The sequence below is a fragment of the Sphingomonas yabuuchiae genome (assembly GCF_014199595.1).
In the GTDB taxonomy this organism is placed as follows: domain Bacteria; phylum Pseudomonadota; class Alphaproteobacteria; order Sphingomonadales; family Sphingomonadaceae; genus Sphingomonas; species Sphingomonas yabuuchiae.
Genome location: NZ_JACHNX010000002.1, coordinates 455,307 through 505,017, shown reverse-complemented (window position 1 = coordinate 505,017; position 49,711 = coordinate 455,307). Strand labels below are relative to the sequence as shown.

Sequence of the window (49,711 nt, the reverse complement as noted above, 5' to 3'; positions counted from 1 at the left end):
GATCCAGGCCAACCTCGTGTGACACTATCCCCAACGTCACCGCTGACACATCACCATCAATGTCGCTGACCAGTCACCGACGATGTCGCGCTACATGCTACTGCTGATCCTCACCGCCGCACCGTTGGGGACGATCCTGGTTCTGTGTTACGAGGAGTCCGGATCAACCTCTACCGTCCGACATGGCGTGACCGTTCACCGCGTTCCTTAGCTTGCCGCCAAAGCCGTCTACACGTAATCGGGCACTGGGCGCAAACGTCGACAGCCTGGCTCTTGAAAAGTGGCCGAAGTTGAGCAGCGGAAAAAGGATCACGAATGTTTGATCCTGAGTCCTCATGGCATTGAACAATGTCATTCAACCGAGACGGCTGCCTCGGCCCCGTTCCACTTGCCTGCGAGGCCCGGCACCTCCTCGAGTTGGCGCACCTTGCTGAAGCTGCCACGCTCATTCCGATATCTCACGATCTCAAAACCATGCCCTCTCAACTGGGGCACCGCATCCAGTTCCGCTGCGGTCGCGCTGTTCAGGTCGATCATCAACGTCTCCTATTGATCCCTATGAACGAACGGTGCTGGATGGCGTGCCATCGATTGCCAGATGGGTGTTTGTTTGTCGGATCGGGGGTCCGCGGCTATGCCGACGTGGTGTTATCCCTATCCGGGTATTACAATCTCGGGCCGCGTATCCCTTCGGAATGCCGCCCTGCCGGACAATCGGTGCAACCGACAGTGGCTATGCCAGATTCAGCATCCAAAGGTGTACGCCGCCAGTCACAAATAGGCGCTCTTCGCGGATGTCGAACGCGCAATTGCTGCATGTTTCAGGGGTCGGTACGGTAGCGAGATGCGTGCCTGCGGCGTCGAACAGTTCGACCCCCTTTGCCGAACTGCTCCATAGCCAGCCGCGTCGGTCGACGGTGAAGCCATCGGGTATTCCTTCGGCCACCGTCGCGAACTGGCGTCGGTTCGACAGCGTGACACCGTCCCAGTCGAAGGCATAGATCGCGACCTCGCCCTTGCCATGCTCGGGTGTCTGCGAGGCGTAAAATGTCCGCTGATCGGGCGAGAAGGCGAGGCCGTTGGGCTGCGCCATGTCGGCCATCCGCTGGACTGAGCCGTCATTGCCGATCCGACAGATCGCGGTGCGCCCGCTTTCCGAACTGCCGGGCACGCCTTGTTTGGGATTTTCCAGCCCGAAGGTCGGGTCGCTGAACCAGATCGCCCCATCCGGGGCGACGATCAGGTCGTTGGGCGCGTTCAGACGGCTGCCCTCCGCTGCCCATGCGATCGGCGTTGCAACGCCTTTACCGTCGGACCGGCTGATCGCGCGACGACCATGTTCGCAGTGCACCAGTGCGCCATCCGGCAGCACGGCATTGCCGTTGATGAATGGCGTCGCGTCGAGCAACACGTCGACTGCACCGTTCTTGCGCCAGCCCAACACACGGCGGCCGACAATGTCGCTCCATACCAGCGTCCGTTCGCGCGGCCACCAGATCGGCCCCTCGCTCCAGCTCGCCCGATCGTACAGCGTGACGAGCCGAGCGTCACCGAGCACCGCGTTCGCGTCGGCATGGTGGATCACAGGGGGTGCCACCTCGGTCGGCTCGGGCGGTCCGGGCTGACGCAACCGGGCAGGAAACAGCAACGGAGCGAGCGGCATCGCCTGTGCGTCCGTCATGCCCCGAACGGATCGCGTGTCTGCGCGGCGGGCGACGTGGCGAACTGGATCATAATCTGGAAACAGGGCTCGTCGCCGATCTGGCCCGATCGATGCCCCTTGCCATCAGTCGTGTCCTGGTCCTGGCCGAAATGGATGTCGCCCGGCCCCATTTCCACGCGATTTCCGTCCATCGTCTCGATGAACCAGCGACCGCGCAATGGAATCACCCATTGCGCCTTGGGACTTTCGTGCCAGTCCCCGACCCAGCCCACCGGCAAAATCGCGAAGTTGATCGCGCTCACTTCGCCGGGGAACGGCCGCATCCATTGCGGGTCCGCTCCGCCGCCCACACTTTTCTGACCAAAGCCGGTCATGTGCGACAGGTCGATCCGGCTGCCGCCATCCGCGCCGGTCCACATATGGAGGAAGGGTAGCACCGGCGGCTGCTCGGCATCGGTGCCGTCATTGTCCAGCGTCACCCCGGTCGGCAGATCGGTCATCCTCGTTTCCTCCACCCTGACGACCCGGCAGGATCGCGCAGCGATGGCCTAACGGCGTGGGCGCGCGGAGGTTTCGTGCGATCCGGAACGTCGCGGGCTTCGTAACCGGCGGCGCGGTTTCACGATTTGGCGCGATCGCCCAGGCGGGATTCGTCGTCGCCGCTGCCGAATATCGCGTCGTGCCCGATGTCTTTCCGCCGCCGCTCGAGGATGGCACCCTCCGCAGCCTTTCCAACGGTCCTTCGGCCCGTCGGAACCTTGGGCCGTTCCGCCCACCACGCGGCGGCAATACAGGTCGATTACGACCGCCAGATAGGCGAAGCCTTCCAGCGTGCCAATTTAGGTGATGTCCGTCACCCAGGCCCGGTCCGGCGCAGCGACGTCGAACTGGCGGTCCAGCGTGTTGTCGACCGCCAGGGACGGCTTGCCCCCATGGCTCCATATAGCCAATCTGCGCCTTGATGCCCGCTAATCTGGTCAATCTGGCAACCCGGTTCGGGCAGCAGGTTTCGCCGTGATCCAGCAGGTCGTCGCGCAGCTTGCGGTATGTGGCGATGCCGACCAATTGCGCGGCTCGCTGCGCGATGCAGGTGCCGTTCCGGTCATCTCCGGCCGGCGCAACCGTAAGCGCATCATCCGCTATGATAAAGATCGATACCGCGGTCGGCACCTCGTCAAGAATGCTTTGTCTGGCCTCAAGGATTTCCGTCGCGTCGCCACTCGCTATGACAAGCTCGCCGCCGACTTTCGCTCAGGCGTAGCCCTCGCCACCGCGTTGGCCTTCTGACTCTGATTGGGGCTCGACCCTGAAAATATAGTGGATACATCATCTTCCGGAGAAATCAGAGGCATATAAACAGTTGTACCTGCGAACCAATTGGCGGCGCAGAATCAAGTAATTTTCATTTGTCTAAGATATAAATATCGAGCACAATCGCGTATTTGAATGCTGTGTCGAACGGGAAGGTCCTATGAACCTTCCCGCTCCCTTAAATGCTATAATTACGAGTGCAGCGACGCCGCATCGAGGTCCACATTCAACTCTCGCGACCAGAGGCGCAGCGCGCGGCACTGGCCGACAAAGGTCTTGGCGTCCTTGGCCTTGGCAAGGCCGACAAAGCCTTCGTCCCGTTCCGTCACCCCGGCGGCGTCGAACAGGGCATTGGCGGCGTCGTTGTGACCGATGAATTTGCAATGGGCGAAGGCATCGGCGACGAAGTCCTTGGCTGTCGCATCCTTGGCGAGCATGGCCACGCCCGTCTCGGATGGCAGGACCGCCACCGCGTCGTAGAGCACCGAAGGGCCGCCATCGATCTTCTGCTTGGCGGCGACTTTCGTGCCGTCGTCGAGCGTCACGCCGCCGATTTTGGGCGCGACGACCTCCCACAAACCGCCTTCCGCCTCCAGCGCCTTGGTCAATGCGGCGAACAGATCGGCGCTGCTGCCGTCCGTCAGCAGGATGCCCATCTTGCGCCCCTTGAAGTCCTTGGGACCGTTAGACAGGATGCTCAGCTTGGCCGAGGGCGGGAGGTCGAGCGTCGGTTTGGCGGCCTTTGCCGGTTCGGGCAGATCGAGACCCAACCCATCCGCGACCGTTGCGGCCAGTCCTTCGTCGATCAGGCGCAGATGCGAGACGGCGCGCGCGCGGATATCGACCCGCTCGACCTTCGACAGTTCGAACACCAGCGCGTCGCCAATATGCTTCTGCTCGATGGGCTGCTGGCTGACAAAGAACTGCCGCGCTTGGCTGTAATGGTCGGCAAAGGTCTCGGCGCGGATACGCTGCTTGGTGCCCTGTACCTCGGCGGGGAAGCTGCGATAGCCGATGGTCGGATTTTCACGCGGCCCGCCATCGGGGCCCCAGCTATTGGGTTCGTAATTGGCGCGCCCCTTGGGGTTGCGCATCGCCATATGACCGTCCTGCTGGAAGTTCATCACGGGACAACGTGGCGCGTTGACCGGCATATGGGTGAAGTTCGGCCCGCCCAGCCGCTTCAGCTGCGTATCCAGATAGGAGAAGTTGCGCCCGTGCAGCAGCGGATCGTCGGAGAAGTCGATGCCCGGCACGACATTCTGGGTGCAGAAGGCGACTTGCTCGGTGTTGGCGAAGAAATTGTCGACATTGCGGTTCAGGGTCAGCGTGCCGACGATGCGGACAGGCACCTCTTCCTCAGGGATCAGCTTGGTCGAATCGAGATGGTCGAAGGGCAGGCGGTCGGCCGTTTCCTGATCGAACAACTGAACACCCAGATCCCATTGCGGAAAGTCGCCGCCTTCGATGGCGGTCCACAGGTCGCGGCGGTGGAAATCGGGATCGGCGCCGTTGATCTTGACCGCCTCGTTCCACAGCACCGATTGCAGGCCCTGGCGTGGTTTCCAATGGAATTTGACGAAGGTCGACCTGCCCTCGGCATTGACCAGCCGGAAGCTGTGGACGCCGAAACCCTCCATGGTGCGGAAGGAGCGTGGGATCGTCCGGTCGGACATCTGCCACATGACCATGTGCCACGCTTCGGGGCTTAAAGACGCAAAGTCCCAGTAATTGTCATGCGCCGACTGGGCCTGGGGAAAAGCACGGTCGGGCTCCTGCTTCACGGCGTGGACCAGATCGGGGAATTTGATCGGGTCCTGGATGAAGAAGACGGGGATGTTGTTGCCGACAATGTCCCAATTGCCTTGTTTGGTATAGAATTTGACCGCGAAGCCGCGCACGTCGCGCGCGAGGTCCATCGACCCCTTGTTGCCCGCGACCGTCGAGAAGCGGACGAAGACCTCGGTCTGCTGGCCGACCGTACTCAGCACATCGGCTTGGGTGAAATCGGCCAGACTGTCGGTCAGTTCGAACACGCCGTGCGCGCCATAGCCGCGTGCATGGACGACGCGCTCGGGGATGCGCTCATGGTCGAAGTGGAAGATCTTCTCGCGCAGAATGAAGTCTTCGAGCAGTGTCGGTCCGCGCTCGCCCGCGCGCAGGCTGTTCTGATTGTCCGAGACGGGAACGCCCTGTTGGGTGGTCAGCGTCCGAGCCGTGTCGTCGGTGCTCTGGTGCGTCTCCCCCCCATGGCCCTGTGGCTCGGCATAATGCGTGGGCGTATCCGACCCGGCAGGGAGGGCAGGGGGCGTGGTGGACGTCTCGCCCTTTGTCGCGCCTGCGCGGGACTTCGTCTTGTTCGCCATGATGCTGCCTTTGCGTCGTTGAGGAATGCCTGCCCTCCCAACGCGCGGATCGAACAATCGCCCTCTCACTAAATGATTGATATTGATCAAGGCTTATCGGAGGCGCCTGTCGTACACATGCGTCATTGATCTGGATGGGTCGCCGCAGTCTGCCGTGCATGGGAGAATGATTCTGAACGAGGACATCCCCGTGGTCATCTGTGTTCCGGCGCGCAACGAGGCGGTCCTGCTGCCCCAATTGCTGTCGGCGATCGCCGGACAGTCGATCGGCGGGAATGGCGTGCACCTCTGCCTGTATCTCGACGATTGCCGGGACGGCAGCCGAGATATGCTGGATCGTATGCAGCCGGTCTTGCCGTTCGGGGCGACCATTAAGCTGGGGCCTCGGGATACGGAGCCCAATGCAGGCATGGCCCGCCACGCGGCGCTGGCGATGGGCCTCGAACGGCTGGCGGGCGCAGAGGGGCTGTTGTTCACGACCGATGCCGACAGCATGCCGCATCGCGACTGGATCGCGGCGGGGCGTCGCGCCCTTCAGGAGGCGGACGTGGTGGCGGGGCGTATCCTTCGCTTCGACGCGACGCGCGATCCCCGGCAATGCCGCATCGAACGCTATTATGATCGGCTCCACCAATATCGACGCCTGGTCGACCCGGTGCCATGGGAGGCGCGGGATAGCCATCATTTCGGCGGGGGCGCCAATATAGCGGTCCGTGCTTCCGCCTATCGCGCGATCGGCGGGTTTCGGCCCCTGCCATCCGGCGAAGATGCCCGGTTTCTCGATGATGCGGCAAGGGCCGGTTTCCGTGTCCGCCGCGACGGGGCCATGGCGGTCGACACATCTTCCCGCCGCGATGGACGGGTCGCCGGGGGCCTTGCGGACGTGTTGCGAGCGCTGGACCACGGCGAAGTGCCATCCATGGCCGACCCACGCGGATCGGCATGGCAATGGCACGCGCAGGCGGCGGCGCGGCGGAGTTTCGCGACGATCAACCAGATGGATGTCCGCGTGGCGCTGGGGCAGATTCTGGGCCTGACGGCGGATCATGTTTTGGGTGTGGCGCGCGACTGTCCCAATGGCGAGGCATTCGCGATGCGTATCGTTCCCGCGCCCGCGGTCCATGACGCCATGGTGTCGCTGACCGCGGCCGAAGACATTCTGGGTGAACTGGAAAGCCGGTGGTGCGAGGTCGCGGCATGACGATGATGGCCGATCAACTGAAAGCCGCGATCGCTGGCCTGGGCTGGGCCGATGATCCGCCCGGCGATCCGCAAACGGCGGACGAGCTGATCGCGCTGCTGGCGAGGCTATACGAAATCGGCCGCCGCGACCTTCCGCTTGCCCGCCTGGTCGAGGGGCATGTCGATGCCGTGCAGATCGTCCGGCGCTACGGCACGGCCGCTCAGGTCGACATGCTGCGCCGTGCCTTGGCACGCGGCGCGACGCTGGGCGTGTGGAATGCCGCGCTGCCGGGCGAGGCGCTGCGGCTGGACGACGGGCGGCTGAGCGGCGGCAAGAGCTATGCCTCGGGGGCGGGTGTGCTGAGCCATGCGCTGGTCACGGCGGACACGTCCGCGGGCGTGCAACTGCTCCTCCTCGACCTTTCGCGCGTACCTCCGGCCACCGACACCGATTGGTGGCGGGTGATCGGCATGCAGCGATCCGAGACCCATCAGGTGCGCTGGGATCATGCACCGATCACCGACGCGGATCGGATCGGCCAGCCTGACAGCTATGCGCGCGAACCCTTTTTCAGCGGCGGCGCGCTGCGTTTCGTGGCGGTTCATGCGGGCGGGGTGGCGGGCATCTGCGACCTTAGCCGCGATCATCTGGTGAAGACGGGGCGCTCCGACGACCCCTTCCAGGCCGCCCGGATGGCCGAGCTGTTCGCACTGGCCGATGGTGCGGCCGCCACCGTGCGGCGGACGGCGCGGCTGTGGTTTCAGGATGTGGACCGGGGCGGTGAACCGCGCCTGGCGCGTGTGGCGGCGGCCCGACTGGCGGTGACCGCTGCGGCCGAGCGGGCGATGGTCGTCGCGCGCGAGGCGGTGGGGCTGGCTGGCCAATTTCATGGCCATCCTCTGTCGGCCATGCTCAGCGATCTGGCGGTCTATCTCCGCCAACCCGCCCCCGACGCCCAAAGGCTCCGCATCGGTCGCGCGGTTCGACAGGGTCTGTTGGTGCCAACCTTGTGAAGCTGAATCTCAAAGCCGTTCGCCGCGCGGTGGTCGTCGCGCCCCATCCCGATGACGAGGTCATCGGGGCCGCTGGCGTGATACAGGCCTTGCGGCGGCAGGGCAGCATGGTTCGGGTTATCGTGGTCAGCAATGGCGCCGCCTCGCATCCCGACAGTGCCGCATGGCCTCCCGACCGGCTGATTGCCGCGCGGAGCCGGGAAAGCCTGTTGGCGCTTCGCCGTCTGGGGGTGACACGTGATCATGTGACCTTTTTGGGGCTGCCCGATGGCGGGCTTTCCGCGCGACCGGAGCTGTGTCGCCAACTGCTGAACCGGGCAATATGTCAGAGCCGGGATTTGGACATGCTCGTCGGCCCCGCCATGACCGATGCGCATCCCGATCACCGGGCCGTGGCGGCGGCGCTTTGGGATACTCGGTTCGCCGGACGACGCATGACCTATCAGGTCTGGCCGCCCCAACGCGCGAGGGTCGCCCGAGGCCGGACCGTTACGCTGGCGGGCGGGGCGGCGGCGAAGCGTTCGCTGATCCAGATGCATCGCACCCAATTGGGGGCGATCACCGACGATCCTCACGGCTTTGCGATCGCGCGTCATGAACTCGCGGTCTTCGCGCACCCGGTCGAACAGTTCGTCGAGGACAGGCGATGAGGCCTATCGATCTTACGGGTTTTGCCGAGAAATTCGCGGCCCATGACGACCCCTGGCGGACCTATTCCGACCGCGATGAAGCCGTGAAGCGTGCGGCGATCCTGCATGCCCTGGGGCCAGGCCCTCTTGGCCGCGTGCTGGAGCTGGGAAGCGGCAACGGATCTAACAGTCGGGCCATGGCCGCTCGCGCCTTGCGTCTTCATGCGACGGAGGGGACCGTCGAGGGTACGGCTCTGACGGCCCGCGCCATCGCGGACCGCGCGCGCGCGCGCGCCATCCGCTTGGCCTTGCCTGCACGCTTCCCACGGAGAGACTATGACGCGATCGTGATCGCGGAACTCCTCTATTATCTTCCCCCGCAAGCGATGAGGCATGTCGCCAAGTGCGTCGCCCAGGCGCTACGCCCGGGCGGACGACTGGTGCTCGCGCATCACCGCATCGACTATTACGACTTCGCGCAGCACGCCGCCGGGATACAGCAACGCTTTCTCGACCTGACCGGCACGTCCTGGAAAGCCGAGACGGTGCGTCGTCAAAGACGATGGCATGTCGTCGTCGCACGACCGATTTGTGGATGACCGCCCCGGCGGCCAGGCCAGTTTCGACCTTCATACTTCCGCATTCCAGCGATAGTAGTTCAAGGGAAGTGTTCGATAGCTCCTAAGAAAAGGCGCTATGATCCGGGAATCTCTACTGTCAGCATCAAGGCCCATATTTAGGGCTTGCCGCTAGCGTTTTAGCTGAGTTTTCAACTCCGGCAGGACCTTGATTTCAAATGACGGGGCGGATGGGGCGGCAAAGCGACGGACTGCGGCTCGGACCTGCTCGGGCGTCACGGCCTGTCGGCTGGTCACGCCGTCCCGGATTGCGGCGACTTCCGCCGGATTGTCCAAGTTCGCCATGATGAGGCCAGCCCAAAAGTCGTTGCCCTTTGTCGCGCGCTCGATGGCGCCCACCGTTGTCGCCTTCGCGCGGGCAAAGGCATCGGCATCCGGGCCGTGCGCGGCGATATCCGTGATGACGGCCGTCAGCGCCGCCTCAAAGTCGGCCATCCGGTCGGTTCGAAGCTGGGCGCCGGCGACGAGGGCACCGTAATGCGGAATGTCGCCGCCGCCGTAATTATAGCTGACGAACGGCGCATAGCTGCCGCCCTGGGTTTCGCGGAAATCTTCGGTCAGGCGGGTCTGGATCAGGCTTGCCGCAAGTTCGAGCGCCCGTCCGGTCGTGACGTCATCGAACAGTCCCTGCGTCGGCCATATGCGTGCCACCATCGCCTGTGTGGGGTCGCCGCGATGCCGAAGGACGACAGGATCGGCGGCAGGCAAGGACGCGGACACCGCGCGCTGCGCCGCATCCAATGGCACATTCTCGCGGGAGGGCAGGGTGCCGAAGCTTTTGGCGACCGCCGCGATGATCGCGTCCCGATCAAAGTCGCCGACAACTCCTACCTTTACCGGCCCCTGGTTCAGCCGCTGCTGCCAATAGGACTGGAATGCGGGCAGCGTCACCGCGTCGACCTCGGCGATCGGCGGTGTCGCCCGGAAACGCGTATCGCCGCCAAACAGATAGGGAGTGGCGAATGCGGAGAACACCGCCCCAGGTTGATTGTAGATAGCCTGATAGGCGGCGTTCGTCGCGTCCTTCAGCCGCGCCAGCGGGGCAGGTCGATAGTTCATCTGTGTCATGGCGACCGTCATCAGCCGGAACATGTCGGCGACATCGTTTCGGTCGCTATCGCCACGCAGCAACACCCCGTTCAGGGCGGTCCCGATCCCGAACCCGACCGCTCGCCCCGACAGAAGGCGGGTCAGTTCGTCGGGGGAAAGGCCACCATAGCCGCTCGCCAGCAAGGCGCCGTTCGTCCATATGAGGCCCGGATCGTTGGGACGTTCGCCCAGCACGCCATGCCCGATCAGCACACTGACGCGGATCTTGTCCTTTTCGAAAGCCGTCCGCTTGAGATCCAGTTCGACGCCGTTGGAGAACAGGACGCGCTCCACGTCCAGACCCGGCACGATCGATGTCGAGGCGACGGTGGCCGGATGACCGGATAGCTTCAGGTCATCGAACGACACGGTGCGAACGGCCGCCTCGCGACTGGCGGCCACCTGTCTGGCACCGGCAAGAGCCGTCTGTACCGCCGCGTCCCCGCCCACAACCGGCGTCGAGCTGTACACGATGAGCCGGGGATCGGGGGACAGAAGGCGTCGGATGGCGGCTTGCACGGTCGTCGGCGTGAATGCCTTTTGCTGCGCGAAGAAGAGGTCGCGGTAGAACGTGCTTGGCCCGGACACGTCTCCCTGGTCGACGTCGCCGATGAAGCTGTTCGCCAAATCGGCTGACGTGCGGGTATCCTGCTCCGCGATCCGGCGGTCGAGCATCTTGGTGACGAAGGTCACCTGTTGGTCGATCTCCGCCTGGGTCGGGGGAGACGCGATCGCACCGTTCAGCACGCCATAGGCCGTGTCCAGCGCCGCCTTCCATGCGCCGGGTTTGGGAACGACACCTACGGTCAGTTGATCTTGAACATGACGGCTGGCATTGAGGGCCACCCCGGCATTGACGACCGCCTCGCCCTTTTGCGCCTCCGTCCCCAGACGGGCGTTCAGAATGCCGACCGCGATCCAGTCGAGATATTGCCGCTGCTGACGCGACACCGTCCAGGGACGATCGTCATGCGGCGTGACATAGGCCAGCTGGAAGCTGTTGGGGATCAAGGGGTCGGTGACGACCGCTGCAGGCTTTGCCGGGCGGACGGGGGCGCCGTAATCGGGCTCGCTCGGTTCGCTCCCCGAGGCAGACCAGTCCCCAAAAGCGCGGCGCACGCCCGCTTCCAGCATGGCGGGATCGGCATCGCCGGCCACGACGACCACGGTGCGCGACGGCCGGTACCAGCGTTTGTAATAGGCCTTTAGCCGCTCGGCACTGGCCGCATCCAGCGTCGCCTCCGACCCGATGACGTCGCGGTCTGCCGCCTTGGTCCCCGCCAAAAGCAGCGGATTGGCGATCTGCTTCACCTTCTCGGCCATTGGCGGCATCCGCAACGCGCGTTCCGCCAGCACGACCTTGCGCTCGGTCGCCAGCGCGACCGGATCGATCGTCGCACGGCTCATCATCTCGGCCAGCACGGCCATCGCCTGATCATAGGACGTGCCATCATTCTTCGGCAGGTCGAGGACGAAGGTCGTGGCGGTCAGCGTGGTGAAGGCATTGGTGTCGCTACCGAAGCTGGCGCCGAGACGCTGCCATATCTTGATGCCTTCGCCATCCGCGAAATGGTCGGTGCCACGGAACACCATGTGCTCGAGCATATGGGTCCAGCCCTGCTGCTCGTCGGTTTCCATCAGCGCGCCGTCAGCGACCCTGATCCGTACCGAGATAGTGCCGGGGGGCTGCGTTCCGCGGCGTACGGCGAAGCGGAGGCCATTGGGAAGGATGCCGGTACGCCACGCCGGATCCAGCGGAATTTCGCTCCCGGCGTTCTGCCACGACGTCGGCAGGCTCTGGCTGATGATCGGCTTCGTGGCAGGCGCCTGTGCCAGAGCCGATGTCGAGGCCATAAGCGATAGGGTGAGGTACATGCCGCGCGTAATAATCATCATGACTTAGTGGCCTGACTTGGAATTTGTTACGCCCGAAATCCTTTTTGAAATGGTTGATGCTGTTTTGGGTGAAACTCAAGGGCTATTTGTAAATATGATTATTAAATATGGTGTCATGAGTAGTGAAATTGCACGATGGAATTTTGATATGTGTGTCGAAATACGAAATTTCGTATTTATAGCAAGTGATTGGAAGGAGTGAGGCACGGCGTCATTCCAGGTTGTAATTAGGCGTGGGCGGCGGTTAAAGAATTCGCTCGTAGTGCCGTAGCTTTTGGCTCAAATTGCTCGACGTGCCGGTCAAGGCTGGCGTGGTCACTGAAAATACCGCGATTAAGCTTATAAAAGCGCAACGCCCGGCGCTTGATCGGAAAATGGGCCGCCTGATCCACGGGGCGCTCGCATGATGGGCGTACGAGCAAGCCTGTCCTGAGTCTGTCGAGGGGGCTGGTCGAATGTGTTGCCTCCCGACATAGGCGGCGGTTCCAACCGGCCGTGCGGTTTGCCACCCGCTACGTCCGCCTCGCCGCCAACTTCCCCCCAGGCGCGCCCATCGTAATCGCGATCGCTATCCGGCTCGAATTTCTGCCAACGCGTATTCACAAACAAGTTGCAGTTTCATGAAGATTAGTTTTCATTTCGAATCACTCACCGATCGAGTGAGTGACCGAAAGTTGCGTGTCTACCCTTTGGGTGGCTGCCCGCGACCTGTGATCCTGACGCTGAAGAGGATGCTGATGGCGTGGTGGCGGTTTCGTACCGCCGCCCTGTTCAGCGTTCGAGCCAAGGGGAATGGGGTAGCTATGGCGACACGGCGCACGGTACTCGGTAAGCTGGGAATGTTGGCGGGGCTTGGCCCCATGATGGGGGCCATGCAGGCTTTGGGCATGGCAGGTTTCGCCCATGCCGAGTATTGGGTGCCCTTGCCGACGGAGGTTGGTCACGGCCGGCATGTGGTGGTGCTGGGGGCCGGTATCGCGGGTCTGGTGGCCGCCTATGAACTGGAACAGGCCGGTTTCCTCGTCACCTTGCTGGAAGCGCGCGATCGAGTCGGGGGGCGCGCCTGGACGGTTCGCGACGGCGACCGGATCGAAATGGTCGGTGAGGCTACGCAGACTGCTCGGTTCTCCGACGGTATCTACTTCAATGCCGGCCCGGCGCGGATTCCGAGCTTTCATCAGGGCTTGCTCGGCTATGCCAAGCAGTTCGGCGTGCCGATGGAGGTGGAGGTCAATTCCAGCCGTTCCGCTTACATCATGGGCGACGACGGGTCGAAAATCCGGATGCGCACCGCGATCAACGACATGCGTGGCCGGATCGCGGAACTGTTGGCCAAGGCGATCAACCAGGGGTCGCTTGATCGTGAACTGACGGCGGCCGATCGCGAGCGGCTGACGCCTTTCCTCAAGGCCTATGGCGATTTGGACGCGACCGGCGGCTTCAAGGGGACGGAGCGCTCCGGTTTCGGAAATGCACCGGGGGCGGGGGTCACGTTCGCATCACCCTCTACGGCGCTGCCGCTGGAGCAGTTGCTGGCCAATCAGCGCCTGCCGATGACGCTGTTCGAAGACAATCTCTACATGCAGGCAACGATGTTCGAGCCGGTGGGCGGCATGGATCGTATCCATGCCGGCTTCGCACGCCATCTTCGTCGCCCCCCGTTGCTGGGAGCCGAAGTGACGCAAATCCGTCAGCAGCATGCGGGCGTCGAGGTCGTCTATCGCGATCGCAGCAGCGCTGTGGTGAGCCGGGTCAGCGCCGATTACCTGATCTGCACGATCCCGTTCCCGGTACTGGCCAAGATCGACACCAACTTTTCACCGCGACTGAAGCAGACGGTAGAAAGCGTAAAATATGATTATTCCAACAAGGTAGCGTTCGAAAGTCCGCGCTTTTGGGAGCAGGAGCAAATCTATGGCGGCCTGTCCTTCGTCGGTGGGCCGACCACCCTGGTCTGGTATCCGTCCGCAGGCCTGCATAGCGAGCGCGGGATGATTCTCGGCTGCTACAGCTCCGGGCCGGTCGCCGCAGAATTCGAAAAGCGGCCGATCGCGGAGCAAATCGCCTTTTCGCGTGGCGTGATCGACCGGTTGCATCCCGGACATGGCGCAGACTGTGTCAATGGCCTTGCGGTCAATTGGCACAAAATCCCCTTCAGCCTGGGGCCATGGCCCGACTGGAATGCGGGCAGCGCAAATGGTCGCCAAGAGGGGCATATCGATACGCCCGCCTTCCGCTTTTTGCAGGAGCCGGAAGGGCGGATCTATTTCGCGGGAGCCGCCCTTAGCCAGACGCCGGGATGGCAGGAAGGCGGCATTCAGTCGGCGCGTCGCCAAGTCACTATGCTCGGGCGCCGTGTCGCGAGCGAGGGGGCTGCGCGGGCATTGCGCAGGACATGATCGGCGTCGGTAACTTCGGCTCCGACAGTACGGCCCGGCGGCGTGATGCGCGATCATTCCACGGACGTGGTCAAGACGCGACCCGTAGGGACTGCCATCAATGTCTATGGGGCGGAAAGGCTACCACTGTGTCAATCAGGGCAAAGTATAAGTAATCGTTCGACCGTGTCATGGATGATGGCAGACAGCTTCGGTGCCGATATTGCGTCATTTTTGCAATAAATGTATAAATTTCAGATAATTGAACAAATTCATGATAATTGAGAAATAACGTTTGCAAATGATAAGCTTATAGAAAATGATGATGTCAATCCGGAGGACTGCATAGAAAATAACGATAAATAATCGGGTGAGGATCCTGTCTGTTCGTTGGAAGCAAGGGGGATTGCTATGACTCGACGTGATCGTGTGTCCTATATAGCGTTGACTGCTTGTTATGTGGTGGGTCTGGCCCATCCCGCCTTTGCTCAGCAGGCGGCACCTTCCTTAACGCCGGTCTCTACAACGGTGGAGCCGGAGCCTGCCTTGACCGGATCCATGTCGCCCCCGCAAGACGGTGGCGAGATTATCGTAACCGGGACGCGCGCCACGGGAATGACCGCCGTGGAAAGCGCTGCCCCGATCAAGGTGCTGGGAGAGGAAACGCTCAGCCATGTCGGGCAGCCGAACCTGAACCAGGTGCTGACGCAGCTCGTTCCATCCTTCACGGCACAAGCCTTTGGCGGCGATACCGCCAATCTCACCCTCTCTGCGCGCCTGCGCGGTCTCAGCCCGAACCATGCGCTGGTGTTGATCAATGGAAAGCGGCGTCACGGCACCTCCAACCTGGCCGTTCTGGGCGGACCATTTCAAGGCGCGGCGACCGCTGACCTCGATCTGATCAGCCCGTCATCGATCAAGCGTATCGAGGTTCTCGAGGACGGCGCAGCCGCGCAATATGGCTCGGACGCGATCGCGGGCGTCATCAATATCATCCTCAAGGACGATGCGGAGGGCGGTGACGGATATATCACGGCCGGGCGCAACTACAGCGTCGGCGGCGACACGCTCGCGGGCACGCTGCACCTCGCGACGAAGCTGGGGGACAGCGGCTTTCTGAACGTGACAGGCTTTCACCGTTTCCATGACTTCACACGGGTAGGCGGACTGGATCGCCGCGTTACCGACATCAACGGCACCCTGCTGACCGCGACGTCCAGTCCGTCACTGAACGCGACGCAGCGACAGCTCTATCCGCTGATGGCCGGTTTTCCCTATGTGAACTGGATCAACGGCGATGCCCAGTCCTCGCTGACCAACCTGCAGTACAACACCGCCTATAATTTCGGTGAAGTCGAAGTTTATAGTTTCGGCACCTATTCCAAGCGTATCGCCAGTGCGTATCAAAATGTTCGCGTCCCGACGCGGGTCGCGCGCACGGTTGCCGGGGTTACGACCTATTTCGATCCGGATGGCGACAATCCGCCCAACGGATTCAATCCGCGCCAGAAAATTCGCGAAGATGATATGGCCTTTACCGGCGGCGTGCGCGGCGACGCCGGTGGATTCCATTACGATCTGTCGACGACATTCGGGCAGGACAAGGCCCTGATCTACACCATAGATTCGGCCAATGCCTCACTATACGCCGATACCGGCTTCACGCCGACGAGCTTTTATAACGGCCTTTTCAAATCGACGGAATTCACGGTCAATGCGGACCTTCGGCGAGAGATCGAGGCGGGCCTGGCGGCTCCGATCACCTTGGCCTTCGGTGCGGAATATCGTCGCAACGTCTATGAGATCGGATCGGGCGACGCCGGCTCGATCTACAAGGAGGGCGGACAGTCCTATCCGGGTTTCCGCCCATCCGATGCGGGCGTCAATGCAAGGACGGGTAAGTCGCTCTATGTCGATGTCGCCACCAACCCGATCGACGAATTGAAGTTGGACGTTGCCGGACGTTACGAGCATTATTCGGATTTCGGCAGCCGTTTCATCTACAAGGGCACGGGGCGTTACGACTTTTCGGATGCCTTCGCGCTTCGCGGCACCTTCTCGACCGGGTTCCGCGCCCCGACGCTTGCGGAATCCTATTATTCGGCCACCAACGTCTCGCCGACCGCCGCGTTCGTCCAGTTGCCCGCCAATTCGGCGGCTGCAAAGCTGATCGGCTTTCAAAATCTGAAGCCGGAAAAATCGACGAACTATTCTCTTGGCACGGTGATCCGGCCCGCGTCCGGTTTCACCATCACGCTCGACGCCTATCAAGTGCGAATCCGCGACCGCATTCTGGGCACGGGGTCGATCTTCGGCAGTGGCGGTGCCGTCAATTTCCCGGTCGTGACGCGCGCCATCATCGCCAACGGCAATGTGCTCGATCCGACGGTCAACCAGACCGGCATCAACATTTTTACAAATGGCGCGGACACACGGACACGCGGCGTCGATCTGGTAATGACGTATATGTCGGACTTTGGAGATTATGGCCGCGCGAACTGGACCATCTCAGGCAACTACAATGAAACCAAGCTTACGCGCCTGATTGCGGCACCCTCAACCCTGACCAACCCCGCCACGGGGCAGATCATTCCGCTCTTCAATCTCGGCGCCCAGTCGAATATCGAGACGGCATCGCCGCGCGTGAAGGTCATCAGCTCGGTCCTCTACACCAGCGACAAATTCTCGATGATGCTGCGCGGGACCGTCTATGGCAAAAGCTCGGCGCAGCTTAGCCCCGACGGCGGCACATTTTACAACCAGGAGATCGGTACGACCTTCATCGGCGATATCGAGTTGAACTACGATATCACGCCCAACCTCGGCATCGCATTGGGCGCCAACAACGTCTTCAACAAGCGGCCGCCGACCGTCCCGCTGGTGCCCGGTACGTCGAACCAGACCCTGGTGAACGGCGGCAACGTGCTCGACGCGCCGCTGACCTTCAGTCCCTATGGTATCAATGGCGGCTATTACTATGCGCGCCTGAACGTCAATTTCTGATACTTCCCGGCGGGCGTCTCCATGATGCCCGCCGTCCAGTCATGAACCGGAAGGATATGCCATGCCGTATCGCTTGATCGCTGCTACCCTATTCGCCTTTGCCGCTGCGACAGGCGTGCAGGGGCAGAATGGACCCGTCATCCGCCATCCCAACACGCCGCCAGGCCTGATATTGCAGGGCGTGACGGTAAAGCCTGGTGCGACGACGCTCTATCTGTCGGGGCAGTTGGCCGCTCCACTCAATGCCGCCCGCAACAAGCCGCCTGCGCAATTGGCCGTGGAAGACTTCGGCGACACGAAGACGCAGACAGTGAGCGTCTTGAACAAGATCAAAACGATCCTGGCCGCGCGAGGCTTTGCGATGGCGGACGTCATCAAGATGACCGTCTTCGTCGCCGGCGACCCCAAATTGGGGGGCAAGATGGACTTTGCCGGGATGAATGATGGGTTCAAGCAATTCTTCGGCACGGCCGACAACCCAAACACCGTCGCCCGATCGACGGTTCAGGTGGCCGCTCTGGCCGCACCGATTTACCTTGTGGAGATAGAGGTGGTCGCAGCAAAATAGGACTATATCGGATCCTATATTCAGCTGGAGTTTGTACCAAGGCCTTGGAATCTTATCACGCGATGGCCAGACATATTGGGATTGGACCTCGTTGATCACGACCTTTGGATAACGGTGGCTGCGTGGGTTAGGGTAAGGCAGATGCGTGCGGGGGACGACGGGCAGACGAATTTCGTCTGCCTCGTAGTTCGCAAGGCGTGAGGTTGCCCTGGCTCGCGCCTGGATCAGCGCCGGGCGGAACAATGGCGTGCGAGGAAGTCCGCATGGGCGGGCATGTGCCCCGCCGCCGCTTGTGTCACCGCGGCGATCCGGTTCAGACGCGCGCGGAGTTCGTCCATCGGCATACCTTGCGCCAGCGGATCGTGGCCGTTGGCGACCAGTCCCTGTCCGTCCATCACCGCCAGCCAGCTGGTTTTGGTGAACAGCTCGTCCGCCTCGCGATAGACTCGGCCGGTGCGGGCATGGATGGCCAGCCGCTCGGCCAGCGTTTCCGGAATGTCCATGCTGGCCGATTCCCGCCAATAGGCGGTGTCGCGGCGCTCGGTCGCATGGAAATGCAGGATCAGGAAGTCGCGGACGCTATCGAACTCCGCCGCCATCAGCCGGTTGTAGCGGCGTGTGTCCGCCGGTTCGAACGCCCGGGTGGGCAGCATCTCCAGGAGGCGCGCGATCCCCGCCTGGATCAGATGGATGCTGGTCGACTCCAAGGGCTCAAGGAAACCCCCGGCCAGCCCGAGTGCGACGCAGTTGCCGATCCAGAACCGGTCGCGCCGTCCGGTCCGAAAACGCAAAGGACGCGGATCGGACAGGGGCTCGCCGTCGAGATGGGCGAGCAAAGTTGCGGCCGCCTCGTCGTCGGACAGGTGGCGGCTGGCATAGACCAGGCCGTTCCCCGTGCGATGCTGAAGCGGGATACGCCATTGCCAGCCCGCGCCATGTGCGGTCGAGCGCGTGAACGGGGTCGGCGGCCCGACATTGGCGGTGGGCACCGCGACCGCGCGGTCATTGGGCAGCCAATGCCCCCAATCCTCGAAACCCGCGCCCATCGCATCCTCGATCAGCAGGCCGCGAAAGCCCGAACAATCGATGAAGAGATCGGCGGCGATCCGGCGCCCATCGGCCAGCAGGACGGCTTCGATGAAATCTCGCGGGCGGCCGCGTTCGACGGATATGACGCGACCTTCCTCGCGGTGAACACCGGCGGCTTCGGCATGGCCGCGCAGGAAGCGGGCATAGAGCGCCGCGTCGAAATGAAAGGCATAACCGATATGCGCGAGGGGGGTGTTGCCGGGCTGGGGCCGCATGAACCGCCCGCTACGGGCCGCAGCCGCGCAGATCGAATAGGCCTCGAGCGGCAGGGCTTCGCCTGCCAGCCGCAGCCGCTGCCACATCGCCTCGAATGGAATGGCACCCTTGTCGATGCCGTAGACGCCAAAGGGGTGGAAATAGCGATGGCCGGGGCGCAGCCAGTCGACGAACTCGATCCCCAGCTTGAAGGTGCCTTGGGTCGCACGGACGAAATCGTCTTCGTCGATGCCGAGCAGCGCGTTAAAGGCCTGGATCGGCGGGATGGTGGCCTCGCCGACGCCGACCGTGCCGATCTCCTCGGACTCGACCAGGGTAATTGCGGGGCCTTCCGGTCCCAGCACGCGGGCAAGCGCGGCGGCGGCCATCCAGCCCGCCGTCCCCCCGCCGATGATCGCGATCCGGCCGATGGGCGCATCGTCGCTCATGCCGCCACCTTGCATTGGAGGAACAGGTTGCCGGTCAGCCGCCCCATTCTGGGGTCCGCAGCCCGGGCGGGCAGATGGGTGATCCGTCCCGAGTGCAGCAGGTTCGCGCGGTAGAGGACCAGCCGGTCGGGCCTGGCGGCAATGACGTCGATCATCTCGAAGGCGGTGTCGCCATCGGTGCAATAGCCAGCGGGCGGTGGTGGATCGTCCGCGCGTGCGGCGTGATATCGGGGCAGGCGCTCCGCATCCAATGTCTCGAAGTCGGTGGCGCGGTGCCGGAAAAAGGCGGTGCCATCGTCATTGTCGGACGACAGGAAATGGACGGTGGCGAATTGCAGCCGATCGGCGGAGTCGACATGCGGCACGCGTTGATCCTCGCTCAAGGCGGCGGGATCGGTGGTGACCAGCGAGAAATTGCCACGCGCGCGGGCGGGTCGGACCGGCACGCCGGTGAAATGCGTCGCGATCAGCGGCAGGACACGGCGCACCATCGCATCGACATAGGCGACGGGGGCGGGACCGAGCAGCCCGGGATACGCGCTGCCGACGGCGACGGCGGGAGCGAAGGCGGATCTGGTCGCGGCGAAGTCCCGCAAATGATCGACCCATCCGGTCGCGCCGTCCAGGATCACCACCGGCTCGCGCTCATGGCCGATATGGCGAACGGTCGCGACGGCATCGGTCGCAAATTCCAGCGCGGGCGCCGTGGCCATGACTATTCCTACCCCTGACGAAAAGAGCCGGCATGGTCCGATTGTCAGACCATGCCGGCAGGCGGGGATCAATAGGTCGCGCGGAGCGACAGACCGAAGCGGCGATCGTTCAGCTGATACTGAAGCGGCTGCCCCATGGTGCCGATATAGGTGACGTTCATACGATTGGTCAGGTTCACCGCATCGGCGGAGACCGCGATATGGCTGTTCACATTGACGCTGACCGACGCATCCAGCGACGCATAGGGCTTGGCATATTGCGGCTGGTTGGTGCCGGCGCCGAACGTCTGGTCGAGATAGCTCGACCGCCAGTTATAGGCGAGGCGTGCGGTCAGCGGCCCCTTTTCGTACAGCCCGATCAGATTGTAATTGTGCTTGGACAGCTTCTCCAGCGGCAGCTGGGTGTTGCCGGACCCGGCAATGGCGAACGGGTTGGTGACGTTGGAGTCGACATAGGTGTAATTCGCCTGCATGCCGAAGCCGCTGAGCAGGCCCGGCAGGAAGTCGAAGAACTGCTGATAGCCGATCTCCGCACCCTTGACGGTGCCCTTGCCCGAATTGAGCACGGTGTTGACGTCATAGGCGCGCCCTTGAAAATTCTGGACGATCACGCCGCTGGCCAGAAAACCGTCGACCTTCTTGTAGAACAGGCCACCCGTCAGCGATCCGGTGGAGGCGAAATACCACTCCGCCGTCAGGTCGAAATTGTTGGACGAAATCGGTCGCAGGCGCGGATTGCCCGAATTGGCGCTGGGGCGGCCGGTGATCGGATTGATCTGATTGGGATTGTTCAGCGTCAGGTTCGTCGACAACTGGTCGAAATTCGGCCGCGCCAGCCCCTTGGAATAGGCGAAGCGCATCTGGAACTCTTCGGTGATCCGCGCCCGCAGGTTCACGCTGGGCAGCGCGCGGGTATAGCTGTTCTGGATCGAGAGCGGCGAGCTGGTCCCGTTGGAGTTGAACTGCGTACCGAAGGAGGTCAGGTCGGTCTTCACCAGCCGGACGCCCACGCCGCCATCGAAGCGCAGGCCCGCGCCTTCGAATGCGTAATCGACCGCGCCCCAGGCGGTATAGGTCTTCTCGGTCTGCGAATTCAGATCGCCCGGCGTGAAGGCATCCTTCGTCTGGGCCCCGAACAGCGCGTACAGCGCCTTGGTCTGCGCCCAGACTCCGTCGCCAGCGGGGAAGGCGGGATAGAGGAAGCCGCCGGTCACGCTGCGTCCGTCGAAGAAATTCTTGGACGGCCCCGGCATGGCCAGCTGGGGATTGCGGCTGAGCGGGATCAGGGGCGTGCCGTCCTTGGCCGAGCAGGACGGATCGGGCCCGGTCGCATACAGGCAGACGCCATTCCAGGTGCCGCGCAGATCGATCGAATTGTCCGAATAGCGCGCGCCCCCGCGCAATTTCTGGAGGAAGCCGCCCTCCAGATCATATTCGATGTCATAGGCCAGCGCGAGCGTGTCCGCGTCGTTGCGCTGCAAGGCGTCGGCGATGAACGGCGTGCTGTAATTGGCCGGATTGCTCAGCAGCGCCTTGTCGCGCACGTCCCATTGCGGGCGGCTGCCGCGCAGGTCGAAGTCGATGGTCGACGGGTGCGGCGATCCGGTGGGCGTGTTCTGCCCAGCGGCGGTAAACAGCGACAGGACATGGCCGTTGCGGTCGGCGTTATAATAGCTCTTCAGATACTGGGCGTCGAAATGGACCTTAGCCCGGTCCGTCGCCTGCCAATCGGCGGCCAGGGTGAAGTTCTGGCTCTGGCTCCACAACTCCTGGTCGAAACGCCCGGTCTCGAAATTCTGCCCTCGCAGCGAGCCGGAGGTCGCATAGCCTTCGTTGTTGAAGGTGAAGGTCGATCCGGGCAGGGGATTGGACTGGCTGCCGCCATTGACCGTGTAATAGTAGGCCCCGCGCCGGTTAAACCAGTATTTCGCGAGCTGATACTGGCCGGTGATCAGCAGATTGTCGGCGGCCTGCCATTGCACCGCGCTGGCGATGCCCAGGCGACGACGGTCGCCGAGATCGTCATAGACCTGCATCCCCATGGGTGCCCGGGCATTGGCGGGCGCGCCGGCAATGCTGCCGGCCGGTATCGGCTGCTGCGGGTTTGCGAGGATGCCGTCCTGGCGGTAATGCGCGGTCGAATAGACGGCATTGAACAGGACGCCGATCTCGCCGATGCCGGTGTCGAAGCGGTTGCTGTACAGACCCGAGGCCGAATAGCCGAACTTGTCGACGCGGTCATAATAGTTGCCGCGCAGCGTGCCGCTGATCGTCTGGCCGGGCTGGTCGAAGGGCAGGCGGGTGCGCAGATTCACCGCCGCGCCGACGCCGCCCTCGATGACATTGGCAGGGGCGTTCTTGTAGACGTCGATGCCGCCGAGCAATTCGGGCGGAATCCCCTCCAGATCGAAGGCGCGGCCGCCCGATGCCGAATAGACGGCACGGCCGTCGAGGAAGTTCTGCACCTGGGTCAGGCCGCGCACCGTGATGGCGGGCGAGGTGCGGTGATCGAAGTCGGTCGCGCCTTCGCCATAGCGGCGCTGGATCTGGACACCGGTGATGCGCTGCAACGCCTCGGTCGTGTTGGCGTCGGGCAGTTTGCCGATGTCCTGCGCCTGCACCGAGTCGATGATCTGATTGGCGTTGCGCTTCAACGCCTGCGCCGAGCGCAGCGACTCGCGCACGCCGGTGACGACGATGTCCTGATCCGAAACGCCCTGCTCCGCGACCTGCGAGGCATTGAGCGCGCCGGTCGGCTGGCTGGGATCGCGGCCCTGCTCCACGCGAAGCTCGGCACCGCGCTTCGGCGGCGCCACGGCGGTCTGTGCATGGGCGATGTTGTGAATGCCACCCGTTGCGATCGCAACGACGGACGCGCCGAACAGCCAGCGCGATGCAATATCTCGCATAGATCCTCCCCCCAAATGTATGCCCGCTAAGTTGCGGTTCGTGCCTTACATGGCACAAAGGAAAATGCCTGACAAATACATTTGAAAGAAAAAACCGCGATTTGCCACGTTTGCGTAACATAATGATTTTATGGGGTATTTTTGGTGATGGTTGACTCCGCGCGTTCGGGCGGGGATTGGCTGTCTCGCCAATATCTGATAATTATCCAGATATTGTAATAGCTTAAGAAAGCTAGGTGTCTGAACCTGAAGGCGCAACAATCCAACAATAAATCCCGGCAGACTTAAAGTTTTCTACGAATCGCGCTAGTTGGGTTTGGATGTCTGTCGAGGCCGCATTGCTTGGCCGGAAGGCCTCCTGACACGTTGGGGCTTCAAGTCCGACAAGATGGTTTCGCCGAAGCTTGGGCTATCGTGCACGTCGGCGATGGCAGATCGCTACTGCCAGGCCGACCGCAGTTTTTCGTTTTGCGGGCGAGCATGCGGCCAGCCCGTTCGAGGTCGCGTCGTTGGCCACTCGGAGGGGCTATTGCAAACGAGCGAAGCGGGAATGCGGGCCGGGGGCCTCGACCACTGCCTGTGGGCCCGCCTTGGTCGGCGTATCGCCATCCTCACTGATGGCGAAGGGTCTTTTCAAAGCCTTCATTCGTCTTCGCCATTTTGGCGAGCTTTCGCAGATAGGTACGAACATGCCGTTCGAACCGCATATCGTCATTCACGCCGGTTGCGGGATACTCGTCCTGTCCGATCAACTCTTTGATGCGGATGATGAGCGCAGCTTGATCGTCAACGCATTCGGCGCTTTTCAGCACACGACACACCCATTCCTCAGCAGCGGCCTTGTCGAAGTCATCGCGGGCTTCGTAGCCGCGCCGATCGGCGGCGGCCTGATCCAGCCGCGCCGCCTCATAGCGGCGTTCCAGCCATTTGCGGGCCAGTGCCGCATCCCATGGTTTCGCCAAACTCGTCATCTTCGCCCCCATCGGCCCGGCGGGGTGGGGGCCTTTTGCAGCTTTTCATATGACGGGGTGGATCGCTTTGCTACAGGCGGTCGGAAATAAGGTAGTTGTTCCATCCATGGCCAGACGTTCCAAACACGATCCCTATGATCACCTCCCGCCGGAAGAGGAGGTCCCGGCCGCACCGGTGCCATGCTGGCTCTGCGGTCGGCCGACGGGGAAGACTATCGTCTGGCACCATCCAGTACCCAAAAGCCGGGGTGGCCGAGATGTCGTGCCGATGCATCCGATATGCCAGCAGACCCTGACCGTGAATTTCAGCAATTCCGAACTGCAGCGGCATGGGATGAACGTGGCTGGCCTGCTCGATCACCCGAACGTCCGGAAATTCGTGGATTGGGTCGCCAAGAAGGATCCGGACTTCACCGCGACCATCACCAAGAAGCAGCGCTGACGCCCGACGCTCGGATATGATCAGTGAATGGTGGACGGGGCAGAGCCGGTAGGTCCGTGCGGCATATCTGCATCCGTCGTTTTCAGGGTTCGACCGTCGCCTGGGTCTTCGTGGGAGCGGGCTTCATCCGAAGATGCGCTCCACGCCGCCGATCCCGAATGCCGAGCTCAAAAATCTTTTGTCGATCAATTGGATGCGGGATGAAGGCGATCTGGCACGGCTCCCGCGGCGATATCCCCTTCCGCCGCCTGATGGATTACAAAGCGCTCTCCCGCTAGGATCGCTAGTTTTCAGCCATATTTCGCGCTGCCACTCGCCGCAGCCTTCATCCGGCGGCCATGGTAGAAAAAATCTGGGTCACCCTCTTGCCGTCGCGCAAATGTCGGACATAATGTCGCCATAATGACGCTGCGAGGCGACGCATTCGCCATCGTTGCTACCGGGAGATACAGGATGAATGGCGGATCGCATCCCCTTGGCAATTTGTTATGTGGGTTGGCAGGCATTGCGCTGGTCGGGGCGGCACCCGCCGCCGATCCGCTGACGGACGCCGTTGCGAACGCGTTGCGCTCCGATCCCGTATTTGCAGCCCCGCTCCGTGGAAACGTCACGCTCCCCGACGATGCCTCAGGCCTGTCGGGGCTTCGCAATGTGCCGAATATCGGCAAGGCGCGGATTACGTGGCGATCCTCCAATCCTGCCATTATTTCGGACGTCGATATGGGGCGCGGCCCTGACGTCATACGCAAGGGGCGCGTCACGCGCGGCACCGGCGACCGTCGCATTCGCCTGACCGCAACCGTCGCGCTACCCGACCACCGGCCCGTGTCCGTCCCGATCGACGTCACCGTGCTGGCCGCGCCCGCCGCCGCTCCTGCGCCTTCGGCCTATATGTTCGTCTACTTCACCGGCAATAGCATCGACGGGGAGAAGCTGCGTTTTGCCGTGTCGGACGGCAACAACGCCCTGCAATGGAAGACCCTGAACGACGCGCAGCCGGTCCTGGAGTCGCGTGAGGGTACGCGGGGCCTGCGCGATCCGTTCATCATGCGCTCTGCCGAAGGGGACCGCTTCTTCCTGCTTGCGACCGATCTTTCGACCGGGCGCACCGGGTGGCGTGATTCGACCAGCCAGGGCAGCCGATATCTCGAAGTCTGGGAGTCGACCGACCTCATCCACTGGGGGAAGCAACGGCACGTCCTCGTCAATCTGCCCGATGCGGGCATGACTTGGGCGCCGGAGGCGACTTATGACCCGACGATCGGCGCCTATGTCGTGTATTGGACCTCCACCCGCTACAAGGATGCGGCGCACAAGGTGGAGGATGGCAACGGCCCGCAGATCCTGCGTGCGACCACACGCGATTTTCGCAATTTTAGCACGCCCGAACCATGGTTCCGGTCCGCCGATGTTCCCGGTGCCGTCAAGGCGAAAGGGATGATCGATGCGACGGTCCTGCGGGACGGCGATCGCTATTATCGTTTCACCAAGATCAGCGATGCAGCCGGTTGCCCGTCCAGCGATATTCTGGCGCAGACGTCGTCCTCGCTCCGGGCCGATGGCGCGTCGGGTGCGTGGAAGATCGTCGACCGCTGCATCGGTCGTCGCGCCGGCACGCCCGAGGTGGAAGGACCGACCGCGTTTCGCGCCAATCCGGGCGATACCAGCGGGTTTCGATATTTCCTGTGGGTCGATAATTATGGCGGCGTCGGCTATATTCCGCTCGCCACCCATTCGCTTGAGGGCAAGATCGCGTGGACCTATCCGCGCCGGTTCCACCTGCCCGAGTCCCCACGACACGGTACGGTGCTTCCCATCACCGCGGCCGAGCGCGATGCTCTGGTGGCGCATTGGAACCGGGTCGCGCCCGATCTCGCGACCGTCGCCGATCGCTGGATCGTCGCCCCGATCCTGGCATCGGGAACGCGCCTGCCGGTGCCGGTGGGGCATACCGCCGCCTGGCGCGCCGATGGCCGCGACGTACCCGACGGCATCCTGACCAACATGACGGCGGACGCCCGCGTCGTCAGCCTTGAGGGTAGGCTGACCCGGCCGGACGGCAAGACCCTGACCAAGCGGTTCAAAGTGAAGCTGCTCGGCAAGTCCGCACGCCAGCTGGAAGCCTATGCGCGCACGCCGACCACGTCGCAGGATGCGAACCAGCCGACCGTCGCGCGAAGTGTCCATCTGGCCATGTCGGGGGGCGATGGCACGATGACCCCGCTCAACGACGACTATGGCGTGATGTTCGCCCGTGGGGATTATATCGGCGTCGATCGCGTCGCCCTTCGCGGCGTTTCGAATCCTTCGCTCTTCCACTTCTCCGACGGCACGATCGGCGTCATCGCGACACGCGTGGACATGGACGGCAAGCAAGATCCGTCACCGTCCGCCATCGTCATCTTCCGCCGCGATCCCCAATCGGCGGAGTTCGTCGAGCTCGGCACGCTGGATCTCAGGTCGAATGACGGCATCGATCATCCCCACGCCATCTGGGACAGCGCCGCCCAGCGTTACATCCTATCGTGGATCGACCGTTCGGGGCAGTTGCGCTGGACGACCGTGGCCGATCTGACGCGTCAGGAATGGCAGCAGACACCGTTTTATCCCGAGACGGGGGGACGCCGCCCGAGGATCGCCTCCATCGGCAATGTGGGGGACGCCCGCATCGGTGATCTCACGACCACGGCCATTGATACGCTGCCCGTCGACGACGTCACCGCGACAGCGCTGGGCAATCGTTTCGGCCGCATCGTCAACACGGCTGCGACCGTGACGCCGCAGACGATCCGACCGGGCGATGCCGGTGGGCTCGCCGCAGTGCCGGTGAAACTGGGCTATTCGGACGGCTCCACCGCGACGCGCGCGGTGGATTGGGACGCCGCCGATCTGGCGCAGTTGGGCAAGCCGGGACGCTATCTCGTCCATGGCACCGTCCGCCAGCGCCGCTATCCGGCGATCTTTGCCTATGAACGCGCCGATCCCAATATCTATCGCTGGGAGCATCAGGGCCGGGTCCGCTATCTGTTCGTCGCGACGGACGACACGAACAACGACAATGTCGGCTCGCCCCATCTGCCGCTCCGTATCGCCGATACGATCGCCGATCTGGCCGACGACAAGGGCGGCCGCGCACGGGAAGTCGACCTGCTCAATCGACGGATCCGCCGCGATCGGACGGCGGAAGGCCGAGTGATTGCGGGATGCTATTGGGCACCTGAAATCCATGAAATCGGCGGACGACTGTCGATCCTGTTTGCGCCCTGCTTCAATCCGACCGACCCGCAGTCCAACGAGGGCGGCGTATGGTCGACGGTGGAGTCGCACATCATGCAGCTTCGCGACGGCGGCGATCCCGCCAATCCCGCCGACTGGTCGAAACCGGCCGCGATCCGCAAGGCGGATGGTACCCCGCTCGGGCGGCCGGACATGCCCGCCAATATCAGTCTCGACATGTCCTATTTCGAGGTACGGGGTCAGGGCTATTACACCTGGTCCCAGCGATACCTGCCGACGTCCGGGCCGCTCGGCGATCCGTTGACGTGGATCGCCAAGGTCGATCCCGCCCGACCGACGCGCCTCGCCGGTCTGCCGTCGCCCGTCATCGCGCCGGATACCTCGGTGGAGGAAAACCTCGCCGAGGGGGCCTTCGCGCTGATCCGGGGCAATCGCGTGGCGCTTGTCTATTCCAGCTCGGGGGTCAGCCCGACCTATGTCGTCAACGGCACGTCCGCCTCGCTCGATAGCGACCTGACCCGCATCGACGCGTGGCGCAAATGGTCCGCTCCGCTTCAGAAAAGCGTGGCCATGCCCAAGGGCGACGAAGACTATCGGCGTTACGAACAGGGGCCGGGCCATGGCTCGTTCACGACCGACGAGGATGGTAACGATCTATATGTCTATCACAGCTGGGGGAACGGCGTCGGTAAGGACGGACGGGATGCGCGCCTGCGTCGCGTTCACTGGGCAGCCGACGGCCGTCCGTTGCTCGAGATGAGCGATGACGACGAGGTCGCACCCGCCAACCGTCGTGTGACGATGGAGGTCACCGTCGGGGCATAATAGCATCGTCCGTCATATCGGCCCGGCGGCGGTGAACCCGATCGGTCGATCTACCAACCCGCCTGCGCTCTTGTTATGCATCGCAAGGCCTTTGGGCCTTGGGCGGGGAAGGGCGGGCAATGACGGCTTCGGGCCAATCGTCAAATGGTCAAGGTGGTGCGTCAGCCTCTCTCCATGGCGGCACGGTCCGTCGGCTCAACCTCAACCTGCTCTATCCGCTCGACGCCATCCTGCACGCCCCGACCCTGACCGAGGCGGGACGTCGCGTCAGCCTGAGCCAATCGGCGATGAGCCATGCGCTGCGGCGCCTGCGCGATCATTTCGGTGATGACCTGGTGGTCCATACAGGGGGGGAGCCGCAGCTGACGCCGCTGGGGCATGCATTGCGGCCTGAAGTGCGCCGGATCATGCGGGAGGTGGAGGGCGCCTTCAACTATTCCATCGCCTTCGATCCCCTGACCACCACTGAGACTATCACCATCGCTGCCGACGATGCGAACGAGCAGATGCTGCTGGGCCCGGTATTGCGCAGCTTTTCGACCCTGGCCCCCGGTTTGCAGGTGAACGTCATCCCCCTGGACATCGAACGGCCGGACAGATCGCTCGATCAGGGGGCCGATCTGCTGCTGCTGCCCGAGCATATGGCGCTCGACGGGCTGGAGACGATGCCGATGCTGACCGTCTGGCCGAGCTGCCTGGTCTGGGATCGCCACCCGGAGTTCGAGAACTGCGTCGAAATCACCGAAGCGCAATATCGGGCCGCGCGGCATATCGTCGCCCGCGGGGAGGAGAGGCAGACTTTCGCGCTAGACCAGAACGGGGTGGACATGTTGCGTGCACGGCGCATCTGCGTCCGGGCCACGTCCCAGGCGACGCTGCCCGCGATCGTGATCGGCAGCGATCTTGTCGCCACGGGCAATTCATGGGTGTTCCAGCATTATGCGGCGTTGATGCCGTTCAAGGTATTCGAGGCACCGTTCGCTCGCCGAGGGATCGTCACCGTCGCCCAGTGGCCGCGCAACCGCCACGACCCGGTGCTCAAATGGTTCATTCTGCAAGCGAGGTCGTATTTCGAGCAATATTACAAGGTTTGAGGGCTATCATCGAATGGGTTCATGCCCCCATGAACATTTCGAATTTGCCTGTCACAAGACTGAAGCATAGCGTCTCCCACGACAGAAGGTCCGGCTGGCATATCGCATCGCCAAGACACGGGCTGTCGTCAGCAGGAATACGGCCGCGGTAGCCTCCTTAGAGGATCGCCACCGCATCATCCGCCGCGAGGCGCCAACCGTTTGTCGACAGGGATGGCTTTCTATCCGGCCGCGGCTTTGCCGTGGAGGATGGCGCGCGCCCTGTGAAGGGGGGATTGCATGCTGAATCTGACTGGGAGTGGGCGTCATGTGCTGGGATTTGCCAGCCTGAGTGTCATCAGCCTTCTGGGCGCGAGCGTGCCGGGTGCCGCCGCTGCGCAGGCCGTGCGGACGGGGGACATCACCGTGCCCGCCATGCCGATGGACCGCGCGCTGGATATGATCGGCAGGCAATCGGGTGTGAACGTCAATTTCGATCCCGACGCGGTCAAGGGGCTGACTTCACGCCCCGTGCGCGGTGCGCAATCGGCGGCGGATGCGATCAGGACGGTCATCGGCGGAACGAGCCTGACCGTCGTTCCGGCGGTGCAGGGGGGCCTGGTCGTCGTCAACGATATCGTCGTGACCGCACGGCGCGACGAGGCGGAAACCAGCGTGCTGGTGCGTCAGGCGACCACCTCGGACCGCAACGGCCTGGGCCTGCGCCATCAGCCGCGCAACACCCAAGTCATCACCGCCAAGACGATCGAGGAACAGCAGGCGCTGAACATCACTGACATCCTGCGCAACGCGGGCGGTGTGTCGGTGCTGGGCAACAACCCGAACAGCGGCGCATCCTATACCATTCGCGGCTTCGGAGCCGGAGGGCTGGTGAACGGCCTGACGACATCGTCGCAATATGGCGTGGCGGCGGGGGCCGACCAGCCGGTGGCCAATATCGAGCGGGTCGAAATCCTGAAGGGGCCGGATGCGATCCTGGCCGGGTTCGGCAACCTGGGCGGCAACATCAACGTCGTCACCAAAAAGCCAAATGCCGAGGAGCGCCTGGCGGTCAGCTTCGACACCGGCTCCTTCGGTCTGGCGCGCGGCGTCATCGATGCCAACAACGCGATCACCGGCGACAAGAAGCTGTCGGCCCGCGTCATCGGCAGTGCGCAGACGATGGATCGAAACTATGGCGGCTATACGGGCAACAAGGACTGGTTGTTCGCGCCGTCGCTTCGGTACAAGGATCGCCTGACCGACATCGTGATCGGTGCGAGCATGAACGAGGCCGTCACCGGCATCGGCGCCTATACGCTGTTCGACAACAAGACGTTTCGGATCATCGACCGCGATCCGTCGGTGCCGATCTACGCCCCCAACCAAGGCATCCGGATCGCGACCAAACGCTATTATTTCGATGCGACCCGACAGATCGTGCCGGGCATCGAATTGGTCGTTCGTGGCTTGCATGATCAGACCCTGCTGACGACGCGTGCGGGTAATTCGGGCTATAGTCGCCAAGGTATCCCCGTCATCGACCTTCAGGGATCGCGGCAACAGGGCTCGGCCAATGCCATTGACGGCTTCCTGCGCGTCAAGACGCACATCGCCGACGATGTGAAGGCCAGCTTCAACGTCGGATATAATTATGGCGACGGCTCCGCCGAACAGCGTAGTGGCCTGGTCTATAGTCGGATCCTGAACCCGTCCTTCACCGCCAGCGGGCCGCTGACCGACATTCGTTGGTCGCCGTTCGGCAATGTCCAGATCCGTTCGGGCGGCAAGCAGGAAGGCGTCTATGGCCAGGCACTGATCGAATTCTGGAAATTGAAGATTTTGGGCGGCGTTCGCAAGAACTGGTTCGAAACCACGTCGCAGACCTTCTTTGCGGGGCCTTCGGCCATCAACGTCCAGCGGAACAACGGCGTGTCGCCCAGTGGCGGCCTGATCTTCGATGCCACGAGCAACCTGTCGCTGTTCGCCAATTACTCCCGCGGCGAGCAGGCGTCTTTCGCGGTGGCGAAGAATGGCAGCATCCTGCCGAACATCATCACCACCAACAAGGAAGCGGGCGTCAAGTTCGACCTGTTCCACAAGCGCGCGACGATCAACGCATCCTATTTCGACATACAGCAGGACAATATCATCATCCGCAATCCGGCGGACCCGACCGATCTCTCCCCTGGGCCGGGTCAGCGCGGGCGGGGGATCGACCTGAACATCGCGGGGCAGTTGCTGCCGGGCTGGTCGGTGCTGGCGTCGCTGACGCGGACCAGATATGCACTGTTGACGGTCAATGCGCTTCAGACGGTCGTCGCACAGCAGCCGCGCGATACGTACAGCCTGTTCTCCTCCTATCGATCGAGGATCGCGGAGGGCGTCAGCGGGGGCCTGTCGGCCGGTCTGTATGGACGCTCCAGTTCCTACGCCAATCTCCTCGGCCAATATGTCGTGCCGCCGTCGCGGCAGGTGGACGTCAACGGCTTTCTGACCGTCCGGGGTTTCGACATCAATATCGGCATCCGCAACATCTTCGATCGGCGCAATTACGGGTCGGCGTCGGCCTTCACCTATGTTCCGGTCGCCGAGCCACGCAACCTGCGCCTCACCATCTCCAAGCGCCTGTTCTGAACGGGGTTCCCACCAATGATGCCACCCCCTGCCCATGCCGAGGAGACCCGCCGCGAAGCGGGTCTCCAGCCTGTCCAGCCAGCCGGTGCACGCTGGGCGCATGCCTGGCGGCTGTGCACGCGGTACTTCGTGTCGCAGGACTGGAAATGGGCGTGGTTCCTGGTCGCATGCTATTGCGCGGTCGAGGTCGGGACGACCTATGCCTTCCTGTTGTCCAATACGTGGCAACGGGACTTCTACGATGCGATCGAACGGCGGCAGGGGGCGCAATTCGTGTCGCTGGTCGTGATGTTCATGATGATCGCCGGGCTGGCGATCGGGACGCAGTTCCTGCACAATATCGTCGGCTGGACCCTGTCGATCCGGTGGCGGCACTGGCTGAACGACTGGTATCTCGGTCGCTGGTTCGCGCGGGACCGTTTCTACGAGATCGAGCGGTTGCGCATGATCGACAACCCCGATCAGCGTATCGCCGAGGATGTGCGCGCCTTTACCTCGATGGGCCTGGAATATGGCCAATCGCCGCTCAGCATTGCCATCTCGCTGATCTTCAGCCTGGTGCGGGCGATCGCCTTCGCCACGATCCTGCTGCAAACCTCGTCGCCGCTCGCTATCCCGCTGTTCGGCGATCGTATCCCGCTGCCCGGCGGCGACCTGATCTGGTTCTCGATCGCCTATGTCGTCCTTGGCACGACCGTGATCACCTGGATCGGCAAGCCTTTCGTCCGTCGCAAGATGCGCGAACAACATTATGAGGCCGATTACCGTGCCGGCCTGCTGCACGTCCGCCGCAATGGCGAGCAGATCGCTTTCTCCCATGCGCAGAATATCGAGCAGGACGGGCTGAAGACCGCCTTCGCCAATATCCGCCGCAACTTCTTTCAACTGATGCTGGCCAATGCCGGCCTGAGCGCCGGGCAGGACATTTACCAGCGCACGATGACGGTCGTGCCGCTGTTCCTGACCGTGCCGAAATATTTCGCCGGTGCGATCACCTTCGGACAGGTTCAGGCCGCCCGCGACGCCTTCACCCAGTTTTCGGCAAGCCTGTCCTATATCGTCATGGCCTATCCCGGCATCGCGCGGCAGGTCGCCAACATCAACCGTCTCAAGGCGCTGGATGATGCGATCGATTACGAGCGTCCGCGCGGGATCACCTTCATGCCCGGCGGTACACCCGACGGCGTGGCGATCCGGGTTGAGGGGCTGGAACTTCGCCGCCCCAATGGAGCCCCCTTGATGGCCGTCGCCGACTGGACGGTCCGCGACGGCGAGCGCTGGGTGATCCAGGGGCCGTCCGGCACCGGCAAGACCACACTTCTGCGCGCGATTGCGGGGCTGTGGCCGGACGGAGCGGGCCAGGTGGCGATGACCCGCCGTGGCCGGGCGATGCTGGTGCCGCAACGGCTATACCTGCCGCTGGGCACGCTGAAGGGGGCGGTCTGCTTCCCCGACCGGCCCGAACAGCATGACGACGCGACCGTCCTCGCCCTGCTGGAAAAGGTCGGGCTGAAGGCCCACGGGACCGCCCTGCACGAACTGCGCATGTGGCAGGAGGAGCTGTCGCCCGGCGAGCAGCAGCGTGTCGCGCTGGCCCGCATCCTGTTGAAGCGCCCGACCCTGCTGATCGTCGATGAAGCGACCAGCGCGCTCGATGCCGACAATGCCGCTTTCTTCTACCGGGCCGTGCTCGACGCGATGCCGGACGCCACCATCGTCAGCGTCGTACACAACGAAAAGCTTGCCGCCTATCACACGCATCGCCTGCGCCTGCACCATGGCCATGCGACGGCGGCCGCCATCACCGAGGACGAGGCATGAGCGCGCTCCTGACCCAGGACGAGGCGGACCTGCGCGATGCCGCGACGCGGGCTGTCGAAATCGCGGCGCGGCGCGGCGCGAGCGCGCGCGCCTCGGCGCATCATGAGGGCATTGCCCGGATCGCCGTGCGGCACGGCGAGGTCGAGACTGCCGAGCGCAGCGGGACGCAAGTCTTGGGGCTGACCGTCTTCCATCAGGGACGGCGCGGAGTGGCCTCTACCGCCAGCTTCGATCCGGCGGCGATCGAACGACTGGTGGACGAGGCGATGATGATCGCCCAGCATGTCCAGCCGGACCCGGACGGCGGTCTGCCGCCAGCGCACAGCCTTGCCTATACGGGCATTTCGCCCTTGCTCTACGCCGAAAGCCCGCGCGATCCCGATACGCTGCTGACCGCCGCGATGCTGGCCGATCGGATCGCCAGCGAGGTGGCAGGGGCCGATCCCCGGCTTCGCGTCGGCGAGTCCGTGGCGGTCGCGACCGAAGGACTGTGGGCGCTGGCGACCAGCGACGGCTTCTGCCGTAGTATCCGGCGCTCGAATGACGGGCGCTGGTCGGTGATGCTGGCGCAGGACGGGGGCGGCAGCACGTCGGCTTTCTGCCAGTCGCAGGAGCGGAGCGTCGACGCCCTGGCCCTGCCCGAGCAATTGGTACGCACCGCCGCCGATCGCGCCCGCGCGGCGCTGGGGGCACGGGCCATCGCCAGTCGGCGTTGCCCGGTGCTGTTCGCCCCGCGCACGGCGATGTCGCTGGTCTCCGACCTGGCAGGGGCGTTGACCGGCATAGCGCAGTTTCGCGGCATGACCTTCCTGCGCGCGCCGCTCGGCCAGCGCGTCGCGGCCTCTCATCTCAATCTGACCGAGGACCCGTTCGAGCCGCTGGGATTGGCGAGCGGTCCGTTCGACAGCGAGGGGATCGCCGGATCGGCCCGTCCTATCCTGCGCGACGGGGTGGTCGAGGGGCTGTTCCTGTCGAGCGTCTCGGGACGCAAGCTGGGCATGGCGTCGACCGGCAATGCCGATGGTTTCTACAATCTGCGCCTGACCAGCAGCGCGCCGGGCGGCGACTGGCCAGCGATGCTGCGGATGCTGGGTACGGGCTTGGTCGTGACCGAATTTCAGGGCGGCAAGACCGATCCGGCCAGTGGCAATTGGACCCAGGCGATCAAGGGGCTGTGGGTCGAGGGGGGCGAGGTCGTCCACCCCGTCACCGACGTGACGCTGGCGGGCCAGATGCCCGCGATGCTGAACGGCATCCGCGCGGTCGGCGACGATGTCGAGCGGCAGGGCGCGCTGCGCACTGGATCGATCCTGATCGACGAGATGCAGGTGGGAGGAAAGGCATGAACGGCGGCGCACTGGCGCTCGTCCGCGCGCGTACCGTGCTGCTTGGTCCGGCGGGGCATGATGAGGCGGCGATCGGTCGTGCGCTGGGCGAACTGGCGGGCGGCGGCGCGGATCTGGCCGACCTGTATTTCGAGACGACGGCGATGCGCAGTTGGCGGCTGGAGGGCGGTCGGGTCACCCAGGGCGGCTTTTCGATGCGGCAGGGCGTCGGCGCCCGGGCGGCGCATGGCGGGCAGGTGAGCTTCGCCCACTCCGCCGACATGCGCGAGGGGGCGCTGCTCGACACGGTACGCGCGGTCCGCACGCTGGCGCGGCACGGCGATGCGGGGCGGTATGGGCAGGGTATCGCTCTGACCCGGACCCCGGCTGGCCATCATCTCTATCCGGCGATCGAGACGGTGGCGGTCGAGGATGCGGCGGCGTGGATCGCCCTGTTGACGCGGATCGACGAACTCGCCCGGATGCAGGACGGTCGCATCGTTCAGGTCGACGCCAATGTCCGGGCGACCGACACGACGATCCTGGTCGCCGAGGCGGACGGGCTGCTGGCCGGGGACGTGCGGCCGATGACCATCCTGTCGCTAGTCGTAATCGCGGAACAGGATGGTCGCCGCGCACGGGGACAGGCGGGACTGGGGCGGCGTACCGGATTGGGCGGGTTCGACGCCGCATCAGTCGACCGGATGGTCGCAGCAGCGGCCAATATGGCGCTGAACAATCTCGATGCCATCCCTGCGCCGGTGGGCCAGATGCCGGTGGTCCTGGGACCGGGCTATCCCGGCGTGCTGTTCCATGAGGCAGTGGGCCACGGGCTGGAGGGCGATCATCACCGCAAGCACCTCTCCGCCTTCGACGGCAAGGTCGGCGAGCGGATTGCGGCACCCGGCGTGACGGTGATCGACGATGGCGGCCTTTCCGGGCGGCTGGGATCGCTGGGCATTGATGACGAGGGCACGCCGCCCGACCGCACCGTACTGGTCGAGGACGGGGTGCTGACCGGTTTGATGCAGGACCGGCTGAACGCCGGGCTGATGAACGCGCGCTCGACGGGCAATGGCCGTCGCCAGTCCTATGCGCATCTGCCCATGCCGCGCATGACCAACACCTTCCTGGCGAACGGCACGGCCGATCCGGCCGATATCATCGCCTCCATCGATCGCGGCATCTATGCGACCGAATTCGACGGCGGGCAGGTCGATATCGTCACCGGCCGTTTCAACTTCACCACGATCGAGGCGTGGCTGGTCGAGAAGGGGCGGCTGGTCGCCCCGGTGCGTGGTGCGACATTGATCGGCGTCGGGCATGAAGCGCTGCGCCACATTTCCATGATCGGCAACGATCTGGCCTTCGATACCGGCATGGCGACCTGCGGCAAGCAGGGCCAGTCGCTCCATGTCAGCGTCGGCCAGCCCACTCTCCGCATCGACCGCATGATGGTCGGCGGACAGGCCGGCTGATCCCCCCAATTCCAGACAAGGACAGTGATGATGCGTAATGCCACCGAGCAGGATTTCGACGAGATCGTCATGCAGAACGACAAGCCCGTGCTGGTCGATTTCTGGGCCCCCTGGTGCGGGCCTTGCAAGGCGCTGGCCCCGACGCTCGACGAACTCGCGGAGGAATATGCCGACGAGATCGACATCGTGAAGGTCAATATTGACGAAAATCCCAAGCTCGCCGAACGGTTCGAGGTGCGCGGCATTCCGCTGCTGCTGATCGTCAAGGACGGTGCGGAAGCCGCGCGCGCGTTCGGCACCATGTCGCGCAGCCGTCTCGACGCCTTTGTCGATGCGAATGTGAGCGCGGCGTGATGGTCGATGCTATCGCTTTCCATGGTGATCCGGCGATCAAGGCGCGAGCCCAGGCACAGCTGAGGCGACATGTCGCGGCGGGCAGTTTCGTCTATTTTCCGGCCTGGGACGACGGCAAGGCCAATGCGATCGGCGCCGTGGTCGAGGCGGACGACACGTCCGCCTATGCGGCTAGGCTCGGCTATCCGATTGCCTTGGTCGAAACCCTGCCCATGATCATCAACGGCTTCCGGCCGCTTGCCGAAGCCGCCCGCTTTGCCGAGGCCTGGCTGGCACGCACGCCGGTCGGCGGTGATCTGTCCGCCGTCGTGTCGCGGATGATCCTCGCCCTGCTGGCCAGGCCGCGCCTGTGCGAGATCACCCGCCGCCATCCGGCAATGGAAGAATGCCGCCTCACCATCATCGACTTGCATCGTTGCGTGGTCGAGGGGGACGAACCGGACCGCAAGCAATGGAAGGCGGCTCGCCTCGCTGCGGTAGCGGCGACCGATGCCCTTGGCGACGACGTGCTGGACCGCGCGGCGGGCAGCACGGTGGAGTCGGCGGCCTGGCCCGGCACGATGCGGACGGTGCTGCGTGATACGCTGAACGCGACGGGCGCGCTCAACCTGCGCGTGGCACTGGCCGAGATCGGCTGGACGCCGGAGGAGGAAAGTCGCGTGTTCCAAATTCGCGAACAGGCCGAGAAGGACGCATACAAGGCGGAGTTCGAGGGGCTTGCACGCGTCCATGCGATCCTCGACGCCGACCATCCCGAACTCGCCGAGCGCTTCCGCCAGCGATGCGAACGGCTGGATAAAGCAAATGAGACCTATGTCGCGGCGGGCTGGACGGCGATCGAGATGATCGAGGCCGCACCGGTCGTCGCGGCCCAGGCCGTGGAGGCGTAACGTGCAAGGGGGGCAGGGGGTGGATGTGCGGCACAGCAAGGTCCTCATCATCGGCTCGGGCCCGGCGGGCAATATAGCGGGTGTCTATGCCGCCCGGGCCGCGCTGTCGCCGAAGCTGATCGAGGGGGCACTCTGCACCGAGGCCCTTTCGCACGGTGCCAGGTCCCCGGCCGCCGGGAGCTTCCGCGGCTTTCGCGGACGAGACGTCGATCCGCAGGCAATGTTGGCGCGCCATGGACTGACGATCGATGCGCGCTGATCGCGATGCCGAGGCCGTCCGGCGCTGGCAGTCGGAGGCGATCCACCGGATCGAGGCGGACTATAACCGTTCGGCCGACACGCACCTGATCCGGGTCGACCTGCCCCGCTATCCGGGGATCACGCTCTATCTGAAGGATGAGAGTAGCCATCCGACCGGCAGCCTGAAGCATCGGCTGGCGCGCTCGCTGTTCCTGTACGCGCTGTGCAATGGCTGGATCGGGCCGGACACCTGCGTCATCGAATCGTCCTCCGGCTCGACGGCGGTCAGCGAAGCCTATTTCGCCAAGATGCTGGGCCTGCGCTTCATCGCGGTGGTCCCCGCCTCGACCGCTGCGCCCAAGCTGGATGCGATCCGTTTCCATGGCGGCGAGATCCACACGGTCGACGATCCGCGCACCGTGTACGACGTCTCCAACGCCCTGGCTGCGGAGACGGGCGGTCATTATCTCGACCAGTTCACCTATGCCGAGCGGGCGACCGACTGGCGCGGCAACAACAATATCGCCGAGAGCATCTTTGCACAGATGTCGGCGGAGGAATATCCCGTCCCCGAATGGATCGTCTGCGGCGCGGGAACGGGCGGCACCTCGGCGACGATCGGGCGGTACATCGCCTATCAGCGGCACGGCACCCGGCTCTGCGTCGCGGACCCGGTCCATTCGGTGTTCCACCGGCACTTCGCCGACCGCCGGGCACTGTCGCTGCCCGAAGGTTGCGGCAGTTGCATCGAGGGGATCGGGCGTCCGCGTGTCGAGCCCAGCTTCATCCCCTCGGTGATCGACCGGATGATCGCGGTCGAGGATGCCGCCAGCATCGGTGCGATGCGCGCGCTTTCCCGCCGGTTGGGACGCCGGGTGGGTGGTTCGACCGGGACCAATCTTGTCGCTGTGGCCCAATTGCTGGAGGACATGGCGGCGCGGGGAGTTGTCGGTTCGATCGTCACCATCCTGTGCGATGGCGGCGAGCGTTACGGCTGCACCTATTATGACGACCAGTGGCTCGATGCGCGCGGGCTCGACTGGCATGCGCAGGAAGCAGCGTTCAGTGCCATGTTCGGCGCGTAATGCGATGATGCAGGATGTTGGCGGTCATCCGTGCGAGTGTGTGATTATGGGTGTCCGCTCTGGCCATCGGGCAATGTCAGGCGCAGGATCGTCCCCGCCGAGGGGCCGTTTTCGACGCTCAATTCCGCTCCCATCTGCTTGGCCAGGCTTCGCACCAGTTTCAGGCCGAGGCTGTTCGAGCCCTGAAGGTCGAACCCCGGCGGCAGGCCTGCGCCATCGTCGATCACGCAGAGTGCGATGACGTCGTCCTGACGGGTGAGGGTGACGACCAACTGCCCGAACTCGCGATTGGCAAAGCCATGTTCCATCGCATTGGCGATGCCCTCCGCCATGATGAGCGCAAGCGGGATCGCCGCATCCGGTGAGAGGCGCAGTCCGGGAACCGCCTCGATCCGGTGGATGATGCCGGGTTTCGTGTCGGCGGCGAACAGGTCCGCCATCAGGTCCCGCAGGAAGATGTCCAGCGGCACCTGCTCGCCCGTCGTCGCGTAGAGCTGCCGCTGGATGCGCCCAATGAGCTGCAGCTTCGTGGAGGCGTCGGCCAGGACCATGCGCGCGATCGGATCGACGACCTGCCGCTGCTGCAGCGACAGCATGGCGCCGACCATCTGGATGTTGTTCGAGACCCGGTGCTGCAACTCGCTGAAAAGCAATTCGGTGCGTTCGGCCAGTTGTCGCTGTTCCGCCGCCAGCCGCGACGATCGCTGGTTGGCACGCTGCATGGCGTCGACAAGACCGATATCGACCGCCACGACACCCGCATAGAAGCCCAAGGCGACGAGCGTGCGCGGCTCAAAATCGAAGCTGTTGGCGGGCGGTATGAAGAAATACCAGGCGAGCAGACCGCAGACGATGGCCGACAGCGTTCCCGGGCCGCGCCCGAACAGGAAGGATGAAATGATGACGGCCGGGAAGAACGTCAGATAGGGAAAGCCCGGCGGAAAGGCCGGATCCAGTGTCCAGCGTATCCACCAGGCAATCGCCGAAAGCGCCAGCGCCACGGAATAGGCCAGCGCCCTGCGCTCGCCAAGTAGCGGCAATTGCTCTAAAATCCGGCGCTTTGAGTCCATATGCCGTCCACATCCTCCTGTGTGAGCTTCTCCTGCGCGATCCCCGCATCAGTTGCAAATGCAGGTTAACACGGCATTGCCGTCATGGCGTTGATCAGGAAACGCAAATCAGCCGTGGTGGGCGGCCGCTCGCGCTCTATCAGGCGGCGTATCGGGACGCGTGGCCATACTCCGTCCGGTATTGCGGGGAGGCCGCAGAGGCATGCTGCGCGGCCGCATCTACGTTGAAGCGCATCACCGAGGCCATCAGCGTCCCACACTCCTGCGCCAGCAGGCTGGCGGCGGCCGTCGATTCCTCGACCATCGCGGCATTTTGTTGCGTGACCGAATCGATCTCGCCGATCGCGATGTTGACCTGACCCAGGCTGTGGGCCTGCTGTTCGGAGGACCGCGCGATGACGTCGACCACGGTGCTGACGTCGGACACCTTGCCGATGATCCGTTGCAGGGCATTGCCGGTCTCGTCGACCAGTACCACGCCCGAACGGACATGTTCGATCGCCGAGAGAATGCGCGCCTTGACGTCGGATGCCGCATCGGCCGAGCGCTGCGCCAGTGCGCGGACCTCGGAGGCGACGACGGCGAAGCCCTTGCCCGCGTCACCGGCCCGCGCCGCTTCGACGCCCGCGTTGAGGGCGAGCAGGTTCGTCTGGAAGGCGATGCCGTCGATGACGGTGATGATATCGACGATCTCGCGGCTGGCCTGGTCGATGCCGTTCATCGCGGTGATCGACTTGGCGACGATCTGCCCGCCCTTTTCGGCTTCGTCGCGGGCCTCGGTCACGGCACGGTTCGCCTGGCTGGCGCTGGCCGCCCCTTCGCGAACGCCTTGCGTGATCTCGCCGACCGCTGCGGCGGTTTCCCGCAGGCTGGCCGCCTGCTGCTCGCTGCGCGCCGACAGATTGTCGGTCGCCTGGCGGATTTCCTCGATATTCGAGCGGATGGAGCCGGCGCTGCCGCGAACGTCGCTGGTCAGGCCCGAAAGGTTCTGGACGGCGCGATTGAAGTCGGCCGCCAGCTGATGGAAGGCGGACGGCAGGTCCGTCAGGCGGACGGTCAGGTCCGCTTCCGACAGGCGATGCAGGCCGGAGCCGATTTCCTGCAAGGCCAGCTCGCGCTCACGGTCGTCGCTCACCTTGGCCTTGGCCGCGTCGCGGAAGACGACGACGGCGCGGGCCATGTCGCCCAGTTCATCCCCGCGCTCGCTGCCCGGCACATCGATGTCGTTGCGACCGCGCGCCAGCTCGGCCATCAGGCGGGTGAGGGTGGTGATCGGCCGTGCGATGCTGCGGCTGAGCAGCATCTGAAGGGTGATGACGACGCCGATCAGCATCACGCCGCCAAGCACCAAGGCGATGATGGCGGTGCTGATCGCGTTTTCCTGCGATGCGGCATTGCTGGCGATCGCCGCCGTTTCCTGGTCGCGAATGGCCCGGAGGGGCAGCACGATGTCGCTGGTCAGCACGGCTTTGCCCGCGTCACGAACGGCCTGTTGCGCTTCGTCGCGCCGCCCGTCCTTGACCCAATCGGTCAGACGGTCGCTCCATGTCCGCCGCCACTTGGCCTTTTCGGCATTGGACTTGGCAAGCAACGCCAACTCGGCCGAGTCGTCCAGCATCGCGTTCAGTTCGCGGCTGGTGGTGTCATATTCCTTGCGGGCTTCCTCGTAGGATTTGAGATAGCTCTTATCCGCTGTGACGAGGAAACCGCGCAACTGGCTGTTCTCTCGCAGAATCGATGTCTCGAGCGTCAGTGCCTTGGCATAGACTTCCTGGGCGTGGTTGTTGCGCGCCGTCGCGTTTTTGATTTCCCAGATGTTCACGAAGAACACGATCGTCATGACCGCGGCCGACAGGCTGACGATCAGGAACGATACACCCAGTTTCTTGGGGATGTTCATGTTCGTGAGCATTATGCGTTTCTCTCAACAAGTCGGACGAGGGACGATAAGCGCGAATTCATTGAGTTATCGTTATCGAGGACAGGCGGACTGGGCCGATCACGCGGCGCATCGAAGGGCGCTGACAGGACGGCGAGAGGATCAGTCGCGGTCATGGATTCGGCTTTGAAAAGTATCGCCAAATGCACTGGCGCAGTCGTCGTCGCGCAATGTCCAATCCCCCCGGTCCCACATGAAACATTGGTTTCGTCGGACAATTGCTAGAACCGCAAAGTTAAGGATGGGTGAAGCGTGTAACCATTATCGTGACGAATAGTTTGTCAGTTCGTCAGCCAGTGAATCCACGCGCCATAAGGATGGCAATGCGCCAGCACGCGGTCTTGACCGTCGGGCCAGGACCGCAGGCGAAGCTCGACCCGCTCGCGCGCCAGGTCCCATTCGAAACCGATCGAGGCGAACGGCCTCGTCGCGGTCGCGGACGCCCCGGCTTCGTTCAGGGTCGCCTCTATCCGGGCGCGGTCTTCGGCGCTGAGATATTGCAGAACCATCGAATGCAGGACGACGCGGTGGCGGCCGTCCGGCGCAGGAGCGGCAAGCTGTGCCGTCAGCCAGGATGCGGCATCGCCGGTATCGAGCCGGGGCGGATGCCGGCGCGCGATTGCCAGAGCCCGGTCCAGGCGCTCGGCCCGCTCGGGCTGGTCGGCGAAAATGAAGGATGCCAGCCGCTCGCAGGCCGCCGGATCATTGACGTCGAGCGGGTGGAGATCGACGCCCAGCGCCTGACGGACGGTCACGGCGGCATCGGGGGGCGGGGGGCCACGCCATTCGGGCGCGATCCGCACCAGCGAGTCCGGCGCACCCGTCCGGACGCCACCCAGATCATAGGCATAGCGGGACAGGTTGAGGTTCAGTCCGGCGCTCGCCCCGATTTCGAACAGATCGAAATCATGGCCATGATCCTGCGCCAGGACCATCAGGGCGGCGTACAAGGCCGCCGCGCGGCCGATCTCGTTGGTCTGCGGCACACGCAGCAACCAGTCGACCAGAAATTCGTCATGCGCCGCCAGCGCCAGGGCGACCGCCTCGTCGAAGCGGTCATGGTCCCCGGCATAGAGGGCGGCCAATTGCGGCTCGACACCGCGCCTCGCCAGCGCATGCAGGGCGGCGTTGATCCGCATCGCGATCGCGGAGGAGGCGGCGGTGCTGCCCCAGGAGCGGATCAGCGCGGCGCTGAGCGGTGCCTTGTCGAGCTGCCGGTCGACCGCGGCCAGCAGGTCGGCGACAAAGGGCGTGCCGATCGCCCGCATCACCAGCGACTGTCGGTACAATTCGCTGGGCTGGGCGGTCGGATTGTCCGATCCCGGATACATGGTCTTGGAACGCTCCGGCTGCATCGGTCGCCTATGACGCCGCAATAGGTAGGATGGCAATACGCGCCGGGACGACGGCGAAGTCGGTCCCGGCGCGCATCACCCGGTCAGGCCGGATCAGAAGTTGAAGTTCGCACCGGCGCTGAAGTTGCGACCGACCAGACCGGCATAATGCCAGCTGCTCAGATAGTTGGGATTGCTGGCATAGGCCCCCGCCGCCAGCGGAGCGCGGGCATTGGTCAGGTTCTGGATGTTGAAGAAGAAGCGGAAGTCGTCATTGACCCGAACGCCGATGTTCAGATCGGTGTAGATGAACGGGCGGATGAAGCACTGGTTGTTCACATCGCTGCCCGCGATGATAGGCACCAGCGTGTTCTTGCATGACAGGTCGATCACGCCGTTGGTTGGCTGAATGCGATCGGCCGCCACCTGCTTGATCCGTCCGACATAATAGGTCGTGCTGGTCAGCGAAAAATTGCCGACTTCGATCGTGTTCTGCCAGTTGCCACGGATGCGCGGCGTGCCGCCGCCCGAGGACAGTTCGTACGGCCCGAGCGTACCCGCATATTTCTGCACGACGCCCGCCGGGGTGACGAGGTCGAGGCGAAGGACGCGGGTGACGTCGACGCGGCTGATCAGCTTGACGCCATTGTCGAACTGGAAGTTCGCATTGGCCTGCATGTCGATGCCCGAGCTGACCATGTAGTTGGCGTTGACGTAAGGAACGTCGAACACCAGCAGGCGGGGCAGGGCATTCGGGTTCACGGGGTCGACCCCGTCGAGGACGTTGCACTTATAGCCCGGACCCACCTTCGCGAGCGCCGCGCATCCGTCGGTCGCATTGGTCTGGCCGTAATAGGCGTTGATCGCCTCGGCGCGCAGCGGTCCGCTGACGATCAGGTTCGACTTGCGGATATTGTAATAGTCGACCGTGACGTTCAGCCAGCGCGTCGGGTTGACGATCGTCCCCACGGTGAAGCTGCGCGACACTTCGGGCAGGATGTCCGGATTGCCCTGGGCGCCGCTGCCGATATTGTACGAGGTCGTATAGGCCGGGCTGCCCGGATGCGCCGCGATGAAGCTGGCGGGCGGGGTGAAGGACGAGAAGCCCGCATAGCTGCTCGCCGGGTTGTATTCCGCAAAAGTCGGCGCGCGGAAGCCCTGCGAATAGGTGGCGCGCAGCGAGAACTCGCGGACCGGGGTGAACTTGGCACCCACCTTCGGCGAGAAGTGGCTATAGCCCTGCGAATAGTGATCGTAGCGGCCCGACACGTTCAGGTCGAACGAGCGCGCGAAGGGCGCGTCGATCTCGAAGAACCCGGCGGTCACGGTCTGACGACCCTGGGCCGACGAGGTGTTCAGGCCGTAATAGGACAGATCCGCATTCTGGTTGCGGTTCATCAGCGTCTCGCGACGGACCTGGAAACCGCCGCCGACATTCAGGTCGCCGCCCGGCAGCTCCATCAGCGACTTCAGCAGCGAACCGCCGATCGTCGCCACCGTCGAGTAGGACGGGGTGGTCCGCTCCGGCGAGATCTGATTGCGGATGGCCTGCGTGTTCTGCTCCGGATTGACGAAGTTGTACGCGCCGGTGTTGACCGCGTTCAGCAGGCCCTGGATGTTGATGAAGCCGCGCTGCGTGACCGCGAAATTGTCACGGGCATAGACGCCGTTCAGGCGGAACTTGAAGCCATCGCCCAGATCGCCCGAAATGCCATAGGTCGCGCGGAACACGTCGACATAACGGTGGCTGCCGGCGGGAATGTCGCCGAACAGATAATAGATGCGCGCGGCATTCTGCGTCGGGTCGGCACCGGCCACGGCATAGGGGTTGTTCGGGTTCAGACGGCGATCCGCGGCGGTGGCGCAGTTCACGCCTGCGGCGCAGACATACATGGGCAGGACGATGCCCGGGCTGGTCGACGCGAGCGCCGCCGAGCCGCCGAACGGCTGGGTCTGGCGGATGCCCGACGGGGTGCCGCGAATATCGACTTCGGAATGCGAGTAGCTGCCGCTGGCAAAGGCTTCCCAGCCCTCGGCGATGCGGACGTTCAGGCGCGCCGTGGTCGAATAACGCTGCTGGCGGGGCTGGATGATCGAATATTCGGCAGGCAGGTTATGCTTGCAACCGGTGCCCTGCGCCGAGCCCGAGGTCACGGTGAAGGTGCCGAAGGGGCACGCATTCGGGTTGAGCAGCACATACTGGTTGGTCAGCGGCGAGCCGACCTGACCCGCCAGCGGATTGTTGAGGTCGGTCTGTCGGACGCGGGTGACGACCGCTTGCGGATTGGCCGCCAGCAGCGAGTCGTCGTTGCGGTTGCGATCCTGCAGGCCGCTGGGGCTCAGGTCCAGCGTGTTGAACGGATAGCCGCGCGAGTTGTTGGTGATGTACCCGTCATAGGTGTATTCACCATTGACGTAGAAGTTGAAGCCCTGCTCGCGATAGTCGCCGAACCCGGCGGTCAGCGTGGCGCGATAGTGCGCGCCGTCGGCCTTTTCGGTGGTGCCCCCCTGGACCGAGCCCGAAATGCCCTGGACGTTCTTCTTGCTGATCAGATTGACCACGCCGCCGATCGCGTCGGCGCCATAGGTCGAGGATGCGCCGTCCTTCAGCACTTCGACGCGCTCGATGGTGCTGAACGGGATCGAGTTCAGGTCGACATAGGCGTTGTGGCCGTCATCGTTCAGCGGGAAGTTCGCATTGCGCAGGCCGTCGATCAGGACGACGGTCGACGACACGCCCAGACCACGCAGCGACACCGCCGCGCCACCGGCCGAGAAGCCGTTGCGGAAGCCGGTCGAGATCGAACCTGCGCTGTCGGCGGAGACCGAACGGATGGCGTCCTGTGCGGTGGTGATGTTGGCGCGCAGCATCACGTTCGAGTTCACCACGGTCACGGGCGAGATCGAGCTGGCGTTGGAATCGCGGAACAGCGTGCCGGTGACGACGACGGTCGTGCCTTCGGCCGTGGCGGGCGCGGGGGCGGTCCGCTTGATCTGGACATCCTGCTCGGCGGTGGCGGCTGCGGTCGCGCTCTGGTCGGCGGCATCGGCAGGCTGGGCCGGTGCTGCCTCCTGCGCAAAGGCCGGGGTCGCGATCGCGGTCAGCAAGGCCGCCGTCGAAATCCCAAGGCGCAGTTTACCAAATGCGGAATTCATCGAAGTCACTTAGCAATTCCCCCTCTGACGCAGCAGCGACTGTGGTCGCCGGTGTTCCACTCGCCAAGAACCGGCGCTGCGATGACCGGCCGCCTATCACCCGTGAAGTTACCGGGTGGTTAAAGGTAAGCATGGCTGTGACGATATTGGTCATTTCTGGGGTGACCGTAAAATTGCGTCGGCAGGTCTTGGGGAATCCTTTGCCAAGGATACTGGCATCTGTTTGGCGGGGCACCGCTTGGCACGGTTGCTTCTTTCGCTATTCGAACGAAGCTGGCCGAGGATCGGCCTGCGAACCAGCGGCCAAGACTCCGAAGCCGTCGGATTAATTTATGCCGGTAAATCAAGTTTTAAGGTTCAGGTGCGACCAGAATGAGCACTCAGTACTGAAGAGAGACGATGCTCAAGAGCCTGTTCCGGGAAAGGCGACGTACCAGCGCCGTACATGCGTTGAACGTTCTGAACTCGCCGCCCGAACCCGGCTTCGACCGTTTCGTCGAGCGGGCCGCGATATCCTTCAACGCCCCGATCGCGCTCCTGTCCCTGATCCATGGCAATCAGCAATGGTTCAAGGCGACCCGTGGCGTCGACATCGTCTGCAATCCGCGCCACCGCAGCTTCTGCACCTTCGCGCTCGACAAGCCCGACGTGCTGGAGATTTGCGACCCGTGCAGTGATCCGCGCGTGGCCGAACTGCCAGCCGTCAACGCCGCGCCGTTCGTCCGCTATTATATCGGCGTGCCGTTGCGCGTCACCGGGGGCATCGATGTCGGTGCACTGTGCGTCTTCGACACGCAGCGACGGAACCCCGCTTCGTCGGACCAGAAAGCCTATCTCATTGCGCTGGCCCGGCAGGCGGCGGTCGCCCTGGAAAGCCGGGCGGACCTGCTCCAGATGGAGGGGACCGCGTGATCGATGTCGTCCTGTGCTTGACGCAACAGCATGACCTGCGCTTCGTCGCGCTGGCGCTGCTGATCTGCGTCACGGGGTCGCTTGCGACCGTCCAGTTGTTCAGCCGGGTCCGGGCCTCCCGGGGGTATCGCCGCTATGGCTGGATCATATTGGGTGCGGTCGGTGCGGGCACGATGGTCTGGGCGACCCACTTCGTCGCCATGATGGCGTTCCGGACGAGCGCGCCCGTCATTCTCGATCCAATCCTGACGCTGATGTCGCTGCTGGCGGTGATCGGGATCGCTGCTCCGGGACTGGCCCTGGCCGCCGGGCGGCGGCGCTGGTCGGGGGCGGTCGGTGGGGCCGTGATCGGCACGGGCATTTCGGTCATGCATTATATCGGCATGGCGGCATACCGGGTCGACGGCATCGTCACCTGGAAAGAGCCTTATGTCGTCGCCTCCATCCTGTTGTCGAGCGGCCTGTCCGCCATGGCCTTCCACGTGCTGGCCGGGCGGGGGCGCTGGAGGAACAAGACGGCGGTGGCGTGGCTGAGCCTTGCCGTCGCGGCGCTTCACTTCACCGGCATGACGGCGATGAAGATCACCGTCCTGAAGCTCGGCCAGGGCCTGTCGGGCATGACCATGGCGACGCTGGCGACCACGACGACGGTCGCCACGCTCATCATCGTCGGATGCGCGGCGATCAGCGCCCTGATCGATGGACATACCCAGTCGGAAACCTATCGCCGCCTGCGTCACATGGCCCTGCACGACAGCCTGACCGACCTGCCCAACAGGATCAGCTTCATCGAGGATCTGGAGGCCCGCTTCGGCATCCGCGGCGGGTATCAGCGTATGGCGGTGGTGATGATGGACCTGTCGCGCTTCAAGGTGGTCAACGATACCTATGGCCATCAGGCGGGCGACCAGCTGCTGGCGGCGCTGGCGGCGCGGTTTTCCGCCATCCTGCGGCCCGGCGAACGCATCGCCCGGCTGGGCGGCGACGAGTTTTCGGCCGTCGTTTCCTATGACGACCCAGCCGAGCTCGAAGATTTCCTGCATCGGCTGACCACGGCGTCCGAGGCACCATTCCTGTTCGACCGGTTCACCGCGTCGATCGGCGCCAATATCGGTGTCGCGCTGGCCATGCGGGACGGCTCCGATGCCGATGCGCTGCTCGCCAAGGCGGACCTGGCCATGTACCGGGCCAAGTCGGCCCACTCCAAGGAACCTTGTTTCTACGACGCGCATATGGACGATGCCGTGCGCGAGCGGCGCGAGTTGATCGCCGATCTCCGCCATGCGCTCGATGCCGACGCGTTCGAACTCTATTATCAGGTGCAGTCGTCCATCCCGTCGGGCGAGATTTGCGGCTATGAGGCGCTGATCCGCTGGAACCACCCGGTCCGGGGCATGATCCCGCCGGCCCGGTTCATCCCGCTTGCCGAGAAGAGCGGCGATATCGTGCCGCTGAGCAACTGGGTCCTGCGGCGCGCCTGCCACGAGGCGGCGGGCTGGGCCGACCCGCAGCCCGTGTCGGTCAACCTGTCGCCGATGCATCTCGCCGAAAAGCAGCTGGTCGAGACGGTACGTTCGGCCCTGGCGGACAGCGGCCTGCCGCCCGAGCGACTGACGCTGGAGCTGACCGAGAGCGCGATCATCCATGACAAGCATTTCGCGCTGGAGCAGCTGAAGGCGCTGAAGGCGATGGGCATCGCCATCGCGCTCGACGATTTCGGCGTCGGCTATTCCTCGCTGGAGGTGCTGCGCTCCTTCCCCTTCGACCGGATCAAGCTCGATGCGTCCTTCGTCTCCGAGATCGAGCATGACGAACAGGCGGTGTCGATCC

At 63.9% G+C, this 49,711-nt stretch carries 34 protein-coding genes and 1 pseudogene (1 of these 35 running past the window's edge); 21 read left to right on the top strand and 14 right to left on the bottom strand.

Annotated elements, in window-relative coordinates:
• Positions 1–351 precede the first annotated feature (351 nt).
• The 4 genes and pseudogenes from GGQ89_RS05405 to GGQ89_RS05390 form a co-directional block, all read right to left on the bottom strand.
• Positions 352–537: a helix-hairpin-helix domain-containing protein gene (locus GGQ89_RS05405; protein WP_184104678.1), complete on the bottom strand. Its 186-nt coding sequence runs from the start codon at positions 535–537 to the stop codon at positions 352–354.
• A gap of 196 nt (positions 538–733) precedes the next feature.
• Positions 734–1,681, bottom strand: a complete 948-nt coding sequence (locus GGQ89_RS05400) for an SMP-30/gluconolactonase/LRE family protein (RefSeq protein WP_206362678.1) — start codon at positions 1,679–1,681, stop codon at positions 734–736.
• Positions 1,678–2,163, bottom strand: a complete 486-nt coding sequence (locus GGQ89_RS05395; RefSeq protein ID WP_184104676.1) for a cupin domain-containing protein — start codon at positions 2,161–2,163, stop codon at positions 1,678–1,680. The genes GGQ89_RS05400 and GGQ89_RS05395 overlap by 4 nt, the downstream gene beginning before the upstream one ends.
• Positions 2,164–2,421: 258 nt before the next feature.
• Positions 2,422–2,710, bottom strand: a pseudogene (locus GGQ89_RS05390) (IS3 family transposase); the annotation flags it as partial.
• On the opposite strand from GGQ89_RS05390, the gene GGQ89_RS05385 reads away from it, so the two are divergent.
• Entirely contained in the window at positions 2,678–2,950 is a 273-nt protein-coding gene (locus GGQ89_RS05385; RefSeq protein WP_221238866.1) for a hypothetical protein, read from the top strand. The pseudogene GGQ89_RS05390 and the gene GGQ89_RS05385 sit on opposite strands and share 33 nt — an antisense overlap.
• Positions 2,951–3,165: 215 nt before the next feature.
• Here the strand turns inward: GGQ89_RS05385 and GGQ89_RS05380 are convergent, their stop codons facing one another.
• Positions 3,166–5,340: a catalase gene (locus GGQ89_RS05380; protein WP_184104672.1), complete on the bottom strand. Its 2,175-nt coding sequence runs from the start codon at positions 5,338–5,340 to the stop codon at positions 3,166–3,168.
• A 166-nt stretch (positions 5,341–5,506) separates the two neighbouring features.
• Here GGQ89_RS05380 and GGQ89_RS05375 point away from each other — a divergent pair, with 166 nt between their 5' ends.
• From GGQ89_RS05375 to GGQ89_RS05360, 4 genes are read left to right on the top strand one after another with little or no spacing between them, the layout of a single operon-like run.
• Positions 5,507–6,541 carry a glycosyltransferase family 2 protein gene (locus tag GGQ89_RS05375; RefSeq protein WP_184104670.1) on the top strand — a complete coding sequence of 345 codons (1,035 nt, stop codon included), beginning with the start codon at positions 5,507–5,509 and terminating at the stop codon, positions 6,539–6,541.
• Positions 6,538–7,536 (top strand): acyl-CoA dehydrogenase family protein, encoded by a 999-nt coding sequence (locus GGQ89_RS05370; RefSeq protein ID WP_184104668.1) that lies wholly within the window; start codon positions 6,538–6,540, stop codon positions 7,534–7,536. Before GGQ89_RS05375 ends, GGQ89_RS05370 begins: the two co-directional genes overlap by 4 nt.
• Complete coding sequence (locus GGQ89_RS05365) at positions 7,533–8,186, top strand: PIG-L family deacetylase (protein ID WP_184104666.1); 654 nt, start codon at positions 7,533–7,535, stop codon at positions 8,184–8,186. Before GGQ89_RS05370 ends, GGQ89_RS05365 begins: the two co-directional genes overlap by 4 nt.
• Positions 8,183–8,764 (top strand): class I SAM-dependent methyltransferase, encoded by a 582-nt coding sequence (locus GGQ89_RS05360; RefSeq protein WP_184104664.1) that lies wholly within the window; start codon positions 8,183–8,185, stop codon positions 8,762–8,764. The genes GGQ89_RS05365 and GGQ89_RS05360 overlap by 4 nt, the downstream gene beginning before the upstream one ends.
• A gap of 150 nt (positions 8,765–8,914) precedes the next feature.
• On the opposite strand, the gene GGQ89_RS05355 is transcribed toward GGQ89_RS05360, so the two are convergent.
• Positions 8,915–11,788: a M16 family metallopeptidase gene (locus GGQ89_RS05355; RefSeq protein ID WP_184104662.1), complete on the bottom strand. Its 2,874-nt coding sequence runs from the start codon at positions 11,786–11,788 to the stop codon at positions 8,915–8,917.
• A 710-nt stretch (positions 11,789–12,498) separates the two neighbouring features.
• Between GGQ89_RS05355 and GGQ89_RS05345 the strand changes: the two genes are divergently transcribed.
• The 3 genes from GGQ89_RS05345 (at position 12,499) to GGQ89_RS05335 (ending at position 17,737) form a co-directional block, all read left to right on the top strand.
• Entirely contained in the window at positions 12,499–14,187 is a 1,689-nt protein-coding gene (locus GGQ89_RS05345; RefSeq protein WP_338112264.1) for a flavin monoamine oxidase family protein, read from the top strand.
• A 594-nt stretch (positions 14,188–14,781) separates the two neighbouring features.
• Entirely contained in the window at positions 14,782–17,169 is a 2,388-nt protein-coding gene (locus GGQ89_RS05340; protein WP_240456293.1) for a TonB-dependent receptor plug domain-containing protein, read from the top strand.
• 61 nt (positions 17,170–17,230) lie between these two features.
• Positions 17,231–17,737, top strand: a complete 507-nt coding sequence (locus GGQ89_RS05335) for a RidA family protein (protein ID WP_184104657.1) — start codon at positions 17,231–17,233, stop codon at positions 17,735–17,737.
• A 224-nt stretch (positions 17,738–17,961) separates the two neighbouring features.
• Here the strand turns inward: GGQ89_RS05335 and GGQ89_RS05330 are convergent, their stop codons facing one another.
• The 4 genes from GGQ89_RS05330 to GGQ89_RS05315 all read right to left on the bottom strand — a co-directional run bounded on the left by GGQ89_RS05330 (position 17,962) and on the right by GGQ89_RS05315 (position 24,063).
• Entirely contained in the window at positions 17,962–19,470 is a 1,509-nt protein-coding gene (locus tag GGQ89_RS05330; protein ID WP_184104655.1) for a tryptophan halogenase family protein, read from the bottom strand.
• Positions 19,467–20,183 carry a DUF6445 family protein gene (locus GGQ89_RS05325; protein WP_184104653.1) on the bottom strand — a complete coding sequence of 239 codons (717 nt, stop codon included), beginning with the start codon at positions 20,181–20,183 and terminating at the stop codon, positions 19,467–19,469. The genes GGQ89_RS05330 and GGQ89_RS05325 overlap by 4 nt, the downstream gene beginning before the upstream one ends.
• 68 nt (positions 20,184–20,251) lie before the next feature.
• Positions 20,252–23,092 (bottom strand): TonB-dependent receptor, encoded by a 2,841-nt coding sequence (locus tag GGQ89_RS05320; RefSeq protein ID WP_184104651.1) that lies wholly within the window; start codon positions 23,090–23,092, stop codon positions 20,252–20,254.
• A 611-nt stretch (positions 23,093–23,703) separates the two neighbouring features.
• On the bottom strand, positions 23,704–24,063 hold the full coding sequence (locus tag GGQ89_RS05315) for a hypothetical protein (RefSeq protein WP_184104649.1): 360 nt from the start codon (positions 24,061–24,063) through the stop codon (positions 23,704–23,706).
• A 106-nt stretch (positions 24,064–24,169) separates the two neighbouring features.
• Here GGQ89_RS05315 and GGQ89_RS05310 point away from each other — a divergent pair, with 106 nt between their 5' ends.
• From GGQ89_RS05310 to GGQ89_RS05260, 11 genes are all read left to right on the top strand, one after another.
• Entirely contained in the window at positions 24,170–24,505 is a 336-nt protein-coding gene (locus GGQ89_RS05310; RefSeq protein ID WP_184104647.1) for a hypothetical protein, read from the top strand.
• A 453-nt stretch (positions 24,506–24,958) separates the two neighbouring features.
• A complete protein-coding gene (locus GGQ89_RS05305; protein ID WP_184104645.1) occupies positions 24,959–28,567 on the top strand; it encodes a family 43 glycosylhydrolase in 3,609 nt (1,202 codons plus the stop codon).
• A gap of 119 nt (positions 28,568–28,686) precedes the next feature.
• Positions 28,687–29,661, top strand: a complete 975-nt coding sequence (locus GGQ89_RS05300; protein WP_184104643.1) for a LysR family transcriptional regulator — start codon at positions 28,687–28,689, stop codon at positions 29,659–29,661.
• Between the two features lie 279 nt (positions 29,662–29,940).
• Positions 29,941–32,277 carry a TonB-dependent siderophore receptor gene (locus GGQ89_RS05295; protein WP_184104641.1) on the top strand — a complete coding sequence of 779 codons (2,337 nt, stop codon included), beginning with the start codon at positions 29,941–29,943 and terminating at the stop codon, positions 32,275–32,277.
• A 15-nt stretch (positions 32,278–32,292) separates the two neighbouring features.
• Positions 32,293–34,098 carry an ABC transporter ATP-binding protein/permease gene (locus GGQ89_RS05290; protein WP_240456294.1) on the top strand — a complete coding sequence of 602 codons (1,806 nt, stop codon included), beginning with the start codon at positions 32,293–32,295 and terminating at the stop codon, positions 34,096–34,098.
• A complete protein-coding gene (locus GGQ89_RS05285; RefSeq protein ID WP_184104639.1) occupies positions 34,095–35,444 on the top strand; it encodes a TldD/PmbA family protein in 1,350 nt (449 codons plus the stop codon). Before GGQ89_RS05290 ends, GGQ89_RS05285 begins: the two co-directional genes overlap by 4 nt.
• Positions 35,441–36,901, top strand: a complete 1,461-nt coding sequence (locus GGQ89_RS05280; protein WP_184104637.1) for a TldD/PmbA family protein — start codon at positions 35,441–35,443, stop codon at positions 36,899–36,901. Before GGQ89_RS05285 ends, GGQ89_RS05280 begins: the two co-directional genes overlap by 4 nt.
• A 30-nt stretch (positions 36,902–36,931) precedes the next feature.
• The gene (gene trxA, locus GGQ89_RS05275; RefSeq protein ID WP_221238848.1) at positions 36,932–37,255 is read left to right on the top strand and encodes a thioredoxin; all 324 of its coding nucleotides are present in this window, start codon (positions 36,932–36,934) and stop codon (positions 37,253–37,255) included.
• The gene (locus GGQ89_RS05270) at positions 37,252–38,145 is read left to right on the top strand and encodes a hypothetical protein (RefSeq protein WP_184104633.1); all 894 of its coding nucleotides are present in this window, start codon (positions 37,252–37,254) and stop codon (positions 38,143–38,145) included. The genes trxA and GGQ89_RS05270 overlap by 4 nt, the downstream gene beginning before the upstream one ends.
• Before the next feature lie 25 nt (positions 38,146–38,170).
• Positions 38,171–38,404 carry a hypothetical protein gene (locus tag GGQ89_RS19840; RefSeq protein ID WP_206362681.1) on the top strand — a complete coding sequence of 78 codons (234 nt, stop codon included), beginning with the start codon at positions 38,171–38,173 and terminating at the stop codon, positions 38,402–38,404.
• Entirely contained in the window at positions 38,394–39,470 is a 1,077-nt protein-coding gene (locus GGQ89_RS05260) for a PLP-dependent cysteine synthase family protein (protein ID WP_184104631.1), read from the top strand. The genes GGQ89_RS19840 and GGQ89_RS05260 overlap by 11 nt, the downstream gene beginning before the upstream one ends.
• A gap of 44 nt (positions 39,471–39,514) precedes the next feature.
• Here GGQ89_RS05260 and GGQ89_RS05255 read toward each other — a convergent pair whose 3' ends face one another.
• The 4 genes from GGQ89_RS05255 to GGQ89_RS05240 form a co-directional block, all read right to left on the bottom strand.
• Positions 39,515–40,540 carry a sensor histidine kinase gene (locus GGQ89_RS05255; protein ID WP_184104629.1) on the bottom strand — a complete coding sequence of 342 codons (1,026 nt, stop codon included), beginning with the start codon at positions 40,538–40,540 and terminating at the stop codon, positions 39,515–39,517.
• Positions 40,541–40,679: 139 nt separating this feature from the next.
• Positions 40,680–42,440, bottom strand: a complete 1,761-nt coding sequence (locus tag GGQ89_RS05250) for a HAMP domain-containing methyl-accepting chemotaxis protein (RefSeq protein ID WP_184104627.1) — start codon at positions 42,438–42,440, stop codon at positions 40,680–40,682.
• 320 nt (positions 42,441–42,760) lie between these two features.
• Positions 42,761–43,834 carry a DUF2332 domain-containing protein gene (locus tag GGQ89_RS05245; protein ID WP_184104625.1) on the bottom strand — a complete coding sequence of 358 codons (1,074 nt, stop codon included), beginning with the start codon at positions 43,832–43,834 and terminating at the stop codon, positions 42,761–42,763.
• A 93-nt stretch (positions 43,835–43,927) separates the two neighbouring features.
• Positions 43,928–46,969 (bottom strand): TonB-dependent receptor domain-containing protein, encoded by a 3,042-nt coding sequence (locus GGQ89_RS05240; protein WP_184104623.1) that lies wholly within the window; start codon positions 46,967–46,969, stop codon positions 43,928–43,930.
• 450 nt (positions 46,970–47,419) lie between these two features.
• On the opposite strand from GGQ89_RS05240, the gene GGQ89_RS05235 reads away from it, so the two are divergent.
• Positions 47,420–47,881: a GAF domain-containing protein gene (locus GGQ89_RS05235; protein ID WP_237243346.1), complete on the top strand. Its 462-nt coding sequence runs from the start codon at positions 47,420–47,422 to the stop codon at positions 47,879–47,881.
• A protein-coding gene (locus GGQ89_RS05230) for an EAL domain-containing protein (protein ID WP_184104621.1) crosses the window boundary here: on the top strand, positions 47,878–49,711 show its 5' portion. Its footprint extends 218 nt past the window's final position; only the first 1,834 of its 2,052 coding nucleotides appear in the window; its start codon is at positions 47,878–47,880; its stop codon lies beyond the right edge, outside the window. The genes GGQ89_RS05235 and GGQ89_RS05230 overlap by 4 nt, the downstream gene beginning before the upstream one ends.

Excerpts from the sequence above, each read along its gene's own strand:
- GGQ89_RS05295 (WP_184104641.1), top strand. The coding sequence starts at position 29,941 with ATGCTGAATCTGACTGGGAGTGGGCGTCATGTGCTGGGATTTGCCAGC.
- GGQ89_RS05370 (WP_184104668.1), top strand. The coding sequence starts at position 6,538 with ATGACGATGATGGCCGATCAACTGAAAGCCGCGATCGCTGGCCTGGGC.
- GGQ89_RS05285 (WP_184104639.1), top strand. The coding sequence starts at position 34,095 with ATGAGCGCGCTCCTGACCCAGGACGAGGCGGACCTGCGCGATGCCGCG.
- GGQ89_RS05305 (WP_184104645.1), top strand. The coding sequence starts at position 24,959 with ATGAATGGCGGATCGCATCCCCTTGGCAATTTGTTATGTGGGTTGGCA.
- GGQ89_RS05300 (WP_184104643.1), top strand. The coding sequence starts at position 28,687 with ATGACGGCTTCGGGCCAATCGTCAAATGGTCAAGGTGGTGCGTCAGCC.
- GGQ89_RS05405 (WP_184104678.1), bottom strand. The coding sequence starts at position 537 with ATGATCGACCTGAACAGCGCGACCGCAGCGGAACTGGATGCGGTGCCC.
- GGQ89_RS05240 (WP_184104623.1), bottom strand. The coding sequence starts at position 46,969 with ATGAATTCCGCATTTGGTAAACTGCGCCTTGGGATTTCGACGGCGGCC.
- GGQ89_RS05290 (WP_240456294.1), top strand. The coding sequence starts at position 32,293 with ATGATGCCACCCCCTGCCCATGCCGAGGAGACCCGCCGCGAAGCGGGT.
- GGQ89_RS05360 (WP_184104664.1), top strand. The coding sequence starts at position 8,183 with ATGAGGCCTATCGATCTTACGGGTTTTGCCGAGAAATTCGCGGCCCAT.
- GGQ89_RS05245 (WP_184104625.1), bottom strand. The coding sequence starts at position 43,834 with ATGCAGCCGGAGCGTTCCAAGACCATGTATCCGGGATCGGACAATCCG.
- GGQ89_RS05280 (WP_184104637.1), top strand. The coding sequence starts at position 35,441 with ATGAACGGCGGCGCACTGGCGCTCGTCCGCGCGCGTACCGTGCTGCTT.
- GGQ89_RS05255 (WP_184104629.1), bottom strand. The coding sequence starts at position 40,540 with ATGGACTCAAAGCGCCGGATTTTAGAGCAATTGCCGCTACTTGGCGAG.
- GGQ89_RS05400 (WP_206362678.1), bottom strand. The coding sequence starts at position 1,681 with ATGACGGACGCACAGGCGATGCCGCTCGCTCCGTTGCTGTTTCCTGCC.
- GGQ89_RS05340 (WP_240456293.1), top strand. The coding sequence starts at position 14,782 with ATGACCGCCGTGGAAAGCGCTGCCCCGATCAAGGTGCTGGGAGAGGAA.
- GGQ89_RS05395 (WP_184104676.1), bottom strand. The coding sequence starts at position 2,163 with ATGACCGATCTGCCGACCGGGGTGACGCTGGACAATGACGGCACCGAT.
- GGQ89_RS05375 (WP_184104670.1), top strand. The coding sequence starts at position 5,507 with ATGATTCTGAACGAGGACATCCCCGTGGTCATCTGTGTTCCGGCGCGC.
- GGQ89_RS05320 (WP_184104651.1), bottom strand. The coding sequence starts at position 23,092 with ATGCGAGATATTGCATCGCGCTGGCTGTTCGGCGCGTCCGTCGTTGCG.
- GGQ89_RS05335 (WP_184104657.1), top strand. The coding sequence starts at position 17,231 with ATGCCGTATCGCTTGATCGCTGCTACCCTATTCGCCTTTGCCGCTGCG.
- GGQ89_RS05260 (WP_184104631.1), top strand. The coding sequence starts at position 38,394 with ATGCGCGCTGATCGCGATGCCGAGGCCGTCCGGCGCTGGCAGTCGGAG.
- GGQ89_RS05355 (WP_184104662.1), bottom strand. The coding sequence starts at position 11,788 with ATGATGATTATTACGCGCGGCATGTACCTCACCCTATCGCTTATGGCC.
- trxA (WP_221238848.1), top strand. The coding sequence starts at position 36,932 with ATGCGTAATGCCACCGAGCAGGATTTCGACGAGATCGTCATGCAGAAC.
- GGQ89_RS05330 (WP_184104655.1), bottom strand. The coding sequence starts at position 19,470 with ATGAGCGACGATGCGCCCATCGGCCGGATCGCGATCATCGGCGGGGGG.
- GGQ89_RS05325 (WP_184104653.1), bottom strand. The coding sequence starts at position 20,183 with ATGGCCACGGCGCCCGCGCTGGAATTTGCGACCGATGCCGTCGCGACC.
- GGQ89_RS05250 (WP_184104627.1), bottom strand. The coding sequence starts at position 42,440 with ATGAACATCCCCAAGAAACTGGGTGTATCGTTCCTGATCGTCAGCCTG.
- GGQ89_RS05380 (WP_184104672.1), bottom strand. The coding sequence starts at position 5,340 with ATGGCGAACAAGACGAAGTCCCGCGCAGGCGCGACAAAGGGCGAGACG.
- GGQ89_RS05310 (WP_184104647.1), top strand. The coding sequence starts at position 24,170 with ATGGCCAGACGTTCCAAACACGATCCCTATGATCACCTCCCGCCGGAA.
- GGQ89_RS05315 (WP_184104649.1), bottom strand. The coding sequence starts at position 24,063 with ATGACGAGTTTGGCGAAACCATGGGATGCGGCACTGGCCCGCAAATGG.